At 59.6% G+C, this 57,353-nt stretch carries 45 protein-coding genes and 16 pseudogenes (1 of these 61 running past the window's edge); 25 read left to right on the top strand and 36 right to left on the bottom strand.

The window, feature by feature from the left end:
• The 4 genes from LCF40_RS16615 to LCF40_RS16600 all read right to left on the bottom strand — a co-directional run.
• A protein-coding gene (locus LCF40_RS16615) for a hypothetical protein (RefSeq protein WP_224829334.1) crosses the window boundary here: on the bottom strand, positions 1–154 show its 5' portion. The gene continues 176 nt to the left of window position 1, outside the view; only the first 154 of its 330 coding nucleotides appear in the window; the start codon lies at positions 152–154; the stop codon falls past the left edge of the window.
• Positions 155–343: 189 nt separating this feature from the next.
• A complete protein-coding gene (locus LCF40_RS16610; protein WP_224829333.1) occupies positions 344–1,321 on the bottom strand; it encodes an SDR family oxidoreductase in 978 nt (325 codons plus the stop codon).
• 45 nt (positions 1,322–1,366) lie between these two features.
• A complete protein-coding gene (locus LCF40_RS16605) occupies positions 1,367–2,620 on the bottom strand; it encodes an O-antigen ligase family protein (RefSeq protein ID WP_224829332.1) in 1,254 nt (417 codons plus the stop codon).
• A gap of 184 nt (positions 2,621–2,804) precedes the next feature.
• A complete protein-coding gene (locus LCF40_RS16600; protein WP_224829331.1) occupies positions 2,805–3,731 on the bottom strand; it encodes a glycosyltransferase family 2 protein in 927 nt (308 codons plus the stop codon).
• Positions 3,732–3,806: 75 nt separating this feature from the next.
• On the opposite strand from LCF40_RS16600, the gene LCF40_RS16595 reads away from it, so the two are divergent.
• A complete protein-coding gene (locus LCF40_RS16595; RefSeq protein ID WP_224829330.1) occupies positions 3,807–4,880 on the top strand; it encodes a hypothetical protein in 1,074 nt (357 codons plus the stop codon).
• Here the strand turns inward: LCF40_RS16595 and LCF40_RS16590 are convergent.
• Both LCF40_RS16590 and LCF40_RS16585 read right to left on the bottom strand, forming a co-directional pair.
• Positions 4,877–6,199 (bottom strand): polysaccharide pyruvyl transferase family protein, encoded by a 1,323-nt coding sequence (locus LCF40_RS16590; RefSeq protein ID WP_224829329.1) that lies wholly within the window; start codon positions 6,197–6,199, stop codon positions 4,877–4,879. The two genes, LCF40_RS16595 and LCF40_RS16590, sit on opposite strands and share 4 nt — an antisense overlap.
• Entirely contained in the window at positions 6,196–6,900 is a 705-nt protein-coding gene (locus LCF40_RS16585) for an acylneuraminate cytidylyltransferase family protein (RefSeq protein WP_224829328.1), read from the bottom strand. Before LCF40_RS16585 ends, LCF40_RS16590 begins: the two co-directional genes overlap by 4 nt.
• 147 nt (positions 6,901–7,047) lie before the next feature.
• Here LCF40_RS16585 and LCF40_RS16580 point away from each other — a divergent pair, with 147 nt between their 5' ends.
• Complete coding sequence (locus tag LCF40_RS16580; RefSeq protein ID WP_224829327.1) at positions 7,048–7,962, top strand: glycosyltransferase family 2 protein; 915 nt, start codon at positions 7,048–7,050, stop codon at positions 7,960–7,962.
• 32 nt (positions 7,963–7,994) lie between these two features.
• Here LCF40_RS16580 and LCF40_RS16575 read toward each other — a convergent pair whose 3' ends face one another.
• Complete coding sequence (locus LCF40_RS16575) at positions 7,995–9,494, bottom strand: hypothetical protein (RefSeq protein WP_224829326.1); 1,500 nt, start codon at positions 9,492–9,494, stop codon at positions 7,995–7,997.
• A 2-nt stretch (positions 9,495–9,496) separates the two neighbouring features.
• A complete protein-coding gene (locus tag LCF40_RS16570; RefSeq protein ID WP_224829325.1) occupies positions 9,497–11,284 on the bottom strand; it encodes an ABC transporter ATP-binding protein in 1,788 nt (595 codons plus the stop codon).
• Between the two features lie 190 nt (positions 11,285–11,474).
• Between LCF40_RS16570 and LCF40_RS16565 the strand changes: the two genes are divergently transcribed.
• Positions 11,475–13,364 (top strand): N-acetylneuraminate synthase family protein, encoded by a 1,890-nt coding sequence (locus LCF40_RS16565; protein ID WP_224829324.1) that lies wholly within the window; start codon positions 11,475–11,477, stop codon positions 13,362–13,364.
• On the opposite strand, the gene LCF40_RS16560 is transcribed toward LCF40_RS16565, so the two are convergent.
• Positions 13,361–14,764 carry a sulfatase-like hydrolase/transferase gene (locus LCF40_RS16560; protein ID WP_224829323.1) on the bottom strand — a complete coding sequence of 468 codons (1,404 nt, stop codon included), beginning with the start codon at positions 14,762–14,764 and terminating at the stop codon, positions 13,361–13,363. The two genes, LCF40_RS16565 and LCF40_RS16560, sit on opposite strands and share 4 nt — an antisense overlap.
• Positions 14,765–14,881: 117 nt before the next feature.
• On the opposite strand from LCF40_RS16560, the gene LCF40_RS16555 reads away from it, so the two are divergent.
• The 3 genes from LCF40_RS16555 (at position 14,882) to LCF40_RS16545 (ending at position 17,504) form a co-directional block, all read left to right on the top strand.
• On the top strand, positions 14,882–16,177 hold the full coding sequence (locus tag LCF40_RS16555) for a polysaccharide pyruvyl transferase family protein (protein WP_224829322.1): 1,296 nt from the start codon (positions 14,882–14,884) through the stop codon (positions 16,175–16,177).
• A gap of 158 nt (positions 16,178–16,335) precedes the next feature.
• Positions 16,336–16,686 (top strand): cupin domain-containing protein, encoded by a 351-nt coding sequence (locus tag LCF40_RS16550; protein WP_224829321.1) that lies wholly within the window; start codon positions 16,336–16,338, stop codon positions 16,684–16,686.
• A complete protein-coding gene (locus tag LCF40_RS16545; RefSeq protein ID WP_224829320.1) occupies positions 16,683–17,504 on the top strand; it encodes a fumarylacetoacetate hydrolase family protein in 822 nt (273 codons plus the stop codon). Before LCF40_RS16550 ends, LCF40_RS16545 begins: the two co-directional genes overlap by 4 nt.
• Positions 17,505–18,052: 548 nt before the next feature.
• Here LCF40_RS16545 and LCF40_RS16540 read toward each other — a convergent pair.
• From LCF40_RS16540 to LCF40_RS16525, 4 genes are read right to left on the bottom strand one after another with little or no spacing between them, the layout of a single operon-like run.
• Positions 18,053–19,000, bottom strand: a complete 948-nt coding sequence (locus tag LCF40_RS16540; RefSeq protein ID WP_224829319.1) for a hypothetical protein — start codon at positions 18,998–19,000, stop codon at positions 18,053–18,055.
• A 2-nt stretch (positions 19,001–19,002) separates the two neighbouring features.
• Positions 19,003–19,260 carry a hypothetical protein gene (locus tag LCF40_RS16535; protein WP_224829318.1) on the bottom strand — a complete coding sequence of 86 codons (258 nt, stop codon included), beginning with the start codon at positions 19,258–19,260 and terminating at the stop codon, positions 19,003–19,005.
• A complete protein-coding gene (locus LCF40_RS16530) occupies positions 19,250–19,741 on the bottom strand; it encodes a DUF8112 family protein (protein WP_224829317.1) in 492 nt (163 codons plus the stop codon). Before LCF40_RS16530 ends, LCF40_RS16535 begins: the two co-directional genes overlap by 11 nt.
• On the bottom strand, positions 19,738–20,070 hold the full coding sequence (locus LCF40_RS16525; protein ID WP_224829316.1) for a hypothetical protein: 333 nt from the start codon (positions 20,068–20,070) through the stop codon (positions 19,738–19,740). The genes LCF40_RS16530 and LCF40_RS16525 overlap by 4 nt, the downstream gene beginning before the upstream one ends.
• 201 nt (positions 20,071–20,271) lie before the next feature.
• Here LCF40_RS16525 and LCF40_RS16520 point away from each other — a divergent pair, with 201 nt between their 5' ends.
• Complete coding sequence (locus LCF40_RS16520; protein WP_224829315.1) at positions 20,272–20,610, top strand: MarR family transcriptional regulator; 339 nt, start codon at positions 20,272–20,274, stop codon at positions 20,608–20,610.
• Between the two features lie 40 nt (positions 20,611–20,650).
• Here LCF40_RS16520 and LCF40_RS16515 read toward each other — a convergent pair whose 3' ends face one another.
• Together LCF40_RS16515 and LCF40_RS16510 are read right to left on the bottom strand one after the other, a co-directional pair.
• The gene (locus LCF40_RS16515; protein ID WP_224829314.1) at positions 20,651–21,928 is read right to left on the bottom strand and encodes an O-antigen ligase family protein; all 1,278 of its coding nucleotides are present in this window, start codon (positions 21,926–21,928) and stop codon (positions 20,651–20,653) included.
• A 120-nt stretch (positions 21,929–22,048) separates the two neighbouring features.
• Complete coding sequence (locus LCF40_RS16510) at positions 22,049–23,569, bottom strand: sulfatase family protein (RefSeq protein WP_224829313.1); 1,521 nt, start codon at positions 23,567–23,569, stop codon at positions 22,049–22,051.
• 398 nt (positions 23,570–23,967) lie between these two features.
• Between LCF40_RS16510 and LCF40_RS16505 the strand changes: the two genes are divergently transcribed.
• Positions 23,968–25,398 carry a hypothetical protein gene (locus LCF40_RS16505; RefSeq protein ID WP_224829312.1) on the top strand — a complete coding sequence of 477 codons (1,431 nt, stop codon included), beginning with the start codon at positions 23,968–23,970 and terminating at the stop codon, positions 25,396–25,398.
• Between the two features lie 209 nt (positions 25,399–25,607).
• Positions 25,608–27,062 carry a lipopolysaccharide biosynthesis protein gene (locus tag LCF40_RS16500; RefSeq protein ID WP_224829311.1) on the top strand — a complete coding sequence of 485 codons (1,455 nt, stop codon included), beginning with the start codon at positions 25,608–25,610 and terminating at the stop codon, positions 27,060–27,062.
• A 219-nt stretch (positions 27,063–27,281) separates the two neighbouring features.
• On the opposite strand, the gene LCF40_RS16495 is transcribed toward LCF40_RS16500, so the two are convergent.
• Both LCF40_RS16495 and LCF40_RS16490 read right to left on the bottom strand, forming a co-directional pair.
• Entirely contained in the window at positions 27,282–28,202 is a 921-nt protein-coding gene (locus LCF40_RS16495) for a glycosyltransferase family 2 protein (protein WP_224829310.1), read from the bottom strand.
• Positions 28,203–28,271: 69 nt separating this feature from the next.
• On the bottom strand, positions 28,272–29,438 hold the full coding sequence (locus LCF40_RS16490) for a glycosyltransferase family 4 protein (protein WP_224829309.1): 1,167 nt from the start codon (positions 29,436–29,438) through the stop codon (positions 28,272–28,274).
• 67 nt (positions 29,439–29,505) lie between these two features.
• Between LCF40_RS16490 and LCF40_RS16485 the strand changes: the two genes are divergently transcribed.
• The gene (locus tag LCF40_RS16485; protein ID WP_224829308.1) at positions 29,506–30,975 is read left to right on the top strand and encodes a sulfatase; all 1,470 of its coding nucleotides are present in this window, start codon (positions 29,506–29,508) and stop codon (positions 30,973–30,975) included.
• 190 nt (positions 30,976–31,165) lie between these two features.
• On the opposite strand, the gene LCF40_RS16480 is transcribed toward LCF40_RS16485, so the two are convergent.
• Genes LCF40_RS16480 through LCF40_RS16470 form a run of 3 tightly spaced genes read right to left on the bottom strand, consistent with a single transcriptional unit; the run spans position 31,166 to position 34,894 of the window.
• Entirely contained in the window at positions 31,166–32,497 is a 1,332-nt protein-coding gene (locus tag LCF40_RS16480) for a sulfatase family protein (protein WP_224829307.1), read from the bottom strand.
• A 57-nt stretch (positions 32,498–32,554) separates the two neighbouring features.
• Positions 32,555–33,682 carry a glycosyltransferase gene (locus LCF40_RS16475; RefSeq protein ID WP_224829306.1) on the bottom strand — a complete coding sequence of 376 codons (1,128 nt, stop codon included), beginning with the start codon at positions 33,680–33,682 and terminating at the stop codon, positions 32,555–32,557.
• An 18-nt stretch (positions 33,683–33,700) separates the two neighbouring features.
• Entirely contained in the window at positions 33,701–34,894 is a 1,194-nt protein-coding gene (locus LCF40_RS16470; protein ID WP_224829305.1) for an O-antigen ligase family protein, read from the bottom strand.
• A gap of 513 nt (positions 34,895–35,407) precedes the next feature.
• On the opposite strand from LCF40_RS16470, the gene LCF40_RS16465 reads away from it, so the two are divergent.
• Positions 35,408–36,154 (top strand): LTA synthase family protein, encoded by a 747-nt coding sequence (locus LCF40_RS16465; protein WP_224829304.1) that lies wholly within the window; start codon positions 35,408–35,410, stop codon positions 36,152–36,154.
• A gap of 576 nt (positions 36,155–36,730) precedes the next feature.
• Here LCF40_RS16465 and LCF40_RS16460 read toward each other — a convergent pair.
• From LCF40_RS16460 to LCF40_RS16450, 3 genes and pseudogenes are all read right to left on the bottom strand, one after another.
• Positions 36,731–37,441: a transposase gene (locus LCF40_RS16460; protein WP_425600720.1), complete on the bottom strand. Its 711-nt coding sequence runs from the start codon at positions 37,439–37,441 to the stop codon at positions 36,731–36,733.
• Between the two features lie 209 nt (positions 37,442–37,650).
• Positions 37,651–37,998 (bottom strand): annotated as a pseudogene (locus tag LCF40_RS16455) (ISH3 family transposase); the annotation flags it as partial.
• Between the two features lie 159 nt (positions 37,999–38,157).
• Positions 38,158–38,406 (bottom strand): annotated as a pseudogene (locus tag LCF40_RS16450) (ISH3 family transposase); the annotation flags it as partial.
• Between the two features lie 41 nt (positions 38,407–38,447).
• On the opposite strand from LCF40_RS16450, the gene LCF40_RS16445 reads away from it, so the two are divergent.
• Positions 38,448–39,542 (top strand): IS630 family transposase, encoded by a 1,095-nt coding sequence (locus LCF40_RS16445; RefSeq protein WP_224829303.1) that lies wholly within the window; start codon positions 38,448–38,450, stop codon positions 39,540–39,542.
• Between the two features lie 9 nt (positions 39,543–39,551).
• Here the strand turns inward: LCF40_RS16445 and LCF40_RS16440 are convergent.
• Positions 39,552–40,097 (bottom strand): annotated as a pseudogene (locus LCF40_RS16440) (ISH3 family transposase); the annotation flags it as partial.
• Positions 40,098–40,165: 68 nt separating this feature from the next.
• Here LCF40_RS16440 and LCF40_RS16435 point away from each other — a divergent pair.
• Positions 40,166–40,423 carry a hypothetical protein gene (locus tag LCF40_RS16435; protein WP_224829302.1) on the top strand — a complete coding sequence of 86 codons (258 nt, stop codon included), beginning with the start codon at positions 40,166–40,168 and terminating at the stop codon, positions 40,421–40,423.
• A 254-nt stretch (positions 40,424–40,677) separates the two neighbouring features.
• Positions 40,678–40,829, top strand: a pseudogene (locus LCF40_RS16430) (IS4 family transposase); the annotation flags it as partial.
• Between the two features lie 26 nt (positions 40,830–40,855).
• On the opposite strand, the gene LCF40_RS23765 reads toward LCF40_RS16430, so the two are convergent.
• Positions 40,856–42,070, bottom strand: coding sequence for a glycosyltransferase family 4 protein (locus LCF40_RS23765; RefSeq protein WP_224829301.1), 1,215 nt, complete (start codon positions 42,068–42,070; stop codon positions 40,856–40,858).
• A gap of 377 nt (positions 42,071–42,447) precedes the next feature.
• On the opposite strand from LCF40_RS23765, the pseudogene LCF40_RS16420 reads away from it, so the two are divergent.
• Positions 42,448–43,551 (top strand): annotated as a pseudogene (locus tag LCF40_RS16420) (IS4 family transposase); the annotation flags it as partial.
• Between the two features lie 109 nt (positions 43,552–43,660).
• A pseudogene (locus LCF40_RS16415) lies at positions 43,661–43,825 on the top strand (IS4 family transposase); the annotation flags it as partial.
• Positions 43,826–44,015: 190 nt separating this feature from the next.
• Here the strand turns inward: LCF40_RS16415 and LCF40_RS16410 are convergent.
• The 3 genes from LCF40_RS16410 to LCF40_RS16400 form a co-directional block, all read right to left on the bottom strand.
• Positions 44,016–44,942 (bottom strand): glycosyltransferase family 2 protein, encoded by a 927-nt coding sequence (locus tag LCF40_RS16410; RefSeq protein WP_224829300.1) that lies wholly within the window; start codon positions 44,940–44,942, stop codon positions 44,016–44,018.
• A gap of 113 nt (positions 44,943–45,055) precedes the next feature.
• A complete protein-coding gene (locus LCF40_RS16405) occupies positions 45,056–46,255 on the bottom strand; it encodes a glycosyltransferase (protein WP_224829299.1) in 1,200 nt (399 codons plus the stop codon).
• 118 nt (positions 46,256–46,373) lie between these two features.
• The gene (locus LCF40_RS16400) at positions 46,374–47,408 is read right to left on the bottom strand and encodes a polysaccharide pyruvyl transferase family protein (RefSeq protein ID WP_224829298.1); all 1,035 of its coding nucleotides are present in this window, start codon (positions 47,406–47,408) and stop codon (positions 46,374–46,376) included.
• A gap of 566 nt (positions 47,409–47,974) precedes the next feature.
• Between LCF40_RS16400 and LCF40_RS16395 the strand changes: the two are divergent.
• Positions 47,975–48,907 (top strand): annotated as a pseudogene (locus tag LCF40_RS16395) (IS630 family transposase); the annotation flags it as partial.
• Between the two features lie 32 nt (positions 48,908–48,939).
• On the opposite strand, the gene LCF40_RS16390 reads toward LCF40_RS16395, so the two are convergent.
• Complete coding sequence (locus LCF40_RS16390; protein WP_224829297.1) at positions 48,940–49,770, bottom strand: IS5 family transposase; 831 nt, start codon at positions 49,768–49,770, stop codon at positions 48,940–48,942.
• Between the two features lie 73 nt (positions 49,771–49,843).
• Here LCF40_RS16390 and LCF40_RS16385 point away from each other — a divergent pair.
• Positions 49,844–50,017: pseudogene (locus LCF40_RS16385) on the top strand (IS630 family transposase); the annotation flags it as partial.
• Positions 50,018–50,020: 3 nt separating this feature from the next.
• Here LCF40_RS16385 and LCF40_RS16380 read toward each other — a convergent pair.
• Together LCF40_RS16380 and LCF40_RS16375 are read right to left on the bottom strand one after the other, a co-directional pair.
• A pseudogene (locus LCF40_RS16380) lies at positions 50,021–50,566 on the bottom strand (IS630 family transposase); the annotation flags it as partial.
• A 12-nt stretch (positions 50,567–50,578) separates the two neighbouring features.
• The gene (locus tag LCF40_RS16375; RefSeq protein WP_224829296.1) at positions 50,579–50,776 is read right to left on the bottom strand and encodes a hypothetical protein; all 198 of its coding nucleotides are present in this window, start codon (positions 50,774–50,776) and stop codon (positions 50,579–50,581) included.
• A gap of 172 nt (positions 50,777–50,948) precedes the next feature.
• On the opposite strand from LCF40_RS16375, the pseudogene LCF40_RS16370 reads away from it, so the two are divergent.
• Positions 50,949–51,083: pseudogene (locus tag LCF40_RS16370) on the top strand (IS630 family transposase); the annotation flags it as partial.
• A 186-nt stretch (positions 51,084–51,269) separates the two neighbouring features.
• On the opposite strand, the gene LCF40_RS16365 reads toward LCF40_RS16370, so the two are convergent.
• Positions 51,270–52,439: an ISH3 family transposase gene (locus LCF40_RS16365; protein WP_224829295.1), complete on the bottom strand. Its 1,170-nt coding sequence runs from the start codon at positions 52,437–52,439 to the stop codon at positions 51,270–51,272.
• A gap of 54 nt (positions 52,440–52,493) precedes the next feature.
• On the opposite strand from LCF40_RS16365, the pseudogene LCF40_RS16360 reads away from it, so the two are divergent.
• The 4 genes and pseudogenes from LCF40_RS16360 to LCF40_RS16345 form a co-directional block, all read left to right on the top strand.
• Positions 52,494–52,694: pseudogene (locus tag LCF40_RS16360) on the top strand (IS630 family transposase); the annotation flags it as partial.
• 74 nt (positions 52,695–52,768) lie between these two features.
• Positions 52,769–54,004: a hypothetical protein gene (locus LCF40_RS16355; protein WP_224829294.1), complete on the top strand. Its 1,236-nt coding sequence runs from the start codon at positions 52,769–52,771 to the stop codon at positions 54,002–54,004.
• Between the two features lie 163 nt (positions 54,005–54,167).
• Positions 54,168–54,302: pseudogene (locus LCF40_RS16350) on the top strand (IS5/IS1182 family transposase); the annotation flags it as partial.
• 111 nt (positions 54,303–54,413) lie between these two features.
• Positions 54,414–54,627, top strand: a pseudogene (locus LCF40_RS16345) (IS5/IS1182 family transposase); the annotation flags it as partial.
• Positions 54,628–54,905: 278 nt separating this feature from the next.
• On the opposite strand, the gene LCF40_RS16340 reads toward LCF40_RS16345, so the two are convergent.
• Positions 54,906–55,289: a hypothetical protein gene (locus LCF40_RS16340; RefSeq protein ID WP_417750544.1), complete on the bottom strand. Its 384-nt coding sequence runs from the start codon at positions 55,287–55,289 to the stop codon at positions 54,906–54,908.
• A gap of 206 nt (positions 55,290–55,495) precedes the next feature.
• Complete coding sequence (locus tag LCF40_RS16335) at positions 55,496–55,714, bottom strand: hypothetical protein (RefSeq protein ID WP_224829293.1); 219 nt, start codon at positions 55,712–55,714, stop codon at positions 55,496–55,498.
• Between LCF40_RS16335 and LCF40_RS16330 the strand changes: the two genes are divergently transcribed.
• Positions 55,703–56,263, top strand: a complete 561-nt coding sequence (locus LCF40_RS16330) for a hypothetical protein (RefSeq protein ID WP_224829292.1) — start codon at positions 55,703–55,705, stop codon at positions 56,261–56,263. The two genes, LCF40_RS16335 and LCF40_RS16330, sit on opposite strands and share 12 nt — an antisense overlap.
• 186 nt (positions 56,264–56,449) lie before the next feature.
• Positions 56,450–56,617: pseudogene (locus LCF40_RS16325) on the top strand (IS5/IS1182 family transposase); the annotation flags it as partial.
• A gap of 211 nt (positions 56,618–56,828) precedes the next feature.
• Here the strand turns inward: LCF40_RS16325 and LCF40_RS16320 are convergent.
• Both LCF40_RS16320 and LCF40_RS16315 read right to left on the bottom strand, forming a co-directional pair.
• Positions 56,829–57,170, bottom strand: a pseudogene (locus LCF40_RS16320) (transposase); the annotation flags it as partial.
• A 14-nt stretch (positions 57,171–57,184) separates the two neighbouring features.
• A pseudogene (locus tag LCF40_RS16315) lies at positions 57,185–57,353 on the bottom strand (IS4 family transposase); the annotation flags it as partial.

Here is a 57,353-nt window from a genome sequence, read left to right as displayed (position 1 = left end):
TGTAGCGGGCCGGCCACGTCGCCCGCTGGAGGCGGTGGATCGCCCGCAGCGCGGGCCCCTGAAGGCGCCACTCGAGCCGGGGGACCGCCCCGATCTTGAGAAGGTATTCGGCGGCGACTCGCTCGAGCACCCGCGGGCGGTGTGGCGGCGACATGAACGTGGATTCGCGGGATGTCCGGGCGTCGACTGAGCGGTTGCGTTTGGACGCCTGCAATCGGCCCGGGCCAGTGCGGACCCGCTTCGGATCGCGGCCCCGGTAGTGACGACGGCGAGGAAGTCGCGAGCCTCGCGCTCCGAGGCTGAGCTCGAGGGGTGGGGTTCGGGACCTACGATCGTCGGACGGCTACGACCTCCGGACGAGGTCGTCGTACCAGTCGTCGTTCTCCCGATACCAGCCGATGAAGTTCTCGACGCCCTCCCGAATCGTCACGTCGGGTTCGTAGCCAATCAGCTCTCCAGCCTTCGAGACGTCGGCGTGGGTGTGTTCGGCATCGCCCTCGCGGGCGTCGGTGAACTGGATCTCGAGGGTCGGGTCGATCGCGTCCCGAACGACCTCGGCGAGGGTGAGGATGTCGATGGTGTCCGTCGAGCCGACGTTCATCACCTCACCGTCGGCACTGTCGTCGGTCATGAGGGTGCGGTTCGCGCCGACGATGTCCTCGATATAGGTGAAATCGCGCGTCTGGGTGCCGTCGCCGTAGATGACGGGTGGTTCGCCGTGGATACACCGGGAGACGAAGTTCGAGATGGCCATGTTCGGGCGCATCCGGGGGCCATAGACCGTGAAGTATCGAAGCGAGACCGACGGCACGCCGTAGAGTTCGTGGTAGACCCGCGCGTAGTGTTCGGCCGAGAGCTTCGAGACGCCGTAGGGACTGACCGGCGTCGTCTGGTGGTCCTCGTCGTAGGGGAGGTACTCGGGCTTGCCGTAGACCGACGACGAGGAGGCGTAGACGAACCGCTCGAGGTCTGTATCGCGGGCCGCATCCAGGAGGTTGAGCGTGCCGTCGACGTTGTACTCGTGGACCTTCAGGGGCTCCTCGACGCTGGCCCGGACGCCGGCCTGGGCGGCCTGGTGGTAGACGGCGTCCGCGTCGGCGACGAGCTCGGCGACGAGTTCCTCGTCGGTGACGTCGCCCTCGACGAAGGCATACTCGCCGGTCGCGGCCTCGCGGGCGGCCTCGACGTTGTGGCGTTTGATGTCGACGTCGTAGAACGGTTCCAGGTTGTCGAGGACGGTGACGTCGTGGCCCTCGCGGGCGAACGCCTCGGCGAGATGGCCGCCAATGAAGCCGGCGCCGCCCGTGACCAGACAGTGCATGGAGATGGGAGCCCCGTGGGCGATGAAAAAGCCGTCGGAACGCGGTCAGGTCGGCGATCCCGATGATCCGATCGCCTCCCGGACCGTAGCAAGCGAAGGGACGGCGTACCGCCGGGGCGCGACCCGATAGGCGAGCACCCCACAGACCGCAAAGAGGTAGCGGTTCTCGTTCAGATCGCCGGTCACCATCGTGTTCGCGAGCATATACGCGAACAGCGCGAGGAGCACGAGGTGGACCGGCCGGCCGTGGTCGGCCCACTCGCGGATGGCGACCCCGACCCCGACCGCGAACAGCGCCAGGAGCAGCGCCAGCCCGACCAGCCCGAGTTCGAAGGCCACCTCGAGGACGATGTTGTGGGGGTAGTCCTGGGCGTCGCCGTAGCCGAGGACGACCGGCCAGGAGCCGAGTCCGTAGCCGAACGGAAGCGTCGCGGGCCCGAGCCCCGCAATGGTCTGTTGCCAGTAGGTGAATCGTGCGCCGAGGGACTGGCCCGGGCCCTCGAGCAGCCAGAGCAGTCGGGTGATCGTCTCGAGGTGTCTCGCGACCGTGAACGCGACGTAACCGGCGAGCCCGACCGCCGCGGCGTAGGCCCCGAGGGCCCACCGGCCGTTCGGGAGCCGGCCGATCAGGAGCCCGGCGACGACCAGGAGCCCGATCGCGCCGACAGCCGCGACCAGGGGGCCCCGGGAGCCGATCACGAGCAACGCGTAGGTCGCCGGCGGGAGGGCGATCCCCGCGGCGGTCGTCAGGCGCCGATCCGCCCGCGAGAGAACGAGGTAGCCGGTGAGGATCACGATTCCGAGGCCGAGTACACGGCCCGTGATCAGGTAGTTCGTCCCAAAGGGATAGATGGCCGTGTCGCCGGACTGGAGGTATCGCACGAACGTCTCGATGACGGCGACGAGCGAGAAGCCGACCGTCGCAAAGCCCGTGTAGCGGAGCCGGCGGGCCGAGGAGGCGACGACGAGGGCCCCGAGCCCGAGCGTAAGCCCGGTGACCCCGACCAGGCGAAACGCCTTCGAGAGGTAGTAGTCGGTGCTTGGAGACCAGAGCCCGGAGACGACGGCGTAGAGCGCGAACGCCGTAAAGAGGCCGGTGATGGCGATTCCGGCCGGGGTGACCCGGAGCCCGCCCCGCAGGGCCAGCCAGCCGGCGACAGCGGCGGCCGCAAGCCCGAAGGCGAGCGTCAGGTCGAGGGGGGCCCAGGCGACGTACCACGCGTCCTTGTAGACGCCCGCGAAGACGAAGGCGACGTAGCAGACGGCAAAGGCCGCGTCGGTACGTCGAGAGGAGTCCATCGCTGTCGGTGCCGACGATGCCATCGGATAAAAACGTCGTGAAACCCGAACGGTCGGTCCGGCGGTCAGTCGGCGTCCTCGACGCGACGGACGAAGGATCGGCTCCGATTGTCGGCGACGGAGCCCAGAGCCGCTCTCAACCTCGAACGGGCGGATACCGATTCCGACGACCGCATCCAGGCCTTCACGAAAACGGGAGACCACGGCGATACAACCGGTTTCCGAGGTCCTTCAGCCGTCGGCTCGCGGCGAACGCGGAGCCGCCGAGCCGGGCGGCAAGATAGAAGTAGTGGTAGCGAGGGTTCGTCGGGTGAAGCGAGAGTGCGGTCCGGAGCTCCCGACGCGTTGCGTCGATCTCGCCGCGGTCGGCGTAGAGAAAGGCGATCAGAAAGCGCTGGTGGGCCCGGCGCCGATCGGAGATGGCGTCGCCGTGTTTCTCGACGATCCGCTCGTAACCCCGGATCTGGCGGTCGACGTCGTGGCTGATCCGGTCGCCGTCGGTGTAATGATCGACGAGGATCTCGCCGATCCCCCGGAGCCGTGAGCCCTCGCTCACCCGGACGTAGAGGTCGTAGTCCTGGGCCGAGGGGAGGTCCTCGTCGAAGCCACCGATGGCCTCCAAGGTAGACCGACGAAACGTGGTGGCCGACAGCGAGCCGATCGGGTTGCCGTCGAGGATCGCCGCCCGGTCGATGACCCCCTCGGGGACACGCTGGATCGAGCCGACCGTCCCGTCGCGGATCCGGGCGTAGGAGGTACAGACGCCGCCACAGGTCGCGGGCGCCCCCGAGAGGACGCCGACCGTCACCTCGAGGTGGCGCGGGCGGAAGGCGTCGTCGGAGTCCAGAAAGGAGACGAACTCGCCGCGGGCGGCCTCGATTCCGGCGTTTCTGGCGGCGTTCGCGCCGCGGTTCTCCTCGAAGCGAAGCACGCGGATCCGGTCGTCGTCGTAGTCCGCGACGACCTCGGGGGTGGCGTCGGTCGAGCCGTCGTCGACGATCAGGAGTTCGAAATCGTCGTAGGTGCCCGAGAGGACGCTGTCGATGGCCCGCGGGAGCGTCCGACACCGGTTGTGGGTCGGGACGACGACCGAGACGGTGGGACCCTCCATTCGAACGCCCGTTGGGCGAAGGCGACGAAAAACCTGACGACAAGGGTTTTGTGGGATCGGTCGACAGGAGCCGGTATGGTCGGAGGCGGCGCCGGGAGCCGGCAGGGCCGGCGAACGAACGGGGAGCGAGGCGAGGGCCGACAAGCGGGCGCTCGGGACGGGCCGACCGAGCCGGGAGATGGCTGGGAGCTCTCGACCCCGGTCGTCCTCCCCATCTACGACCGTCCCGAAACCACCGCCCGGGTCGTCGAGGCGATCGCCGCGGTCGAGCCCCCCACACTCTACGTCGTCGCTGACGGGCCCGAAGCCGGCGACGACGCGGCGGCCGAACGCTGTGGGGCCGCCCGCCGGGCCGTCGAGGAGGGGATCGACTGGGATCTCGACCTTCGCCGCCTGTACCGCGACCACAATCACGGCGTCGCGAGCGTCGCCGAGGGACTGGACTGGGTCTTCGACAGGGAGCCGGAAGCGATCATCGTTGAGGACGACTGCGTTCCCAACCGCGAGTTCTTTCGCTTCTGCGAGACGATGCTCGAGCGCTACCGGGGGGACGAGCGGGTGATGTCCGTCAACGGCACCAACCGGCTGGGGACATGGACCAATGGGAGCGGCGACTACCACTTCGTGACCTACCAGGGCGTCTGGGGATGGGCGACCTGGCGCGATGCCTGGGCGCGCTACGACCCCGAGATGGGCGGCTGGCGCGATCCGCGGATCCGACGGCGGATCCGGGCGGCGATCAGCGACGAGGAGCGCGTTGCCTACCAGCGCGAGCGGTTCGAGAAGCGCTACCGAGGGGAGTCCGTCGCCTGGAGCAAGCCCTGGCAGTACGCGATGCTCGTTACCGGCGGGCTCGCGGTCGTCCCCGCCCGCAACCTCGTCTCGAACGTCGGCTTCGGGGCGGGGGCGATCCACACGACCGATCCCGACTCGCCGCTGGCCGATCTCCCACGCTACGACCTCGAGTTCCCTCTCGAGGACCCCCCGACGGTCACACCCGATAGAGCGTACGAGCAGGAGTGTTTTGAGCGCTTCAGGAAGACGGGCCGGTTCGAGGCCCTCCGTGAACGCCTCGAGCGTCGCGGAAAGGGGGCCGCGGTCCGGTACCTGCCCGACCCCGTCCTCGAGCGGGTCCGGGGCGTATTTTAGCTCTCGAGGAGCCGGACGTTACGACGGGCGCGCTCTGCGAGGACGTCGGCCCGCTCTTCGAGGCGCTCCTCGAGCCCCTCGCGATCGACGTACTCCGAGAGGAGATCGACGATCCGGTCGGTCGCGCCCTCAAGGGCGAGCGCGTCGAACGTCGGGCCGTCGAGGCCGACCTGCTCGATCAGCGCCGCGGTCTTGTAGGTGTTGGCGGTGAGGGTCACCACCGGAGTTCCCCCAGTCAGCGCGTAGATGCTCGGGTGCCAGCGCCCGCCGACGTAGCCCGCGGCGTGGCCCAGGACGTCGATCGCCTGTCGGACCGGGGTCGCGGGGCCGACCAACGGCAGGTCGAGGTCGTCGGCGACCGGCCGGAGGATCTCGGCGTCGGAGCCACAGGAGGCGGTGAGCACGACCGAGGCGACCTCGCGCTCGACCTGCCGACAGAGGTCGGCGAAGGCGGGTTCCGGGTCGTAGGCGGGCCTGTCGGGTCGGTTGTAGATCGAGCTGCCGCCGACGCAGACGTAGGGCTCGCTCGGGTCGAACCCCGCTGCGGAGTCGGGGTAGGCGTCGAAGTAGCCCTCGCGGGAGACGACCCGCTCCCAGGCCTCCCGGTCGGCGACGGGCTCGTACGTGAAGGCGGCGTCGGCGCCCCGGGAGCGGTCGGCCTCGTCGGGAAGGAACTCGGCGCAGGCGTCAGCCGAGAACGGCTCCCGGAAGACGACGTCGGTCAGCCGGGGATAGACGTTCGCGGCGATCTCGCGGACGACCGGGTCGTGGACGTCGGCGGTGTGGTTGACGAGCGCGCAGTCGGTGTCGAACTCGCGGGCGAGGTAGGCGACGAACAGCATCATCCGGCCCTTTCGCTGGCGGTCGTAGATGCTTCCCTCGCCGTTGATGAGGACGAGGTCGCTGTCCTCGATCCCGCGGCGGACGTCGGGGAGGAGCTCGCCACGGCGGACCGCCCGCGCGGCCGCGGGGTACTCCTCGTAGGTCACGGGGATCTCGTCCCACCGGCCGACGATCGACTGGTAGTGTTCGTAGGCGCCCCGGCGGTTCCCGCCGTGGACGAACGCGAGCGCCCGCAACGCCTTCCCCTCAAGGTCGGCCTTCCGGGACACGAAGCGGGCCAGGCGCGCGGGAAACGACTCGGGTTCCACGACGGTCTCGGCGAGCGCGCGCCGGTCGTCCATCCGCTCGAGGTGGAGGGTATCGGTGATCTCGCCGCCCGCCTCAGCGACCATCCCGCGCAGGGCTCTCGTGGTTCCCCGACAGCCCCAGTTCTCGCTGGTCGTCGTGTCGTTGACGAAGTAGACCGTCCTGCTCACGTCCGCCCACCCAGCTCCCCGGCGGTGGCTTCGAACCCGATCACGTCGGCGATCGCCTCCAGCAGCGTCAGGTCCTCGGGCGTGTCCACCTCGAAGCTCAGGAGTTCGGGCATCTCGTGGATCCCGACCCGTCCGCCCAGCCGGGCACTCTCCTCCCGGAGGACCGCCGGTTCGAAGGCGTAGACCGAGCCGTTCTCGCGGTAGCGGTCGGCCATCTCCTGGCGCATCGGTCGCTCCGCGGGATCGTAGTTGACCGGGCTGGCGCTTTCTCCCTCCTGCTCCCAGAAAAAGGAGTGATCGGCACAGGCCGAAAGCGCCGAGTCGTACTCCCCCTCGACGAGGTCGACCGTCGCGTCGATGTCAGCGGGCCGGCGAAGCGGCGAGGTACACTGGAGGAGCACGGCGACCTCGGGCTCGACTCCGTCGTTTTCGAGGACCTCGAGGGCGTGGGTAAGCGCCGCCTCCGTCGGCGAGCGGTCGCCAGCGATCGATTCCGGCCTGTCGATGACGCCAGCGCCGGCCTCGCGGCTGGCGTCGGCGATCTCGTCGTCGTCGGTCGAGACGTAGGTACTCTCGATCGCGTCGGCGGCGTCGGCCTGGGCGATCGTATGGGCGATCAGCGGGTCGCCGAGAAACGGCGTGACGTTCTTTCCGGGGATCCCCTTGCTTCCACCGCGTGCAGGGACGAGAGCGACGGCCATGGCGGGAGCCTGCGCCCCGACCGACAAGTAGCCACCGATGCGGCTTACCGGGCGATATAAGTCTATCCGGCGGCCCGTACCGATCGTGACCCTCCTTCGTGGCGACCGCGGACGCCACCCCCGGACGCCGACCGGCGGTGACCGCCCGTGAACGGGCCGCCCGTCTCGGTGATCGTTCCCGTCTACAACGACCCCGAGGGGCTCTCGGCGACTCTCGAGGCCCTCGCCGACCAGACCTACCCCGACTACGAGGTCGTCGTCGCCGACAACGGCTCGACCGACGCCACCCTCGAGGTCGCTCGGGCGTTTCGCGAAACCGATCCCGGCCTGTTCACCCTCGTCTCCGAGACCGAGATTCAGGGCTCCTACGCCGCCCGAAACACGGGAATCAGGGCCGCACGGGCGGATACCGACATACTCGCCTTCCTCGACGCCGACAGCACCGTCGAAGCGGACTGGCTCGAGCGCGCGGTCGCGGCGATGGACGAACGCGGGGCGGCGTACGTGGGCTGTCGGGTCGAGATCCCCCGAGAGGACGGAGAGGGGCTCGTCGCGCGCTACGACCGCCTGACCGGCTTCCCCGTCGCCCGCTACGTCCGCGAGGAGGGGTACGCGCCGACGAACTGCCTGCTGGTCACCCGCAAGACGCTCGCTGACGTCGGCGGTTTCGATTCCCGGTTGGTGTCGGGCGGCGACCTCGAGTTCGGCCGCCGGGTCCAGCGCTCCGGTCGGGAGCTCCACTACGCGCCGGAGGTCGTCGTGACCCACCCGTCGCGGGTGTCGCTGCGATCGATGCTCGAAAAGTACGTCCGGATCGGCCGCGGGATCGAGCAGAATCGCCGGCTCCACCCCGAACTCGGCCACGGCCGCGGGCTGGCGAACCCGCGACAGTACCTCCCGCCGAAACCCTCGACCACGAAGAAGGAACTCGCCGACGTCTGGGAGGAGCTGTCGATCCGGGAGAAGCTCTCGTTCTACGGGCTCCGGTACGTACTCGACCTCGCGAAACGAACCGGTCAGCTCCGCGAACGGCTTTCCCCGACGTCGGAATCGCGCGGGTAGCCGCTCGTCGCGACGGACATCGATCGCGCCGGTTATCGTCGCTCTCGCTCGCGGACCTCCGCGAGCGCGGCTCCGATGGTGTCGATCGCGTTCGGCGCGAAGAAGGGCGCCCGATCTTCGGGCGGACTCGCCGCCCCCGCCTCGTAGGCCTCGAGGAACTCCGCGGGGGACTCGACTACGGTCGCGTAGCCCCGATCGACCAGCGGCCCCAGTTGGACGACGCCGGGACACTCGAGCAGGTAGGTGTCGAGGCCGACCGCCAGCCCCTCGTAGAGCGCCGTCGAGTAGACTCCGACTTGGGCCGCCGACTCGGCGAAGAGGTCGTAGAGGTCGGCGTCGGCGCGGACGTCGATATCGGCCTCCCGGAGCCAAGGGTAGGAGTCCTCCCAGCCGTCGTACTCGCCGGGGTGGAGTTTGTAGACGATCTCACCCGAAAAATCTTCAGCAAGGGCCGCCACGAACCGGGAGAGTTCCCGGCCGACGGTTCCCTGGGAGACGACCAGCAACTGCTCTCCTCCCTCGTCGCTCTCATCGTCCGAGGCGTCGTCGTTTGCGTCCCCGGACCCGCTTTCGACACCGTCCTCGAGTTCCGCAAGCGACGCCTCGAGGTGAGGGTAACCGACCGGATACACCCGATCGGCGGGGATCGGCAACTCGACGGAGTCGCCCCAGAACTCGCCGAAGGTAAAGAGGTAGTCGGGGAACGTCTCCTTGGTGCGGTCGCCCGGAAACGAGTAGCCGACGTGATACGGATTGACCACGCCGTGTTGGAGTTCGACGACGGGGATTCCGAGATCCGAACAGACCTCGATCGGCGTCTCCTTCCCGTAGGAGACGACGAGGACGACGATATCGGGATCGAGGCGCTCGAGGAGTCGCCGGTAGAGCGGTCCCCTGCAGCGCCGGGTCACGAGGTCCCGGCGGACCCGTCCGGCGACGTCGAGGCCGGTCCCGAACCGCTCGGCGAACGCCGCTTCGACCCGCTCGAGGAAGCGCTCGTCGGCCGGCGTGAGAACACTCGGAGGAAGGAACTTTCGCCGGAGGTTGCCGCCGTACTTCACCAGATCGAGGTAGCGAACGTCCTCCGTCTTCGCTGGGGTGTGGTGGACGTGGTCGTGATCGGGTTCGAGGTAGACGGCGTCGAGGTCGAGGGCCTCGAGGATCGGGTCGCAGTAGACGTCCCACCAGAGCCCGTCCTCCCGTTGCTTGCGTCGGGGATGGCCGACGAACGCGATCTCCGCAGGATCGGCAAGAAAGGGGTTGCCGACGGCGACGTTCCGGAGCAGTCCCGTCAGCTTCCGGAGGCGGGCGCGCTGGAGGGAGACCGTCGTGTGGGCCTCGCCCAGCGGCGTCGTTTCCCGGATCGCCTCCCTGTGGGTCTCGAAGCGGGCCCGCTCCCAGAAGGGGACGCCGTCGATCCGGGCCGAAAAGAGCCCCAGGTCGTCCTCGACGGCCAGAAACCGGCGGTGGGCCTCCTCGTAGGAGAGTGTGGAATCGTTCGTCTCGTCCGTTCGGTCCGTGGCTCCCGCCACGGCTACTGCATCGCGTAGAGGTCGGCGTACCGGCCCTCCTCTTCGAGCAGTTCCTCGTGGTCACCCTCCTCGACGATCCTGCCGTCCTCGACGGTGTGGATCCGATCCGCACCCCGCACGGTCGAGAGCCGGTGGGCGATCGCGAGGATCGCGTAGTCCCGGTCCATCTCCTCGATGGCGGTGTGGACCCGGTCTTCGATCCCCGAGTCGAGGTCGCTGGTCGCCTCGTCCAGGACGAGGAGGTCCGCGTCCTTCAGGAGCGCGCGGGCGAGTGCGACCCGCTGACGCTGGCCCCCAGAGAGGCGGACGCCGTCGTCGCCGAGTTCGGTGTCGTAGCCCTCGGGGAGTTCGTCGATGAACTCCGTGACGTGGGCGATCTCGCAGGCGCGTTCGATCTCGGCCTGGGTCGCATCCCGGTTCCCGATCGTGACGTTCTCCCGGAGGGTGGTGTTGAACAGGAACGGGTTCTGGCGGACGACGGCGACCCGCGAGCGCCACTCGGTGAGGTCGTACTCGGCGAGGGAGGTCCCGGCGACCGTCACGTCCCCGGAGTCGGGGTCGTACAGCCGGGCGAGCAGGGAGGCGACGGTGGACTTGCCGGCGCCGGACGGGCCGACGAACGCGACGAACTCGTCGGCCGCGATCCGGAAGGAAACGTCCCGGAGGACTGGCTCTTCGTCGTAGGCAAAGGAGACGTCCTCGAAGGTGATCGGGAACGGGCTCTCGGGGACCGGTCGGCCGCCGCCGACCGGCTCCTCGTGGTCGCGCAGTTCGTCGATGAACTCCTGGGTCCGGACGAGATGGGGGAGCCGGCCCTCGACCCGGTAGAGGTAGTTGTTCGCCCGGCTCAGTTTCGGGCCGAGCTTGAACATCGCAAAGAGGAACATCCCAAGCGAGGCGAGCGAGAGGCCGGTAAACCCGATCGCGACGTAGATGAGTCCGAACACCGTCGCGGCCGCCGCGAAGTTGTAGACGTTGTCGATGATCGCCTCGTTGCGCCCGAGCTTGATCGAGGAGGAGGTGTAGGTGTCGACGTGGCGTGCGAACCGATCGAAGAGCTCGTCGGTCAGCGTAAAGAGCTTCGCGTCGCGGATCCCCTGGGTGCCCGCCTGGGCGGCGCCCTGGATCTCCTCGTTGGCCTGGGCGACCCGGTCGCCGATGGTGTATCCCGGCTCGACGACCTTGCGGATGAAGAAGGTCAGTCCACCGAGGATCACGCCCGCGAGCACGGTGAGCACGGGCGAGAGATAGAGCGCGATTCCCAGATAGACCGCACAGAGCATCACCTGTTTCATAAAACGGATGAAGTCACTGATCACCCGCCCCGCGGCCTCGGCCTGGGTGACGATGGCGTTCAGGATGTCGTCGGAGCCTTCCCGATCGAAGTAGGCGATCTCGGCATCCAAGGCGTGATCGAACGACTCGCGCTGGAGGTGGCGGACGTAGCGGTTCTGGAGGGCGATGCGCATCCAGTCGACGACGAAGTTCGTCCCGAACCGGACGCCCATGACGGTGATGACTCCGAGGACGACCGAGCCCAGCGTGAAGGGGATCCCCAGGAAGTCGTAGACGGCGACGAAGACCGCGACCGGACCGCTTGCGTCCTCGCCCGGCGCCCCCGGCGACTGGACGATTTCGACGATCGGAACGATGAAGCTGATCCCGATCCCCTCGAGGAGGGCCGTAAAGACGCTGAAGAAGACGACGGAGGCGGTCAGAACCGGGCGAAAGGTCGCGACCTCGTAGAGGCCGCGGGCCTTCTCCCGGAAGGAGAGGTCCTCTGTACTCATGTACTCACTCGAAAACGGGTTCGCGGTCGGGACACTATAAGATTGTCAATTCGATGTATGCTCCGATACCGCCACGAACGGTCCTCTGGAGTGCCTTCGGGATCGTATCGGCTACCGGGAGGCGAATCCAAAGCCGACCGTGCGAGCGACGAGAAACAATCCTTTTGGCGCCCCGATAAGAGGAGACGATATGTCCGATTCCACCCTCGCCGTCGGCGACCGGTCGATCGGCGGCGATCACCCCGCCTACGTCATCGCCGAGGCCGGCATCAACCACAACGGCAGCCTCCAGCTCGCAAAGAAGTTAGTCGACATCGCGAACGAGGCGGGCGCCGACGCGGTAAAGTTCCAGAAGCGCCGGCTCGAGGAGACCTACCGCGAGGAGGTCGTCACCAACCCCGCCCGCTCGGAGATGGGCGTCGAGTACACCGTCTCGAACCTGAAGCGAGTCTCGCTGTCGGACGCGGAGTTCCGCGAACTGGCCGACTACACCCGCGAGTCGGGCATCGAGTTCCTCTGTTCGCCCTGGGACGACTCGAGCGTCGACTTTCTGGAGGACCTCGACCTCCCGGCGTACAAGATCGGCTCGCCCGACATGACGAACTTCCTCCTGCTCGAGCGGCTCGTCGAGACGGGCAAACCCCTCCTGGTCTCGACTGGGATGGCCGAGGAAGGAGAGATCGAGCGGACTGTCGAGTTCCTGGCGGATCGGGGAGCGGCGTTCGGCCTGCTCCACTGCCGGAGTACGTACCCCGCGCCCTACCACAACCTGAATCTCGCGTTCATGGAGGAACTCGACGAGCGATACGACATCCCCGTGGGCTACTCGGGCCACGAACGCGGCATCGCGGTCTCGGGGGCCGCCGTCGCGATGGGTGCCGACGTCCTCGAGCGCCACTTCACCGTCTCGCGGGACATGGAGGGGCCGGATCACGCCGCGAGCCTGGAGGCCCCGGGGTTGGAGAAGCTCGTCCGGGACGTCCGCAACATCGAGGAGAGCCAGGGGACCCCCAAACGGTACCTCACCCGCGGGGAGTACAACAACCGCGTCTCGCTTGGCAAGAGCCTCGTCGCCGCCCGCGAGATCCCCGCCGGACGGGAGATCACCCGTGCGGACCTGACCGCGAAGAGCCCGGCGAAGGGCGTCTCCCCCCAGGAACTCGAGACCGTCGTCGGGGCCGAAGCCCGGAGAACGATCGGGGCCGACGAGACGATCCAGTGGGAGGACGTAGACGAGGGGATCGCCGAAGAGTACGACACCGATCTCGAGAACTGGGGGATCGTCGTCCGCTTCTCCGATATCGCAGACCACGACTGGGGCGATCCCGACGTCTTCGAGTTCCGGGTCAACGGCTCCGGCCTCGACGAGGCGTTCTCGGTGGGCGACTACGAGAAGGGGCTGGGGATCCACGCCCCCGAACAGGTCGGCCACGACCTCGTCGATCCGAGCGCGCGAACCGAGGCGACCCGCCAGGAGGCGGTGGACGTCCTCCAGCGGGTGATCGACAAGACCCGCGAGGAGATCGCGCCCCATTTCCCGACCGAGCGGCCGCCGATCGTCGTCCACCCCGGCGGGATCACGACCGACCACATGGACCTCGAGTCGGTCCCGGCAATGAACGAGGCCCTCGAACGGTCGCTTTCGGAACTCGACGAGAGCGGCGTCGAGGTGCTGATGGAGAACATGCCGCCCCTGCCCTGGATCTACGGCGGCCAGCGCTACCACAACAACTTCATGGCCGCAGAAGAGATCGCGGAGTTCTGCGAGCGGACCGGCCGACGGATCTGTTATGACACCTCCCACGCGAAGCTGTGGTGCAATTACGCGGGCGAGGACCTCTACGAACACGCCCGGACCCTTCGGCCGTACACCGCCTACCTCCACGTCGCCGACGCCGCGGGCGTCGACGGCGAGGGGCTCCAGATCGGCGAGGGCGAGATCGACTTCGAGCGCCTCCTGCCGCTGTACGACGACTTCGAGGGCCCGATCATCACCGAGATCTGGCGGGGCCACGAGAAGCGCGGCGCCGGCTTCAAGCAGGCCGCAGAACGGCTCGCGGAGCTCCGAGATCGGGTCTAGAGGTAGCCCAGATCCCGCAGGCGGGAGGCGGTGTCGCCGTCGACGTCCGCGGCCGCCCCGTCGGGATCGACGGCGCCGATCTCCGTCGCGAACAGGTCGTGTGCCTCGGGCGGAATTTCGATCCCGTCGGCGACCCGGTTCTGCCAGCAGGGCCGGCCCGGGTCGACGTCGTACTCGTAACGATTGCCCAGCGAGTCCCACTGGTACTTTCGCTCGCCCTCGTAGACCGCCCGGATGCTCCGCGACCAGTAGTCGGTATCGAGATCGGCGTCGGCCCGATCCATGCTCGGCAAGTGGGTCCCGACCAGCTCCGCGGGAATCCGTTCCCGGGCGAGGTCGCTGGCCGCGTCGGGGTCGTCGTCGGCCGCGGCACGGACGAGCCGGCCCAGCTCGAGCTGGGAAACGTAGCCGTCGCCGATCTGGAGGCCCTCGGGCGGGTTGATTACGTACAGCGGGACGTGCAGCAGGGCCTCGGTGAGGCAGCCGACGTGTTCGATCAGTCCGTCGTCGGCGGCGTACCCCAGGTTCTCGCCGTGGTCTGCCGTGACGATCACCGTCGTCTCGCGGGCGGTCCCCTCGAAGTGCTCGAGGAGGTCCGCGAGGACCCGATCGAGGTAGGCGATGTTGGCGGCGTACAGCTCCCGGTAGCGCCGGAGGTAGGTGGGCTCTCGCCGTCCGGGGTTCGCGTTGTACGCCCACTTGTTCACCCCCGTCGAGTCCCAGTCGGCCGGCGCCGAGTACCGGTCGCGGTCGAGTTTGACGTGGGGACGGTGGGTGTCGTGGCCGTCCATGAGGTTGACGTACGCGAAGAAGGGCTCTCCGGCGTCGTCGGTCGCCTCCCGCAGCCGGCGGGACACCGTTCCGGCGCCGTCGTCGGTGAGCGCCGGGACCCCGAACCGCGTCGCCCGCGAGCGGACCTTGGCGGCGACGGCGTTGGCGACGCTCTTTGCGGGATGGTCGTGAGCCGCGGCCTCCCGGAGGAGGCGAGCACTTCGGCGGAGGCCGCCGTCGGGCGCTCGGTCGACGAACTCGCGGGCGTCCATCCCCGCCGAGAAGAGCGTCCCGTAGTCGGCGTACTCGAAGCGGTCGAACAGGGAGTCGAAGCCGAACGTCGAGGAGAGCCAGGGGTTGGCGCTCACGCCGATCGTCGTGTGGTCGGAAAGCGCCGAGAGGAATGTGTCTCCCTCGAGCGTCCCGAAGTCGGCGTCGGGGTCGTAGATCCCCGTTTCGCTGGGGAGCCGGCCCGTGAACGCGCTCCCGTGGCTCGGAACCGTCCACGGACTCGCGGCCCGGCAGCCATCGATGGCGAGGTCGGCGGCCGCACGGGTCCGGGGGGCGTTGCGGTCGAAGTAGTCCTTCCTGACCGCGTCGAGACAGATCAGGACGACGTTTCGGGACACGTCCCCCCATGTGGGAGCCGGGAGATATAGGTGATGACATCGGCCCGGAACGGGCGATCGGCCGGGCGAACGACCGGAAAGCAACACGTATAATCGCGCCACGCCGGAAGCCAAAGTATGGATCTGCTCTACGTCGGGGACAACCGCAACCGGGAGAACTGGGGGTGTCGGGGCACCAGCATCAGCCTCTACGGCGTCCTCGCCGAGGAGTTCTCGATCGGCGGCGTCGTCGACGGCGAGTACGCCGCCGGGGAGACGCCGATCCGGTCGAAACTGCTCTCGCCCGAGTGGTTCCGGAAGATAACTAGGCGCCGGGACCGCCATCCCGTCTTTGGCTACTACGTCGCCGCCGAGGAGCTGCTCGGCGCCGAGACCGACTTCGTCTCCGAGGACCCCCGGAGGAGCGCCCGGACGATCTACGACCGCCGTGAGGAGAACGGCCGGCTTGGCGAGCTCTACGACGCGGTCGCCGACAGCGACGGCGTCGTGATCAACGGCGAGGGCGACATGATCTTTACGACCCCGCCCCGGCGCAAGCTGCTGTTCTTGCTCTCGGTGGTCGAACTGGCCGACGCGCTCGGCAAACCGGTCTACTACCTCAACGCGATGATCTCGGACTGCCCGGTTGACGGCCGAAACCAGCGGACGGCCGCACAGGCCGCCCGGACCCTCCGGAAGTGCAACGCCGTCACGCTCCGGGACCCCCGGTCGCTCGAGCTCTTGGAGGAGCTCGCGCCCGAGGCCGAGGGCTACTTCGTCCCCGACGCGCTCTTTTCGTGGCACGACCGCTACGCCGGCGACCTCTCCCGGCAGCTTCCCGACGACGCCGACTTCATCGTCCCGTTCCCCGAAGAGGAGGAGTACCTGAACGGCTTCGACCTCTCGGCGCCGTACGTCTGTGTCGGTGGGAGTTCGCTCGCCCAGCGCGAGCCCGAGCGGGCGATTCCCGCCTACGAGGGCCTGGTGAGGGAGCTTCGGGAGGGTCTCGACCGCGAGGTGTTGCTCGTCCAGACCTCCCCCTCCGATCGCTTTCTCGAGGAGGTCGCCGACCGGACGGAGACGCCGATCCTCCCCGTCGAGACGCCGGTGCTCGCTGCGGGAGGCGTGCTGGCCAACGCCGACGCGCTGGTCTCGGGGCGCTATCACCCCTCGATCTTCGCCTCGCTGGGCGGGACGCGCTGTGTCTTCCTGGGCTCGAACTCCCACAAGACCCGGAGCCTTCAGGAGGTGCTCGGCTACGAGGACCGCCGGGAGTTCGGGGGATTCCCGTCGGCCGACGAGCGACGGGAGATCGTCGCGGCGACCGAGGACGCGATCGAGAAGTCGGGCGACCCGGCCCTCCGGGAGACCGTCGAAGAGCGCGCGGCGGAGGTCCGGGAGCTTCCCGGGATCGTCGCCGACCACTGGGGCTAACGCCGCGAGTCCTCCGGGACCCGAGCTGTTTTGTCGGTGACCGCCCCTCGTAGCGCCATGGTAGGAAAGAGCGAGGGGGCGACGCCAGGAGTATCGACCGACGGATGCCGGGACGGCCCGTGTTTCCCGGCCGACGGCGGTGCCAGGGGGACGAGCCGATGAAGCCCGTCGAGTTCGACGACGCCGAGACCTACGAGCCCGACGAGGGCTGGCGCCGCGTCGCGATGGCCGGCAGCGACCGCTTCTCGTTCGAGTGGTTCGAGAAGCCCCCGGGCCACAGCTCTCCGATGCACGACCACGAGAACGAGCAGGTCTGTCTCTGTCTCGACGGCGAGCTGACCGTCCGAACCGAGGACGAGGCGACCACCCTGGAGCGCTTCGACTCGGTCTGGCTCGACGCCTGGGAGAGCCACGCTGTCGAGAACACGGCCGACGAGCGCGCGGTCGGGCTGGACGTCTTCGCGCCGGGGCGCTCGTTCGACTTCTGGACCGACCGGGAGGACGAATGACCCGCCTCGCCAGAACCCCCGACGGGCGCGCGTGGCTCGGCGGCGAGGCAGGGTTCGTCCCGCTCTCGTCGGCCGATTCTGGACTCTCGAGGATCGACGACGCGTTCCGGGCCGCCGCCGGGGGGACTCTGCCTGATCCCGACGGGGCGACGGCCGATCCCGTTCCGGCCGATCACCTCGCGTTCGACCGCGTCCTCCCCGGCGACGGAAAGCTCTGGGGGATCGGCCTGAACTACGCCGACCACGCGAGCGACTTAGACGAGCAGTCGCCCGACGAACCCGCGAGCTTCCTCCAGCCAGCCACCTCCGTTGTGGGTCCCGGCGGCCCGATCCGGCTTCCCGACCCCGCGCTCGCCGACCGGATCACGGTCGAGGCCGAACTCGGCGTCGTGATCGGTCGGACCTGTAGCGACCTGGATGAAGGGGAGGTCGACGACGTCGTCGCGGGGTTCGTCCCGCTGCTCGACGCCACCGCCGAGGACGTCCTCGAGCGTAACCCTCGGTTCTTGACGCGGGCGAAAGCGTTCGACTCCTTTCTGGTCTACGGCCCGGAGCTGTACGTTCCCGACGCGGGGGAAGAGATTGAGGACATCGAGGTTCGCACCGAGCGAAACGGGGAAACGGTCGCCGCCGCACCGATCGCTGACATGCACTTCCCGCCTCGGGAACTGGTGGCCTTCCATTCGCGGGTAGCGACGCTCGAGCCCGGCGACGTGATCAACACCGGGACGCCGGGGGCCGGCGTGGTGTCGGCGGGCGACTCGGTCCGGGCGAGCGTCGATCGGGTCGGATCGGTCTCGGCGGACGTCGTTCGCTGAAGCCGTCGGCAGTCACGGTCGTTCGATCCGGAGTTCGGATCGGAGCGATCCTCATTCCCTCGACCGAGATCGAGACATACACACTCGTAATTCGCCTGGAACAGGGAGGATGGTGCGGACGGACAGACACATATACACTCGTAGTTCCGCTGGAGACTGTAGGAAAGCGAGACGGCCGATCCCGTCGATCACCGGTTCGTCCGCCGTTCGCTCCGTCGATGTCTCCAGTGTGCTTGACGAGGGACAGGGCCAACGTGCCCATCCGACGGACGTCGTTCGAGCGCTCCGTGATCGCAGCGGATGACGGAAACTCGGTGAGTAACGGTGTTGTGACGCCCGCCGAACGAGTGGTGTGACGCACTAGCCAGCTTTATTTCTTGAGTTGATACCGAGTTTAAAACGAGAGGCGTCACACCCCACGGTAGCCGACCGATGAATACACCGTCCCGGAGGACGAAATCAGCGGTGTTCGTGTGGATCCGGAGGGCCATCGGCGGAGTCCGCCGCGGTGGCGTCACGCCTCGCCTCCGAACGGCGTCACAACACCGTTACAGTCCACCTCGGTCAGTACTCGTTCGGGTCGCGTTTTCGGAGCGTTCGAGTGCGGTCCCCGCCTCGGGAGCGAGGGCGCCGTCGTCGGTCTCGGTGGAATCCACGTCCGGTTCCGAGTTGCTGCCGTCGGTCAGTCCCTCGGCGTACTCGAGCCAGGCCGCCCGGTCGATCACGATCTCGTTGGTGGTCCGACCGGTGTCTTTCGCCCGCCGCATCTCGAAGAGGTCCGTACCGAAGCGATCGACGAACTCCATCACCCGCTTGACGGTCTCGCGGGAGGGGCTCTCGACTTCGGGGAGTCGGCGGGCGAGCGCGGGCGTGGCGACCTTCCGTTCGATCACGTCACGGACGTTCGGCGAGGTGAGGACGAGTTCCCCGTCGCCACGCGGGACGGCCTGGTCGGCCAGAAACGGGAAGGTCCGGCCCGCGAGCTCTTGGTTGGGGGCCAGGTCGTGGTCCCGAGGCTCGAGGGTCGTCGCCCGGAGATAGTGGCGATGGAGGGGGAGCAACTCGGAGAGCTCCGGCCCACTCGACTGGGCAACGAGTTCGCTCGGATCGACTTCGCCGCGCTCGACCCGCTCGAGACGCTCCGCGAGCGTTTCGATCGATGTCTGTAGGTCCCGCGTCCGGTCTTTCGTGTTCTCCGCGAGTTTCCCAACCGGAAGGCCGCCGATCCAGACGTCGCCGATCTCGCATCCGGTGTCGCCCTCGTCGACCCGGAGTTCGACGGCGGGGCGAGACTGGTGATCGCGATCGAGTTCGGCGAGGCAGCGTTCGTACCCCCGGCGGCGTCCCCGTTCGGCGTCGAGGTCGGCGACGAGTCGCCCGATTATGGCGTCCTGTCGGTCGATCCGTTCGCGAAGGCGGTCGACGGCGTCCGCGAGGTGCGCGACGGTTGTCGGTGCCCCGTCGTCGGCCGCCTCGTTTCGCGGGTCGGAGGCCACGGCTATCGATCACCTCGAGACGTCTCCTCGGACGAGCGTCTCTCGGGGAGGGTCGCCGGGTCGGACTCCGTTTCGGTTCCCGATCGGGAGTCCGCGACTCGGCGACAGGCCCCGGCAGTCGCCGTGAGTTCCCGCCGCGTCTCCTCGAGCGTCAGCGGGGCCGGCAGGTGGGTCTCGAGTACACGGAGATCGGCGGCGACCGTCTCCAGCCGGCGGGCGAGTTCCGTCGGTGAGTTACTGCCGGGCGCGTTATCGTCCATCGGATGCCTCCGGATCCGTTCGTCGCTCTCCGCTCGAGTCGGGGGAATCGACGATCGTACGCGGTGGTTCGTGTTCGATGGGGGCACCCGAAGCAGTGATCCTGGCGTTCGAGGCGTCGGTATCTGTGCCCATCTGTGGCTCGCTCTCGGCAGGCGGGCTACGCGTCAGAACGATCGGTTCGAGGGCGACGAGTCGAGTCCGCTGGGTCGCCCCGTCGGCGAGAGTTCCGAGTCGACACCGTACCAGCAGTTCGGTCCACCCGAGGGTCGGTTGACGGATCGCACTCGGAGTACACTCCTGACAGCGGACCCGCTGGAGCAGCCACGTGACGGTGCCGGCGGGTCGAGCGGCGATCACGCTGACGGGCTCGCCCTCGTACAGTTCGTTGCCACAGTGCTGACAACGGAGGTCTCCCTGGGAGCCAAGCGGCAGGCCAACGAGCAGCTGTCGAGGGGATGCGGTGATGGTCTCCCCCATCATTGATCCTCACCGCAGGGAACACGAGTAGTGTGTTCGAGTCTGCCGTGATGGGCCGTCGTGTGTTCGGCCCATTGCTGGAGGGCGTCGGCCGCTCGACGGTCGAGCGACCGGAGTAGCCAGCCGCGGCGATCGGCGACGTACTCCAGGTAGGTGCTGATCGGGTGACCCTCGAGGAACTCGTGGTAGGCGACGGCGGTGCCCTCGATCGTATAGACGCTCTCGCTGGGTACGTGGTAGACGTGTGAGCCGCCTTCGGTATCGACGCCCAGATGAACGTGCGCCGGTCGTGGGTCGGTGCGCTTTTCTTTCGTGCGGTTGTATCGAGTCATTGTCCTGCTATGGGACACAGGTCGGGTGTTCTAACCACCCGGCCGAGGATCGGTTTCCCCGGCCACCCTGTATCCTCTACTGACAGCTATGATCGGGCCATACTTAGTACTAACTGTTAATTAGTACTCTACATTCTAATTTAGAGTGGGGGTTATTAATTACAGCATGTAATTAGTATCCTGGCGATTCAAGACCCATCTATGTTGGAGCCGGAGCAGTTGAATACTGCCGATAACGCTGTACTCAATGTTCTCCAAGAAGGGCGTGTAACGCCCGGATACGTCGAAGATCGTACCGATTACAACCAGAGTTACGTCTCCCAACGTTTACGACGTCTTGAAGAGCATGGACATGTGAAAACCCTTGCAACTGGCCTCTGGGAACTTATTGAAGACCCACGAACTGATAACGTGAAATCGGCCGAACCTCAATCTTCGGTTGAACTGGCCTGCCGGGATCTTGAGAGAGCACTTGAAACCGAAGAATGGGATGCTGTCGAGGATGCAGCTAAAAATCTGGGCTGCGGATTAATCGAATGAGGAGTCCTTGCTAATAGTCCAAGAATCTAAGAGAGAATAATCAATCACTATTGGAAAACTGGGTGGTACGGGACCGAATCTCCGCGATAGAGAGAAGTGGGGGAGCAGTCCCAGCGTGGACCCGATAACAGAGTAGGCCGATCGCGGCGAACAGGAACCGGTTGTCGTTGAAATTCCCCGTTACGAGGGCGTTGAGGAACGTATAACAAAGGATAGCGAACACGGCGACGTACTCGGGCTCGAGGGTTGTGAGGTATCCCTCGAGGGTGAAATAGAGACCGACCAGTATGAGGAGGAAGAAGAGGACGGTCCCGACGAGACCGAGTTCGACCAGGAGTTCGATGACGATGTTATGTGGCCAATGGGCTCGTTGCCCGGAGACCGCGGGCCAACTCCCAAGTCCGTGGCCGACGACAGTGTTCCCGGAGAGCCAGACGTCGATTCCTGCAGTGATGTAATCGACGCGATTGGTGTACGATGGGGCAGTATTCCCCGCGAATATCGATTCGAACTTCTCGACGAGTCGAAGCGTATCCCTGAAATAGTAGAGGAGTGCTCCGATACTCCCAATCGCACCGATCACCGGAACCAGTCGAATCGGCCAGTATCGAAGCGGGGTGACGACGAGGGCGAGCGGAACGAGCAACCCGACCGTAATGATGGCTGCGGCGAACGGACCGCGTCCGTCGAGTACGGAGAGAGCCACCAGCAGCGGTACGAACAGCGAAACCCCGACGAACGAGCGCCAGATCGACGTCGATGAAAAAAGGAGATAGGTCCCGACGATCACGACCCCGAACCCGATCATCCGGCCAGTGGTAAGATAGACCGTGTTGAACGGTTCGATACGGACCGGTCCGTGGAGGTAGAGAAGATACAGCGCCGCGGCCGCCGTTACGAGAGCCAACGCGAGCGTGGTCGCAAGGAATCGACGGAGACGGATTCGTGCCTTGCTTACGACGAACGCACAGCCCAGAAAGGAGAGAGTGGTGACGCTCGCGAGCCGGAACGCTTTCTCGGTGGCGTAGCCGTTGCCTGGCGTCCACCGGAGTGAGAAGAGGGCGTAGGTGACGAACACGGCGAGAAGGCTCGCAAGCAGAAGCGACTCGATCCGGAAGTCGACACGGCCGGTCAGAACCAGGATCACTGCAACGAGAGACACGAGCGCCGCGAACGTCGCCGTCAGGTCGTACGGAGTCCAGTCGAGATGTGGAGATGCCTTGTAGACACCGGCAAAAAGGAAAAGCGCGAAGACGACCTCGAAGCTCAAGAGATGGCGGAGGGGAGAGAGTCGTCGCAAGAACGGGGACGACGCCATGTTGAATACCCGTTCAAATCCCATGTATATAATGGGTGGGATCTCGCTCCAACTGCTGATATCGGGCCGTACCGTCGATGATGAACGATGAGTCGTCGTCTCTATTGCCACAGCACGTCGTCAGAGGTATCCCAGATCTTTCAGTTTCGATCTCGTCTCCTCGGCCATTTCGTCACCGACTTCCGGCACTGACTGCGACGGGGTCTCCATATCGTCGGCGATCTCCTGGAGTTCCGGTGGAGCCGCAGAGACGTCGAGCGGGGACGTTTCCCCGGGATCATTGGATAAGCGATACGCGCCGTTCAACGCGTCCAGTCGGTCCAAAATATCGCCGTCGATACCGGGAATGTGTTTGAGCATCGAATATCGTTCCGACTGGTCTCGTGGGGGTCTTGGGTTATAGTTTCGAACGAGCTTCCAGTCGTCGCGAGAAGCGACGACTAGCTGACCCCAATCGCGGAGCGAATCCGTAACTGCGATCGTGTCCTTCGGAGACCCATCGAGATGACTTTCGACGCCGGACTGTGCGGGGAGGTCAGCAGCTTCGATCTCCGCTAGTTCGGCGACGAGTTCGTACAGCCAACTCAGTGAGAACACGTGCTCTATGTGTGTCTCCTCGATTCCTCCTGCAGGGTGAACGATCAACGGAACCCGGATCAAGTCGTCATAGGGGTAGTGGCTCCAGTGTCCGTACTCGCCTCGGTCCCCCATCGCCTCGCCGTGATCACTGGTGACGATGAGCGTCGTGTTCGCCCACTCTCCTCTCGCTTTCAACGCATCGACGAACGACCGGATCTGGTCGTCTACGAACCGGAGCACGGAGTCGTACATCTCCTTGTAGACCGGATCCTCGTTGTTCGCGATCCGGTTGACGTCCGCGATGTGACACCGGTATCGCGGTCGGTCACACAGCCCGCCAGCATCGATGCCGTCCGGATGGAGCGGCGCGTGGAGGTCCATGAGGTGTGTCCAGCCGAAGACGGGGTGTTCGGTACCGGCGGGTAGATCCTCGGAAAATCGGGAAAGAACGTCATCGGCTCGCGTGTACGGCCAGCCGGTCCAGTGGCCCGAGAGCTGGTTCGCGAGTGCCGGAAGCGAGTACCACGTCCGGAGGTTGTCCCGACAATTGAGTTCGTACATGACCTTGTTGGTCGTAAGCGTTTCCTTGGCAAAGTCCTTCAAGCGGCTCACGATCCGGCTATCGGTGCTTCCAGGGTCTTCCGTTTCGTCGCTCGATTTCTCGATACCATCCAGATTCGAGAACGAATCGAACCCGCAGTCGAAGTTTCGATGGGAGGTGAGTTGCGTGTTCGAGACCGTCGCGACCGTCCCGAATCCGGCTCCTCGCATCTGCGTCGCAAGCGTTTCAGCACCCTCCGGAATCGCTTTGAATCGGAGTTCGTCGTAATAGGACACGTCCGGCGAATGTCGTCCGGCGAGTATGCCAGGGAACGACTCGGAGGTCCACGTTCCGGGAGTGATCGCCCGATCGAACACGTACCCGTCCGAAGCGAGTTCGTCAAGAAAAAGAGTAGTGTCTTTTGAATAACCGTTGAAGCCACATTGATCGTAGCGGAGACAATCTATGGTGAGTAGTATGATATTATCTTCAAAAGAGGCACCCTCCTCGTTATCGTTCATGTGTGCGATTGCACATAAGACCGAGTGGTAGATTGTAACTATTTCGGTCCGAACCTGGCTCGTGATTGGGTAGACTTCCCAGTAGAATCGATTCTACCTTACAGGTGATGAACCGTCAAACAGTAGTCGTCACTATCATCTAATTCACCAGGAAGACGGTTGTACACATATTTTGATGTTAGTTCCCATGATATAAGGGGAGAGATAATACGCTTATACATACCGAAAGCAGTATCGTTTAGTGTTCTTGAGAAAGAGCACATCAGCAAGAGCTTGCACGTCGAAATTGATAGCGACCTTCGGAATCGGGAAAACCAGTACGCTGACGAGCGTGGTCTCAAACTGTCCCGTTCCTATGGAGATCGTATCAAGGCCATGTTTGAGACTGAACAGGAGTGATGGACGTCTTCGCAATTCTTCTCGTTGTGCTTCTGGCCGGCCTAGTTGCCGTCCCATGGGCTATCGCCATCCGAGATCGCGAGATTGACTACTTCGAGCCAATCATCTTTCACTCGATTTTCGTTGGAATGCTCGGACTGGTTTTGGCCGATGATCTACTCCTCAAACCAGATCAAACCTACCGGTGGGACGTGATCCCGTGGAGTTGGCATATGGGGACGATGATCGCCGGAACAGCGCTCACAGTGACCTTTGCAAGCACACTCGTTGGATATTACGTTGTCGGCCCGCGTGTGATGGCGTGGGTCAGCGAACGGGTCTTGGGTGTCCGTGCCGCCATCAATAACCTCGGTCACGTACCGGGAGAGCTGTTCCGAGCTATCGGAATCGTCTATATGCTCGTCGGGTTGGTGGCATTCGGATTGATCGTGCTGGTCGTCTTCCCGACCAACAATCCGCTATTCGTCTATACCGGAATTACTCCCCGGAGCCAGCTGTTCGCAGGTGCGGGCCCACTCCGGATCTGGACTCGCGCAATCCCACTGGGCTATCTCCTCTATCTTTGTGGTGTGTTGACTGATCAGCGGACACCCTCCGTGGTCGAGTTAGGGGGACTGGTCCCTGTCGTCATCGTTCCAGTGTTGTTAGGCTCGCGCGGTGGTGCACTGACCTCAATCGTGCTTGTTACGATCGTCCTCTATTATGCAACGCTCAGGCCACGGGTTGATGTACGTTCGGGCCGAATCATAGACTTAGTTGAGCGCCTCCCACCAATGGTCCGCGCCCTGATCATCCCCGCAATGGGCGTGCTCCTCGCGCCGACCGTCGTCGCACTCCGCTGGCTCCGTGACGACGAGTCGCTCCCAGTTGTCCTCCAACGCATCGACCTCATCCCCGTGCTGACCGCGGGCGTTCATGATGACCAGTTTGAGAACTTTCTCGCGCTGCTTTCGATCATGCCCGAGGAAATCGGGTTTTACTACGGCACGTTTTATTTCCGCGCAGTAACAAACTTCGTCCCGAGTGCAATCTGGCCGGGAAAACCGATATCGACAACTGGCGGCGTCCTCTATCGCACGCTCGGCGGCGAGACAGGCGGTCGACCACCGGGCGCGATAGGGGACTATTTCATTAATTTCGGGCCGCCGGGATTGCTCCTCATGGGCTTGCTGTTCGGAGTATTTCTTTATTTTCTCTACCAATTACTCCAACCGAGAGGTTACGCTCGACGCCGCCGTCCGACTCCGTTCGTAGTCGTCCTGTTTGCCGTGATCCTTACTGCACTCGGCAGTCTGGGCCTGACGGCCAACGCACTTTACGGCCTGCTCGCTGACCTGATCATCCTTGTACCAGCGTTTGTCCTCGTTACCGCCGTCCGAACTGGATTCGTTCCACGCGTGTCGGCACGTGTTCGCTCGAGAAAGCACTAAGAATGAGCGCCGGTCAGCCCGCCAAGCCGATTAAAGCTGGCGTCAATAAGGAAGTAGATAATTTCTGCCTTTCGATTTTCTATATACTATATTATATAGGAAAATTGATTATTTTGGTGTGTGAATAAAATAAGTGGCAACAGTTGGACACCATCGGATTATCAAACCACCTGAACTATGTGTGGTTCGTCCGGACGAACCATCAGCAAATGAGTATCGCGGAAAAGGTGTCCTCTGACATCATCGTCTCTACCGCGATAAATCTCTCTCGGAAGATTCGTGGTCTCGTCTTGATCCCACTCATTACTCGACTACTCAGTACCGCATCGTACGGCGTGTTCGTTCAAATCGAGGTCGTAGCTCGGTTAAGTGCTGGCCTCTTCAGACTTGGTCTCGAGCGAGCGCTTGTTCGTTACGCCCAAACCCGTGAAAGTCGAACTGGACGGGCAGATCTCTACTATTCGCTTACGCTTGTCGCGACCACAAGCGGCTCGGTCGCAACTGTATTGATATTCGTATTTGCCGAACAAACTGCGAAGGTCTTTCTGGGATCCGTAACGTATGCGCCATTCTTCGAGCTTGGCTCGGTTCTGGTCCCCGTATATGTCCTCCAAGACATGGCACAGAACTACTATCGGTCGGAGATGCGAGTGAAGATGTACTCGGCCTTGGAAGGAGTGAAAACATATCTGAACGTCCTCTCGATCGCCGGGGTCCTGCTCATCCTAGATCAAAGCCTGATCGCCGTCGTAACGACGGTCGTCATCGTCGAGACCGTATTCGCACTCGTTCTACAAGGGTCGGTCATCTCACACGTCGGTCTCCAGCGGCCGACGTTCGATGGGATTCACACGCAACTCCAGTATGCGATTCCTGCGATGGTGATTGACGTGTTCGGGATGTTTCAAGACCGGTTCGATCGGATCCTCATAGGCTATTACCTTGGCGCGGCTTCCGTTGGCGTGTATTCGGTCGCATATACTGTTGCAAATATCCTTCGGACATATATTTTACCGCTGCGAATCTCGTTTTTCGCTGAATTTGGAAGATTATGGGAGGAGAACGATCGAGAACAGTGTCGGCAGTTCCTGCGTGACGGAAGCCGATATTTCCTCGCACTGTCAATACCATCAATCACCGGTCTCTATCTGATAGGTGAGCCATTTCTCAGTCTTCTCGCGACCCCAGAGGTCGCCGCTGAGGCAACGATTCTCCTTCCGATTATCGCTACAGGACTCGTGTTCATTGGCCTTGAAGTGCTGTACCGACAGCTCTTCCTGGCCGCCGAAGAGACACTTTTTCCCGCGGCCATCCGCGTTGGCGGGACCGTCCTGAACATCGGGTTAAACGTAGTATGGATCCCGATGATGGGAGTTATCGGTGCGGCACTCGCGACTATGGTTTCGTACTCGGTCGGACTCGGTACGTTGCTATGGGTTGCAAACCGTCGCTTCGATATCCCCCTCGAAACGGTTTTTGCCGTCAAAGCGGTCTTCGCAGCCGCAACAATGTCGGCAGTGATCGTTGCTACAGGAGTCAAAGGCCTTGTTCCAACGCTCGTATTTGCACCGACGATTTACTTCATCACACTGCTTGCGCTCAAAGGAGTTCGAAAACACGAATTTGTATTCGTTCTTCGGGCGATCGGATCAACCTTCCGTTAGTTCGTCAACACCCGCTTATAGCCTGTGAAACCTCTGCATAGGTCGTGCTGTCTTCAGTGCTCTCTCGAATCAAAATCGACGGAAGGCTCTCTACCAATAATGTCCTTCACAAGAGCGCAGCACTTCCCCCCGGTTTCCGGTAGACATGGCGGAGCAGTTGAAACACGCACAGATATAATATCAATAATTTTTATGCCATATCCCAAGTTTATAACCAGCTCAATTGGTGATTTTCCACTGGATTTCCTGGAGAAGTCGAATTACTTGCTTATTCATAATCGGAAGAAGACTAATTAGTGATAGAAATACCAGCCGAGGAGAATAGTGTTTCTGTTGGAGTAAATCAAGAAGGACTCGCTGTGCATCTCGTGATCTATTCTCGTCGGAAATCAACGTCTTAGCGTACTGAAGTTTGGCACGTACCTCGCGTTCGCTCCGATACGGCTTGAGTTCCGGATACCGATCGACGAGATCTTTAATCTCCATCATCTCCATTCGGAAGCCAAGATCCCTATCGGCAGTCAGTGAATCCGATCGTCGTCGCTTATACGAGAGAGGTCTCGGGACCCGAGACACGCTGTATTCTGCGAGCAAGCGGGTCCAGAGATGAGGATCCTCGCGAACAGTAAACCGCTCGTCGAATCGTTGGTCATCGAGACACTTGCGGCGAACAAGAACTGATCGCGATCCGATCCCGCCGTTACGAAAGTGATTTATATGTTGATTATCAGAATTTTTGATGGAGAGAGACGACAATCGAAACGCCGCTCCGTCGGTGAGGAGATATTCACCGGAATAGACAATGTCGTATCCTGCCTCAATTCGTGGAAGTTGATAGCGGAGTTTGTCTTCGTGCCAGTAGTCGTCAGCGTCGCAGAAACCGATTACCTCGTGAGTTGCACGTTCAATCCCGCGGTTTCGTGCTGCGGCGACCCCTTCTGGTGGCATCCAGTCATACCGAACGTTCGTACCATAACTATTAGCTATTCTTTCGGCTATTTCGGTACTGCTGGAGTCAACTAAGATAATCTCAACTTCAATACTATCGACCGACTGTTCAATAATACTATCTAGAGCTTGTCCCAAATATGAAATATCGTCATATGTGGGTATAATAACCGAAACACCATCGATAGTCATCATATAGAGTATCTACGAGTATGTCTTTAGTTTGATTATGGCTTTTATATAACAAATGTAAAAAAACGCTTACATCATAGTCAAAATGAAATCCTCGTAACGATCTACGTAGCCCTCCATCGAGAACTCGGTCGCGATCAGATCTCGGCCTCGTTGTCCTCTCTCCATGCGGCCAGCCGGGTCGGAAAGGAGATCCGAGATTCCACGAGCGATCTCTTCGGAACTTCTTGGCGAAACCAGCGTCCCCGTTTCTCCCTCAACGACCACAGTACTGGTCCCGCCAACGTCCGTCGCAACTACAGGGACTTCCATCGCTAGGGCCTCACGAACCGCACCGGGAATCCCCTCGTTGAGCGAGGAAAGAACGAAGACGTCAAGCCCGGCCAGATAGCCTGGCATGTCCTCAACCCAACCCAGGAATCGAACGCTGTCTCCGACCCCGAGGCCCTCGACACGCCGGCGAAGCTCCCGTGCATACTTCTCGTGACCCTCTGGGGCTTCGCCAGCGATGAAGAAGGTGACATCATCATGGTCCTCCAAGACGCGTGGAATCGCCTCAACGAGGTACTCAAGCCCTTTCCGAGGCGTCAACGACGCAGCAGTCCCGACGCAGAGCCCGTCACCAACGTCGATCGTCGGCTCGATCGAGTCGGGATCGAACCGTTCGAGATCTATCCCCTTGTGGAAGGTCGTGAACTCGTCCCGGTATCGCTGATACTGTCCCTCCGTAAACACCGCCTGTGCCTGGTCATCAGACTCGATGAAGACGTGATCGACGGCCCACAACGCCAGCTCGTTCATATATGTGAGCGATCCGTCGGACTCGAACCCGAGACCGATGTTCCAGATTACGGGCGTCCGGGTTCCCAGAACATACGGGAGAAGCGTCAGGACTGCCCGTAAATTCTTACACCAGATGACATCCGCCCGCCGGAAATGGGAAAACACGTCGGCGTTGAATTGGACAATCCGAGCTCCCGTCGCGAACAGCGTCATCGGAGACGTCGTTAGGAGCTCTCTGTTATAAGTATCGAGAGTGCCGCGGAACGGAACGATCTCGACGTGAACACCCTCCTCACGGGCACGCTTGCAGAGTTCGTCGTCAGTCTGTGAAACTAAGACCGGATCGAATCGGGAACGGTCGATACAAGTCAGCAGTCGAAGCAACATCTTCGAACCACCGCCGATCACGTCACGGCCAATATGAAAGAAGACGACGCGACACCTCTCGTCCATCGTGAACGGGACGACTATCACAAGGGGTAAAACGATGACGATAGAACTCCTGCTAACTGAGTACCCAATGGATGACTCGAACGTTATCGTTCTCGTGATGGATACCGCGAAGGCGGCTGCCCTCGGGGAGGTCCGCGATCACCAGGAAACGGCGATCTCCGAAATCGCGAGCGATGGGGTTGAATACACGAACGCCACCGCTGCCGCCCCGTGGTCGCTTCCGTCCCACGCGTCGCTGCTCACCGGCACGTATCCCAGCAAACACGGCGCCCATGCGGGCTACAAAAAACTGGAGTCGAGCGTGGACGTCCCTTACTTGCCGTCACTGTTCGAGCGCCACGGCTACGAGACGGTCGGCATCTCGAACAACACCTGGATCAGCGAGGAGTTCGGCTTCGCAGAGGGGTTCGAAACGTTCTACAAAACGTGGCAGTACGTCCAGTCCGAAACCGATCTCGGCGAAATCGCCCGGACCGAGGAGGGAATCGACAAGTTCCGGGCGCTCGCCCGCCGGATCGTCGACGGCAATCCGATCACGAACGTCGCAAACGCCGTCTACGGCCAGTTCCTCCGCAAACAAGAGGACGACGGTGCGAAACGAACCAACGAATGGGTCTACGACTGGCTGGACGATCGGGACGACTCCCGCCCATTTTTTCTCTTCATCAACTACCTCGAGCCCCATCTCGAGTACAGACCACCCGAGACGTTCGCCGACCCCTTTCTCCCGTCGGACGTTGCTTTCGAGGAGGCGATGGACGTCTCCCAAGACGCGTGGAGCTACATCGCGGGGAACACCGATCTCTCTGACCGAGAGCTCGAAGCCCTCCGTGGGTTGTACCGCGGTGAACTCGCCTATCTTGACCATCGTATCGGCGAGCTACGGCAGCTGCTCGAGGACGCAGGCGAGTGGGAGAAGACGATCCTCGTGATCACCGGCGACCACGGCGAAAACATCGGCGATCACGGATTGATGGACCACCAGTACTGTCTCTACGAGACGCTGCTTCATGTCCCCCTGATCGTCCATGGCGGTTCCTTCACCGGCGGTATCGAGAGCGACCGACTCGTCCAACTCACCGATCTCCCGCCAACCTTGCTCGACGCGGCCAGGATCGATGCGGACGACGCCCGCGAGGCGTTCCAGGGACGGTCCTTCCACCCCGACGCGGAAACGGATCCACGTTCGAGAGCCATCGCGGAGTACCTTGCGCCACAGCCGTCGATGGAGGCCCTCGAGAAACGGGTCGATAAACTCCCGAACCATGTATACGAGTACGATCGATCGCTTCGCTCGATTCGGTCGGACGGCTACAAACTCGTTCTGGGCTCGGATGGTTCTCGCGAGCTATACTACCTGCCCGAGGATTCCGATGAACGATACGACCGTGTCGAGGACCAACCTGAAACAGTAGCCGACCTCGAGACAGAGATAGACGAATGGCTCGAGTCGTTCAAACATGCCGAATCCTCGGGCTCAGTCACGATGACCGACTCGACGAAGAATCGGCTCGAGGACCTCGGTTACTTACAATAGAACGCTGTACGAGTTGTGACCTATCGGTAGAGATATTTGTGCGCGTATAGGAAGATACAATCGATACATCCGAAGAATTCGTCACCTCCACCGGAAATTTTCGATCGTATCCCGCGCTACCCGGAATATCCCCGTTCAATTCAACCTCTCTTTATCATAGATTTCATCGCCACGATATAATCTCTGGTCGTCACTTGTACCCAAGCGCTTTCAACTGCTCTTCGACACCTGCCTGTTCGTCGATCGCAGGAATGTGGATGTCTTCGGACGTTTCCTCGATGGCGTCCAGTCTGTCTTCTAAGTGCTCGCGAAACGCGTCCATCGTTTCCTCGTGAGAGTCGGAGATGTCGGTCGATTCATCGGGATCCTCGACGAGGTCGTACAGGAACTCACGCTCGTTCTTTCCATCGTAGAGATACTTCCACTCGTCGGTCCGAAATCCGAATCGGAGATGGTCATCCTCTCGCATCTCCTTTTCCGTAACGACGACATCGTACGACGGCGACTGATCGTCCCGTATTAGGGGTATCAACGATTCGCCGCGCATCCGTTCTTTCATTTCGTCTGTCAGGTCTGCTTCGACGTAATCAAGTGCAGTCGGGAGGATGTCGACTGTTCGGACCAGCTCGTTGACGTCGGTCGCACCAACGGAATTCTCTCGCGGAAATTTGACCAATAGTGGAACGTGCGTCAATTCGTCGTACGGGAGGTTTCCGTGACCGTACAGGCCGTGTTCGTAGAACTCGTCGCCGTGATCGCCGACGACGATAATCAACGTGTCTTCCCACTCCCCCTCTTCTTTCAATTTCTGCAGGAATTTTCCGAGTTCTACGTCGAAGTACTCCACCTCTTTACGATAGTTCGTCAGTAGTTCTTCGTGTTCCTCGTCGGAAATCTCGTCTGGTGAATTGACGGCCGCCTTGCGCCACAGCTTTTCCGCGCGGAATTTGTTGCGATAAGTGAACGCTCCGCCGGGCAGGTACGGTCCATGCGTGTCCATATATTGAGTCCACAGGAACCATGGATCGGCTGTCGAGGCGATCCAATCGGTCAATTTCCTGTTGACCTTCGAGACGGGCATATAGGGGGATTTGGAGAGTATCCGGACGAACTTGTTCAGATATCGAAGGGCGTCATCCGGAGCCGCTTCGAGAAGCCCATCGGATTGTATGGGAATGATATTCTCTTCGAAGTAATCGAATCCCTTGTCGAAGTTCCGCAACCGGGAGACGTTCGGGTTCGAGTGAATGGCACCGGTCGTATACCCGCTGTTCTGAAACTGCTCGGCGATCGTCGGCTGAGTTTCCTCGATGTACCAGTGGCCGCCATACTCCAGCGGATATCGGCCGGTGAGCAGGGACGTCATCGATGGCGCGGTGCTTACGCCCTGAGCAAAACAATTATGGAAAACGACACTTCCGTTGGAGAGTGTATCCAGATTCGGCGTATCAAACGAATTATCGCCGAACACGGCGTCATAGCGGAGAGAATCGACTGCTAAAAACAGGACGTTCGTGCTCATCTGAGTGCGTGCGATTTCGATTTGTTGTTATATAAGTGTTTATATGACGCAAAAGATCTACGCATCTGTAGCCATCAGGTCGCGATACAAGCCGGCATACGCGTTCACAGTGTTCGTTATCGAAAAGCGTTCGATTGCCCGATCGTATCCCCTTGCGCCCAGTTCGCACCGTCTATCCTGATCATCCAGAAGCGAGGTTATGGCCTCGGCCAGGGCCGCCGGATCCTTCGGTGGTACTAACATACCCGCGTCGCCGATCACCTCCTCGAACGTGTCGATTTCGCTCGCGACGATGGGCACTTCAGCGACCATGGTTTCGACCGGCGCAAGACCAAATCCTTCCCAAAGCGAGGGAAACGCTGCGACTGTAAAGTTCGGTAAGAGCGGATAGACGTTCGAAACATATCCCGAAAAGTGAATGCTATCGTCGACGCCAACTTGCTCGCCGAGTTGTTCGAGTTTCTGCCTTCGGGGGCCGCCCCCAACAATCAGTAGTTTCGCTTGGGGATATTCTTGTTTAACGAGAGGAAGCGATCTGACCAAGTATTCGATCCCTTTTGGTTCAGCAAGTCGCCCTACGGTGCCAATAATAGTGTCGTTTAGAGAGAAGGGGCTGTGGGTAGATAGGGCACTTTCACAATTCTCAAACTGTGATTCGATTTTCTGCACATCAACCCCGTTCTGTATCGTATACTGTTCAGTAGTGCTGGATAGCAGTATCCGCTCCCAGTCATGAAACGATCGTGTAACTGAGTGGCTCACACCAACGGCGACGTTAGCTAACGGGAGAGTGAGCCCATTGACATACCTAGTCAAAGGGCCATAGCCGGTATGGACGCTGTGCTCGGTGCTGATGATGTTCTCTACGCCAGCCATTTGACCAGCAACTCTTCCCCAGGCGCCCGATATAGGGGAGTTGGTGTGTAATATATCTGGTCGCTGTTTCCGAAGACGGTTCACCAATCCGAAAAACGTCCTTATATCGTAGTTCGATTTCGAATTCAAGGGGACAACATTAACCCCTCCTCGTTCGAATTGTTTCTGGAAGGTCCCTTCACCAAACATATAATAGACGGTTATATCGAACTCTTTGTTCGGGAGCGAAGAGCATATATTGTATAGGAGTTGCTGGGCACCTCCGTGTTCTTTATTGAGATTTCCGATGAGAAACGCCGTAGTAATCATATGCACGTGGGGGCTCGTTTATTCTGTCCGCTTGCCTGGCCATCGGTAACGGAACTGTTGGACAATATCGTATCTGTATTGACGGATACTCATGCTGTGCTTCCGCCCTCCAAGACCGACAAACAGCGCAAGCAATAGCGACGGGGTGGTTAACCCACCGAGCGTTGACGTGGAGAAGAACTGCGTCACGAGAAGGAATACGAGCATCGCACAGACGTAGCGGTCCCACGTATTTCCGGATAGTGCCGCACGAACTGCATACCAGAGTGCAAACAGATGTGCCCCAATGTATGCGAGGCCGCCGATTAGTCCGGCCTGATACATGACAATTATGAACATATTGTGTGATCCCAATGAAGCATCCCAGGCGGCACCGATCAGTGGGTCTGTGATGATTGTATCAATTGTCGTTACCCACGTATCGAACCGTAGCGTAAGACTCCGAACCAGCTCATCAAGGAATTCGCTGAGGATCGTTATAGTGGCTGCTACTAACGTGAGCGTCGCGATCGGCAGCAGAATTTTTACTTGTCGCCTGTTGTGAACGACCATAATCCCGATCGCAAGAGTTGCAGCTACGACTGACGCACGAGCGTTGGCCATGACGATACTAAAGTAAAGGAAGACACCAAGTATGATCCATCGTGAGAGTTTGTTTTCTTGCCAGAGATAGATAGCAGTAACAGCACCGACGGCGCTCGTAAACCCGAGATGGTTTGAATTATCGTATATTGAAGAAATGCGCAAATTGAACATTCCAAGAGTTCGACGTCCAGTCATCGATAGTCCGCCCCAGTCCAGTACCACATGAAAAGCCAGAAGCAGGAATCCACAAATCGCCAAGAGGGTGGTAATGGTAACGACACCGACAGCCCATTCCCCTCGATTTTCCCAAATCAACTGCGCCCCACCGAACACAAGTGCGACGATAGTAAGTGGGACAAGGCCAATATACGGAATCACGCTCGGTGACCCTGTCAGCCCAAGGTGGACAATGAGGACAATCCAATAGACTCCAAGACCAGCCAGCACCGGCCAGTGAGGGACGACAATTCGCGCTGATTGAATCGTCAATGCCAGTATAACGATAACAAAGACTCCAGAGAGGAGATACCCGACCAGTTTAGGAAGCAGCCACGTCGTTGGCAATGCACCAACGAGCAGAGCAAGCGAGACTGCCCCGCCGGGGACCAATCTTCCTAACCGTTCCATAGAACGAGGTTTGTACCACTCCTAATAGTGGTTCCGGATTCAATAGTCGTTGTGGACTACAGTCGGTAGTCATTGGTCTTTAGCTAAGCCTCCGATTCCAGTATTTGAATCGGCATGCGAGGAGCGGTTGTTCAGTCAACCGGTTGGGCTCGGTTAGCTCATTCAATCAGGGAGGGTAGCTCTGAATCGGGCAGAGACTTTTCTTATCCTGCCCGCGCCGTGATGGAGGGCGACAAGCGACCATCCAGAACATATCTCGTCATGAGGGAATTGCAAGCGCACCTGCGAGCACCAAAGTGTACCGAATTGCTTTTTTACCTGTCTATGGTTAATTCTCACATGAACACTCTTTCACGTCTATACCGCGCAGCAGGAAGTCCGAAACTATTCGTTCGCCACGCGAACCGTCTTTATTACCGCCGACTCAATCGGCGATCCTATAATACTGAAGGAGTTGATATTTTCGAGGAAGATTGGGACAACCTACTCATCCTCGATGCATGCCGGTATGATATGTTCGAACGCCAATCTAGGCTTCCGGGGCGTCTCGAATCACGTACCTCACGAGGGTCAGCTACTACGGAATTTCTCACAGCGAACTTCGGTGAACGGGACTTGCATGATACGGTATACGTAACTTCGAACCCCCAATTGTATCAAAATCGTGAATTAATACAGCCTGCTCTCCATGCCAGCATCAATGTTTGGGATGAGCCGGGTTGGAACGAAGAACACGGAACGGTGCTTCCCGAGACAGTCGTCGATCACGCACAGCGTGCTGCTCAAGAGTATTCCAACAAGCGTCTCGTAGTCCACTTCATGCAACCCCACTATCCGTTCATTGATTCAGACACAACATTTGATAAAGGACACATGAACGGCGACAAGGCAGAAAACGTTTGGGGACAACTGATAAAAGGAGAACTCATCGTCGATGAGGATACGCTCTGGAAGATTTACGCGGATAACTTAGACCGTGCACTCCCTCACGTGAAGGAACTAATGAAAGAACTCAAAGGACGTACAGTCGTCACTGCGGATCACGGCAACATGGTTGGAGAACGTTCATTTCCGATCCCGATTCGAGAGTGGGGACACCCACGGGGAATCTACACCGAACAGCTAGTCCGTGTGCCGTGGTTGATACACGATAATGAACCGAGGCGAGATATCGTAGCTGAACGGCCGGAGACGACAACAAAGAATATTGAGGAGGGAAAGGTCGCGGACCGGCTCAAAAACCTCGGCTATGCTGAGTGATTCGTTCGTAAACGCCGCCCATGGCCCGCGCGAGTTTCATTGCATAATTGACCAGATGGAGTATCACGGTCTCGCAGGTGGTCGGGTCGGTCACGTCGGTAAGCCGCTCGTAGAAATCTCTCGGCCGGGGCGATAAGAGCTTCTCGTAGTGTTGCCCGCACGTCTGTTGAGTCGCTCCGGTAGGTTTGGGAGAAAAGGCCGCGCCGGGCGGCCTGCTAACCCAGGTAGTTGAAATAGCCGTCCGTTTCGTGCTCACGATCTATCGTTCGGAACTCCTATTAAGACTCCAAATAAATTTTGAGGACCCGAGAGAAGAACAACCAAGAATAGCACGGCGTAACGGTATCTACGAGATCAGTCGACAGAGTTCCTCAATAGCTTCCCTATTTCACTATCGGTAGTTCCCATCGTTCCTGAGTGCTGACTCGATTTCTGGACCAAAACGAACTAAAACAGAGTACCGGATTCAGTGAGTCGAACAAAGAAGGCGGTCTCACGCCAGTGAGAGCGCCGTCATCTAGGGGATGATCCACAGCAGTCGCTCATTTATAGGGCTGGCGCTGGACGCGGGCGGGCTTAGCCCGCGTCCAGCTGGCTGTAGGTCGCCGGGATGCCGACGCCGTTTGTCGGTGCTTCCCACTTCCGGTCCAACGTGTCGTCAAGGACGTGATCAATCCACTCACGGAACACCTCGAAGCGAAACCAAGCAGGCAGTGCTCGCCCGCCGCGCCGCGGCGTGGCGAGCACGCCCCACCGAACGATGAGCCACAGATTCCGCAGCAGGAAGCTCACGAGAACGAACAACAACCGAACGGTTGGATCAGTCGTGCTTGTCCGCGCACGCGCTTCGCGCATCGTTCGGAAGGCTGTCTCGATCGCTGAGCGTTTCTGGTAGAGGGCTTCGACTTCTTTCGGCGTGCGATCAGCCAGATCGCACGCCACGTACGCCCGCACGAGCAAGCCGTGTTTTCCCCGGTTGCCCTGTTGGTAGGAGACACAGACCGCGAGCGGGAAGCGCAGTTCCCGCTCGCTCCCCTCGTACATCACGTACTCCGTCCAGTAGGAGATCGTCGTATCGAGTTTCTCAGCCATCTGTTTCCCACCGCGGATGACTGGAAGAGCGACTGATGCGGCTGCATCCAGTCGCTCGATCGACGCGCCGGCGTAGAACCCACGGTCGGCGAGGAGGGCAGCAATCTCAAATGGAAGGGCCGCGACGTGGTCGAGCAGGCGCTCGACCGCGTCGCTCTTCGGTTCGTCACTCCGGACGGGTGTGACCGCGACGATGAGCGGTTTCGCCCGACAGAGGATCAGTCGATCACATCAGTGACCGCACGAATGCATTGAGAACATGCTGAACCGGTCTGATCCGTGCTCGGATAGTGTCGGAGGAGTGGCGGAGACGGTGATCAGCACTGGACAGTCGCTGTCGGCGGCGGATCGCCGCCGACGCGACAGTGTTTCCACTCACGACCGCCGACCCAATTCAGGGACAACTACCGGAAGAACCGGTCGTCCAGAGGTTGATTCGCTGGAACAGACCTGCGAACGCCAAGTGCTGTCCAGACAGCGCGCAGCACCATCTCACAGAACTCCGTGAACGGCCAGTCCCAGAGGCGGCGCCCCCCGCGGCGGGGCGCCGCCACGTACTTCCAGTGGAGATACCGCCAGACGTTCTGGAGCAACAGACTCACGACGAACAGCAAGAGCCGAAGCCCAGCGTCCCGAGAACTGGTCAGAGCGAGGCTCTGCTTGGCTAACCGGTAGCTTGATTCGATGCCGAAGCGCTTGCTGTAGTGTTCTCGGGCTTCTCGTGGGGTGTCGATGAACGGCGCGTCAGCGGCGTGAGTGATTAGCGCAATGGATGAATACGCATCACAGGCTCCAGCTCAAAGCGCTTCTCACCACGAGTGGATTTCCCGATTAAACAAGCCTCCGAGCGTCGCTGAGAACTAGATCGCCACGTTCCTTCTGAATATTCAAGTGTTGCAGTGACCACTCTAGCCGTGACGCGCCACCCCGTGTTCATCGTAGCGACCTCGCTGGTAGACGCAGTCGATGAACACAAGGAACGTCACCCGCCCGGCGAGTTCGTGCTCGATCACCCGGCTCCAGCCGCTGCTGAGTTCGTCTTGAATCGTCTCACCCCATTTGACGATCGGTATGATGAAGGCGTAGTTGTGTGCGTACAGTAATTCGAGGCAGCCGCTGTTGTAGAAGCCGCGGTCGAGGTAGACGGCCTTGACCTGTAATGAATACGAAAACTTTTGTGAGTTAATTCCGACTGTCGTTCATGGAACGCTCACGTCGCAAGGAGATCAAGCACCACCTGTCTGAAGAGGAGATCGACGAATTGCTGCGTGAGGCTGAAGACGATCACAGACTGCGGCGTCTCGGGTTCCTGAAAAACCTCTATCAGGGTGATTCGATTCCGGAAGCCGCCGACCGTGAAGGCAGGTCGGCGGCGACGGGTGATCGCTGGGCAGAAGCCTGGAACGAAGGCGGCCTCGAAGAACTGATGCCGAGTTTCGGGGGCGGCCGGCCCCCGAAACTCGACGAAGACGAACAAGAAGACCTGGTGGAGATGCTCCGTGACGGCCAGCCCTGGAAATCGCAGGAGATTCAGCATCTTCTCACCGAAGAGTTCGGCGTCGAGTACAGTCCGAATTATCTCGGGACGTTCCTTCGGGAGCTCGGTCTGTCATACGCGAAACCACGGCCAAAGCGACCAAGTCGGCCGGAGAACCCAGATGAGATTCTCGAAGAGCGCGTCGATGACGCGCTCGACGAGGACGAGCAGCCACACAACAAACGCGAGGGAGAAGACGGAGACGGCTGGGTCGTTGACGACGATGTCTGTACTGATGGCGGCACTGTCCTTGGATTCTTCGACGCGTCGAAACCACAGCCGTACGATAATTCACGCCGTGTCTGGTACGTCGACGACCCGCACATTGAACGGCCATTAGTGAAAACGCACGACTCTGCGGTTGGATTCTACGCACTGAACGGTGAGAGTCACGTGACGTTCACGGAAGACGAAAAGAAGGAGCGGATCTGTGGCGTCTTGGAGGAGGTGCGCGAGCAGAATCCCGGCAAGCGGATTCTGCTGGTCTTGGACAAGCACGGAGCACATATCTGTAAGTATACGCGCAAGCGCGCGCATCAACTGGGAATCGACCTGATTTTCATCCCGTCAGGATCGCCGCATCTCAATCCTATCGAGAAAGTCTGGGACTTTCTCAAGTGGACAATGGCACCGATCGTCGTTGAGAACGAAGACGAGTTCAAAGAGCTCGTTCAAGAGACGTTCGAGAAAATAACGCAACGAATCAGCTTCGCAAAGAAGTGGTGTGAGAAGTTCCTTGACTTTCAAAAATTATCTTAGTCATTACGCGTCAAGGCCGTCGAGCAGAGTCAGAAACTCCGCGAGGACTTCGCTTGTGGTCTCGCCAGCGACCAGCTGGCGGACCGCCAGCGTATACCGCTTGTTGCGTACCCGCGCGTAGAGCGTGACGTAGGCGTGAAACGCCGTGGTTCCTCGTTTCGCCTGCGAGAAGTACAGCGCCTCCGTCTCGTCCTCGTCACCGTAGTAGGGATCGAGGTGGAGGTCGGCGACGACCTCCACCGGTCGATCGGGAAGCGTCTCGAGGGCATCTCGTTGAAGGAGCGTGTTCCCGACCGCCTCAACAGCGTCCAGGTCGAACTGATCGGTGAGATGGTCACGGACGGTGTTGGCGTGGGGCGACTCGTCGGTCGTCTCGCAGACGTGATTGATCGAGGTCCCGCCGGCGCTGGCGCCGGCGAGGACCTCGTATAACTCATCAGCGGAGACCTCTACGTTCTCACCGAGATCAATCGGGAGCTCGTCTCCGAGACTGTTGACGACAAAATTAAGCAGGTGCTCTTCCTCTACCTCGTTGTCTGCTTGGGTTTGTTGCACGCACTCTCCAAGCACACACTTACTCTAACCCGATGTGATCGACTGAGGATGAATCCAGCGAGGTAGCGATGGCACTGGGAGGTGCCATCGCGAGGCTTCGTGTGACAGAGTTCGCCAGGTTCAGCGTGTGGACAGCCGTGGTAATGGATATCGACGAAGTCGAGGCAGATGATCCTCGGGCCGGGGCCGAGGATCATCGCCGTCTGCTCGACGAAGAGGTCATTGACGAGTGCTTCCAGTTCAGCAGGCGGAACCGTGTGAAGCTGTGTCAGCGTGTAGTCGTCGGAGTACGTTCCCCGAGTAGTATCGGTGACAGCTTTGATTGATTTCTGGTCGACAGCGGCTTGGAGGAGTGTCTCTCGGATGATCCCGGAGTCGAAGCGGCAGTCTTCGACTCCGGGGATCGGTATCTCTGCGAGCAGACCGAGCGCTAACGTTTCAAGCTCAGAGGCCGTAAGAACAGTGTCTGGATGGTATAGGAATCTCACACGCACCCATCTAGACGCTCTCTGAGAATCTAACCCTATCAGTCCTGACTACGTTCTGATTCGATGGGAACTACCGACTATCGGTCACTCGCCAGCTCATCCTCGAAGGTTTGGTCCAGTCGTTCGGCCATCCACCGCCGAACCTGTCGGATTGATATTCAGTGACGCTCGTCAACCAGAGAAATCACGCCTCTTACTCAACGAACGAGTGGCTAAAGCTTTCACGAGGTCATTCAGTGCTTAACCGAACACCAATGCACTCACTAGCCATTATAGCGACTGTTCGTACAACTCGATGATCTGGGGAACGACCGTATCAGGTCGGTAATCCTCCACTTTCTGGTTCGCATGGTCGGACAACGACTGCAACGAGCCACTATCCACGAGCTCAAGTATCGAGTCGACAAATCCATTCACGGACCCGTCGGTAGTTCGCCCGCCATCCCCGATGATAGCCGCCACGCTCCCCACATCGCTGGCAATTACGGGTATGCCCGCAGCGAGTGACTCGAGGAACACCCTTCCAAATGGTTCATCCCAACGGCCGGGGTATAGGAAGAGATCATGGGAAGCGAACACATCTGGAAGTTTGTCGTTCGGAACCTGTCCGGTGAACGAAATCGCAGAGACAAGCCCACGGGACACCGCCTCTTGTTCCAATTCGGATCGAAGCTCCCCATCCCCAACGACAGTCAGCCGAAACGCGACGGACGAACGGTGGTTAAGCAGATCGAGAATCGGAATTAGTCTATCCACTCCCTTGTGAGTATCGAGCGAACCCACATACAGGAGTTTGTATGGTTCCTTGAAATTGCTGCGGTGCTCTCGACAGAATCGCTCATCAAGGATGTTCGGAATTACGCTGATCCGATCCGGAGGGAATCCAAACCCGGCGTACGTCGTCTTGACGTGAGGAGAGAGCGCATGATAGCTATCTATTTGGCGGGTCTTTTGCTCACCCTCTTGAATCAGTTTCAGATTTCCTAATCGACTCACAGAACGATAGGCGCTATTGTACTCGTCGTGCCCACCGCTAGTTGCGAGTGAACACATGGTGCACTTTGCTAGTCCGTTGCTAGTGCATGGTTCTCTATCGAGATAGCGAAGGTCGTTTTTCGGGCACACACCACCGTACGCGTTTAGCGTAATCACTGTCGCACTTGATGTATGAGTAGCAATATCTCCCATCGCAGGAATGGTTCCCATAAGATAGCTGTGAGTGAGATCATATGAATCGAACTCGTCTATTCGTTCGCGGAGTGCTCGATTCAGTTGGTGGCCCGAATGGTAGGGATACCCTGACTGGTCAAGCACTTTAAACGTCATCTCAGTATTTGTCTTCCACTGCGGTGACGGGGGTTTCGTACAATAGACGGTGACGTCGTGCCCACGTTCGTGCAATCCGGAAACGATTTGTGAAGCACTATGAGTGGCTCCGGTTCCTTCTCCTCGTGGATAACTCGGGTGGACAAACGCGGTCTTCACGTCAAGCCTCCCGTGGATCGATGGGAACCAATTGGCTTCATATCCTTCGAGAAGGATGACCTATCCCTTCGTACTGTCGATCCAAGAAGTAACGCAAAATTTATATTTTTATATTTAATACTCATAAAGAAAAATGTATGATAGAACGGTAAGAGTGGAATTAGTTTCTACAAGAGTGTTATAGAACGCTTGGTGTGATTTTCTACGACATTGAGAGATCTGCACCCACTGATTCTGAAAGACGGCAATAATACCCCTTCTCCATCCGTCTTTAGTTAAGAGACGAACCGCATGACAGCAGCGACTTATCGGGACTTCTTTGCGAGAGGAATGAGGAGGCGACGGCTGTGCACATCAAAGCCACCTCATCCCGGCTTATGCGTCGGCTCACTACACTGTTTCCCTCCAAGTTCCTCGAAGAGCACGCCGAGGAACTCGGCGTGGTCGAACGCGATCGCAAGCTCCAGATTCCAGCGTTCGTCTGGGCGCTCGTGTTCGGCTTCGCCGCAGGCGAGAGCCGAACACTCGCTGGCTTCCGACGCAGCTACAACTCCACAGCCGACGAACCGATCTCGCCTGGTGGTTTCAATCAGCGGTTGACGCCCTCGCTCGCGGAGTACCTCCGCGACCTCGTCGAGCGCGGTCTCGACGAGGTCGCTGTTCCCGATGCTGTCGACGCTGATCTCGACCGATTCAGGGACGTGATGATTGCGGATGGAACCATCCTGCGGTTGCACGAATTTCTCTCCGATGAATACCAGGCTCGGAAAGAGGAGCAGGCTGGAGCGACGCTCCACCTGCTCCACAATGCCACCGATCAGACGATCGAACGGCTCGACGTGACCGACGAAAAAAACGCACGACAGCACGCTGTTCAAGACAGGCTCGTGGCTGCAGGGACGGCTCGTTCTCATCGATCTGGCGTACTTCAAGTACCGCCGGTTCGCGTTGATCGATGAGAACGACGGCTACTTCGTGAGTCGGTTGAAGAAGAGCGCAAATCCGGTGATAACGGCGGAATTACGGGGATGGCGCGGCCGCGCCATCCCTCTGGAAGGCGAGCAGATCCACGATGTCGTGGACGATCTCTACCGCGAGTACATCGACGTGGAAGTCGAAGCGGAATTCAAGCGAGGGCCGTATGAGGGAACGCGCTCGCTGGATACGAAGCGGTTCCGCGTCGTCGGCGTCCGCAACGAGGACGCCAACGACTACCATCTCTACATCACGAATCTGCCCAGAGAGGAGTTCCTCCCGGCCGATCTGGCAACGCTATACCGGTGTCGGTAGGAGGTGGAGTTGCTGTTCCGTGAGCTGAAGACGCAGTACGAACTCGACGAGTTCGACACCCGGCGGTTGTTGAGATTCTGCTGTATGCAGCGTTGCTGTCACTGCTGGTGAGCCGTGATTTGCTGGATCTGGTCACCGAGGAGGCTGACGATGAGATCGTGTTCCCGCGCGAGCGCTGGGCGGCGACCTTGAGTGATCAGCTTTTGTTTTGAATACTCGAGCAGTGGCTATTCACCGGGCCGCATGGTACGCCGTAGAGTTGCTTAGCAGCCAATATTCAGAAGTGACGCAGACCACTCTCGGTCGCACGCCCAGCTCATCCTCCACGAACTCGGCGAACACCTCGGCTATTCGCCACCGCCGCTGTTGGACCGACTGATCGAAGACGCACAGAAGATTCGCCAGCAACGACCGATCCTTCAAGAGACGCTCGCTACCGCTACGCAACCGAGGTGTGAGGGCTAACTAAAGACGGATGTACCCCTTCTCAAACGGCCGTTTTTCAGGTGTTACCGAGGTGTGTAAAGAGTTCTACGACACTCTATTCTACATCTAATAAATCGTGGTCGAATCTGGCGGCATCTCTTGGTGTTCTTAACAGAACACGAATGGTCTGGTTGTGTCTTACAAGACCACCTCGTTAAAAGTGAGCGTGTCAGCGATCTTTGGAGATATACTGTTCGTAAATACCGCCAGCGGTACGGGTGAGTTTACTCAGATAGTCAAGCCCGTAGAGCGCGATTGCATCACTGACAGTCGGATCCATGCCATCAGTAATTCGTGCATAGAACTGTCGTGGGCGGAGGGGGAGAAATTTCTGTGGGGCGATTGGGCGTGTGCCCCCCGCTCGTTCGGGGTGGTATTTCTGTCGCTGGATAGACCCTCGTCCGACCCGAAACTGCTTTTTGAGCCATGCCCGCACGGTGGTGCGTGCCGGGTGATACACCGTGATGTCCGGTTCGAAATACTGATCGAATCCAGCGGCATGAACCCGTTCGCCGAATTCTCCATCGCCGCCCGAAATCAGCCGTGAATCGAAAAGCCCCACATCCTCGAAGACCGTTTTTCTGACCGTAAGACACGCGGTCACCACGAACTGCGCTTTTTGTAGGTAGCGCTCCACTGTAAATCCCAGTGCGCGGTCGTATCTCGCCGTGAGCGATCCGTGACCGTCGATATACGTCTCAATTTCACAGCCCATGTAGTCCCAACCGTGTTCGGTGTAAGAGTCAACCACCGATTTGGCCCACGTTGGCTCGACAGTCATATCGGCATCAATAAAGGATATAAGTGCTCCGTGCGCGTGTTCGACACCTTTATTTCGGGCGGCGTATGAACTTTGGATCTCGTCTTCAATCAGGAGGGTAACCAATTCAGGGTAGCGTTCACAGTATTCTTGAACTACCTTACGAGTCTCGTCCTCAGAACCGTTATCCACAACAAGGATTTCATAGGAATCTATGGGGTACGTCTGAGAAGTGAGCGATTCGAGGGTCGTCCGGATCCCGTAGGGATCGTTGTACACCGGAATAACGGCCGAGAGGGTCAGGTCTGCCGGAGGCGATTCGTCCGTCTGTCTCATTTTTGTTAAGAAGTCATACCCGCTCTCCTAAAACCATCGGTTGGCATTTGAAACATCCCGCCGAGCGACGCAGTGGTGGTACGTGCGGCTTCCTTGGCCCGTCGGCGTGGGAATCACACCAATTCTGCGTATAGCGCCTCTAGACGGTCATTGAGATCCTCGATGTCGAAGTTGTCACGAACGTACGTCCGTCCGGCAGCACCGAGAGTGGCACGTGTAGAGGGATCGTTAGCCAACTGCTTCAGTCGGTCAGCTATCGCCTCCGTGTCGCGTGGCGGTACGAGCAGGGCGGAGTCGCCGGGGGAGACCGCCTCCGGGATACCACCGACATCCGACGCCACGACCGGGAGTTCGCTCGCTTGAGCTTCAAGAAGGACCCGTCCGAACCCCTCCTCCAGACTCGGGAGCAAGAACACGTCGGCGGAGTGCAGTTCGTCAATGACGCCTGTCTGGTCCATTGGTCCGCAGAGCGTAACGACGTCACTAGCATCGTTCTCCTGAATCTGTTTTCGTAACTTGCCTTCCAACGAGCCGCTACCGACGATTCGGTACCGAACGTCAACGTCCTGAAGGCGCTTCGAGAGCTTTTTGGCCGCGAGAATACCGTATTCGAGACCCTTCGTCTCGTGGAGTCGAGCGACGGTAAGAACCGTCATTGTATCCGAATCGTGCGTACGGTCGTCCGGTCGAAATCTGTCGGGGTTAATACCGACGTGGTGAACTCGAACGGTATCCGGATCGGCACCAAACTCTATGAGTCGCTCCCGCGTGTAGCGGGTGTTCGCCAAAATGCAATCGGCATGGTCGAAGAGATGGGCATATATCTGTTCTCCATGCTCGTCCGCCCGTCTGATACCCCATCCATGAAAACTCACGACGAACGCATCACACGCTCCGATCTGATCGAATCGTGCAGCTCGTCGTCCCACTGGCCCGAAATGGGCGTGCAACACGTCCAATTCGGCGTGCAAGACGGGGTGTGCCCGATACGCGAACCGTCCCGCCTCTAGAACGCCACGCTCTCGCTCGATTTTAGCAATAACACCGAGGGCCTCTGGAGCGTTCGCAGCGAGCAACATCGTGTTGGGAACGGTCTCGAGTAGGGCGGCCGGCACCGAGTTTGGCGTATCCAAGTATGTGGTTCGCTCAAGTATATCGTATTCCTGTATCGTGGGATGCTGTATCGAGTCGTGGGCCGACAGCAGCGAGAAAACGGACACGTCGTGGCCTCTATCCATCATTCCAATAATATTATCTAAAACAAATGTTTCTGATAGTTTTGGAAAGGAGTGCGCCAGTATCCCAATTCTCATGAGCAGGCAGTTTCGTTCGATGCACTTCAGTCTGCCGCGTTGGTGAATCAGGCCGCTATCTCCGGCGACCACGAAGTTTCAGATTTACCTCAGTCTACGTCATCCGGCCGCCTCACGCTCACTCGCTCAGACAGATGTCGTCAAGGAGTCGAAAGTTCCTCTCGGCGGTCCGCCGGACGTCATCGCGGTTTGCTATCGAGTCGAACTCCACGGGAATAGACGTGTGTGGTTTGTACGACTGAACGCCAACACGGTCTGCGAGAGAAGACACTTTAGGCTCATAAGCGATTGCCAACGCCGGTGTTTCACAGATGGTTGCGAACACCAGTGAATGGTATCGCGTTGCAACCATCCGATCAACGGAACTCACCCGTTCGAGCGTCTTTCTGACGGAGAACTCGTACGGCAAGACCTCGATGTCAAGATGCTCGTGGGCGAAGGTCTCGTCTTTCTCGTGAAACGGAATAAATACCGGATCGTCGAGTTCCTCACAAATTCGAGTGATATTCGCCAGGTATCGATCCTGTGCCCTGTTAAAATTCGTTACGCCATCATAATCAAAGTAGTAAGACATGATCTCCGGGTCCAGATGGAACCATTGTCTGAAGTTGACGCCCGTTCGTCCGGACGAGGGTACGTCTGGATCGTGGCGAATCAGCGTTGGACACGCAGTGACGTGGATATCGCCATCGTAGTGCGGGGCGAGACGGTCACGTGACCACTTGTCGCGGACGGTAACCAACTCGACGTCTGAGAGGCCAGAGCGGACTAACTCACGGCCCTCAGTAGTTTTGAATCCAGGGACGCCGACACCGATTACTGCACCACCCTCTGAAACGAAGTTCAGCCGTTGGCGAAGGTGATCTGTTCCGTACCAATCGTGGAGCACACCGCCTCCACCGAGGATGTGGACCGGCGCTCGACTGTACTCGGTATTTCGTCCGAACGTTCGAGGTCGATAGCCCATCGCGGAGAGCTTCCCAGAAAACGTCCGTCCGAGCGCCCGATCACCGATATTTCCCGTTCGGTAACTTCCTTGAATACCGATATCGTGTGGTAGAACGGATCGAACCCGCTGCCACTGATAGTGCATCTCGCGCTCAGCCATAGCTGGGTACCGTAATCCCTTTCTGATCTGTTCGAGCGAGTACATCGACTGAACATTGCTCGGAGAGAGATCGTCATAAAACCGAAGGTTCGTCGGCGAATTCGCAATCACAATGTGAGCCGAAATAGAAAATCCAGCTATTACGGAGTAAAACAACGGCAGATTCCTTGATGAGGATGGCAATATGACTGAGGTTTTTTCTCCAATCGGCAGTATATACTAGTCACTTTGATTAATGACCTTCAACCCTATAGGTAGTGATGGGATGAAAGCCTGCTAAGTCCCCAGAGCACGGAGGAAGACTGGGGTGGCAAAGGCTGATAACTAGACAGCGCACCAAGCGCGCGGTAGTGAGTAGCTGATGTGCCAAGGAAGCTCCATCGTGAGGCCAAGCCCGACTGCCTGGCGGGCAGTCGGGCGACGACCTCGAATAGGTGTGGCTCCCTCCGTGCATTTCCCATCCCAGAGGAAGCCATGTACTACCTCGGAATCGACGTCCATAAGCGTGACTCGTACATCGCTGTCTTGGACGATGACGGTGAGGTCGTCGAAGAGGTTCGCGTCCAATAATGAGTACGAAAACTTTTGTGAGTTAATGCCGACTGTCGTTCATGGAACGCTCACGTCGCAAGGAGATCAAGCACCACCTGTCTGAAGAGGAGATCGACGAATTGCTCCGTGAGGCTGAAGACGATCACCGACTTCGGCGTCTCGGGTTCCTGAAAAACCTCTATCAGGGTGATTCGATTCCGGAGGCCGCCGACCGGGAAGGCAGGTCGGCGGCCACCGGTGATCGCTGGGCAGAAGCCTGGAATGAAGGTGGGCTCGAAGAACTGATGCCGAGTTTCGGGGGCGGCCGGCCCCCGAAACTCGACAAGGACGAACAAGAAGAGCTGGTCGAGATGCTCCGTGAGGGCCAGCCCTGGAAATCACAGGAGATTCAGCATCTTCTCACCGAAGAGTTCGGCGTCGAGTACAGTCCGAATTACCTCGGGACGTTCCTTCGAGAGCTAGGTCTGTCATACGCGAAACCACGGCCAAAGCGACCAAGTCGGCCGGAGAACCCAGATAAGATTCTCGAAGAGCGCGTCGATGACGCGCTCGACGAGGACGAGCAGCCACACAACAAACGCGAGGGAGAAGACGGAGACGGCTGGGTCGTTGACGACGATGTCTGTACTGATGGCGGCACTGTCCTTGGATTCTTCGACGCGTCGAAACCACAGCCGTACGATAATTCGCGCCGTGTCTGGTACGTCGACGACCCGCACATTGAACGGCCGTTAGTGAAAACGCACGACTCTGCGGTTGGATTCTACGCACTGAACGGTGCCAGTCACGTGACGTTCAAGGAAGACGAAAAGAAGGAGCGGATCTGTGACGTCTTGGAGGAGGTGCGCGAGCAGAATCCCGGCAAGCGGATTCTGCTCGTCTTGGACAAACATGGAGCACATATCTGTCAGTACACGCGCAAGCGCGCGCATCAGCTGGGAATCAACCTGATCTTCATCCCGTCAGGATCGCCGCATCTCAACCCAATTGAGGGCTCTGTTGAATCGCCATAGGGCGGTGGAATTCACTGCTTCACAGCTCGCTTGATGTTATAGACGACACACATCAGCGCAATCTCGCGGAACTCACGGAACCAGGAACGCGCTCGCACGGCGAAGCCGAGCGAGCGCTTGACAGCTGAATTCACCGTCTCGGTCATAGAGCGCTGATTGTAGCGTTGTTCGTCGATTCTGGCGTTGTGTGCGTGGTCGTATGGGGCGAAGATGCGGTGCTTGATCAGCGGTCTGATGCCGAGTTCGCGGAGTGCAGTGCGGAGCGCCTGCTTGTCGTAGCCCTTATCGGCGGCCAGAGACCGCAGATCGCCCGCGTTCCGGCGGGCGATCTGCTCACAGAGATCTGCATCGCTTCCTTCCCGGGTCGTCGAACAGTGAACGTCGAGGACGGCTTGAGACTCAGTATCGACGAGTTTCGTGACCTTCAGCTTCTGAACGCGGTAGCTGATTCGCTGGCAGTAGTGGCGGCTCGCAGCTGACCGTTCATAGAACGTTGCGTCGATCGCGCCGTGTTCGGACGGGTCGTGGAGCTGCGCCGACTGGCGCAGCAACACTCGACAGACGCTCATACTGATCCGGTCGAACGCTTTACACAACGTGGATGGTGAGGGGAGATCGGCCTCAGCGCGGCCGATCTCCCCGGTTATTTGTGGCATCTCTTTCAACAAGTCGATCGTCATCCGGTAGGACGCATCGAGGTAAATCCGCAGACAGTGGAGAGAAACAAGTGCGTAGTCGGCGAATCCGCTGCCACCTTCCGGGGCGGCGGATTCGTCTCCATCGCCAGTAACGTTTTGAGCAACCGGCACAACCTCCCTGATGAAGCGGGAGATTTGGGTCATAGGCAACCGAAGTCTCCCGCTTCAGCTCCTTTGAATTAGCGATCGATCCCGCCGCCGTCTAGTGATTCAACAGAGCCCAATTGAGAAAGTCTGGGACTTTCTCAAGTGGACGATGGCACCGATCGTCGTTGAGAACGAAGACGAGTTCAAAGAGCTCGTTCAAGAGACGTTCGAGAAAATAACGCAGCGAATCAGTTTCGCAAAGAAGTGGTGTGAGAGATTCCTTGACTTTCAAAAATTATCTTAGTCATTAGACCGGATTCTGCTCGCGAATCGCCTCTAAGGCCGCACAGATACTCTCCTTGGTCGTCCGTTCTCGGAAAATAAGCGTGCTTGTGCCGAGAAGTGCGTAGAAGCCGAGCGTTTTCCAGGGAACCGTGACCAGCGGTTTGTCGATTTCGACGGTCCAATCGTACGACCACATCCGCTGAGAGTTCTCGAACGGCTGTGGCCACGAGGCGTCGAAGAAGCCGAGAACGAGTGGCTCCTCATCAGTCTCCTTCGTGAGCGCCTCTCCCAGGCGCTCACGAAAATCCGCTTCAGCATCGGGTGATTGTCGCGGATCCATCGGTCGTGGTTTCGCGTACTGCATGCCGTCAGAACGAAGAATTCGAGTGAGATGTGCCCGGTCGTACGTGACGCCGTAGCGGTCCCAGAGAAGGTCGTCGATTTCCTGTGGCGTCCATGGTTGGCCCTCTTTGAGGAGAGAGAAGAACTCCTCAAGCTGATCAGCGGAGAGCTTCGCGGGCGGTCCGCCCGCGAAGCGCGGACGTAGTCCATCGACCCCACGTTCGTTCCATGCTTTGAGCTAGCGTCCGCCGGTTGGTTGGGAGGCACCAACACGTCGTGCGGCCATTTCGTCGGTGTCGCCGAGAAAGACGTTCTTGATGAAACAGAGTCGCCGGACGAGACGCGTCTCATCCGCCTTCTGGGCATCGTCAATCGCCTCATCGAGCTGTTCTTCCGACAGATGCCCCACAACTTCCGTCCGGCGAGTTGTCTTCATCACTGCCTATACGCTCGCTGTAGATTCAAACATAGCGCCGACCACTCCTTCGACGGCTCGGGAGTCAGTTCACCCGAAGCGTGTTTTGACTGTGCCGCTCAGGTTTACCTTCGGTAGCGACGCTCCACACGAGGACAGTTACTGGGTACGAATTAACTGGCAGGTCCACTAGACGTTCTTTCTCCCGTGTGAAGAGAAGTTCAATAGCGATACCACGATTCGGCTGTTGGACGCACTCCAGACCGAATTCGGTGAGAAAATCTGCGTTGTCCTGGATAACGCCTTATATTTCACAGCGAACAGAGTGTCAGTACCTCACAAAGCGTCCTCAGCTCACTGCCGCTGAAGCGTGAGTTACCGACGAACCTGGGCTGGACGTGTGCTCCAACGATCCATCCCGGCGTCAGGAGACGAGGAAGCGTCGCAGTCGGCGGCGGTCAGCCGCCGACGCGACGGCGTTGCCACTGATCGGCAGGGCGGGCTCGGTCACCAGTTACCGGTGGAATCGGTCATCCGGTGGCCGGTTTGCGGGGACGGCCCGACGCGCTGCGAGGGCCGTCCACGCTGCCCTAATTACCATGTCGACGAACTCTTCGAAAGGCCACCACCAGAGGCGACGCCCGCCCCGGCGGGGCGTCGCCACATATTTCCAGTGCAGGTACCGCCAGACGTTTTGGAATAGCAGGCTCAACACGACGAACAACAGCCGTCTCGTCGGATCTTGCGTTGTCGTCGAGATCAGCGTTGACTCGGAGAGACGGTAGCTGGCTTCGATCCCGAAGCGTTTGCTGTAGTGGGATCGAGCCTGTCGTGGCTCGTCGATGAACGGCGCGTCGACGGCGTAGCCGTGACGCGCCACCCCGTGTTCGTCGTATCGACCGTTCTTGTACGTACAGTCGATCATGACCGGGAATTCGACGGTCCACTCGTGCTCGCCATAGGACGTCGTGAGATCGTGAGAGATCTCACGACTCCAACCCTGGCTGAGTTCGGTCTTGATCTTGCTGCCCCACTTGATGATCGGGACGATGTACGCGAAATTGTGCGCTTGGAGCAACGTGAGACACTTTCCGTCGTAGAAGCCACTGTCGAGATAGGCCGCTTTGACGTCGAATTCGAATTTCTCGAGCAGTCCAAGAAACTCAGCGAGAACATCGCTGGCGGTGTCGCCGTCGGTGAGACGGCGCACCGCCAAGGTGTATCGCTTGTTGTTCACGCGTGCGTAGAGTGTGGCGTAGGCGTGGAATGCGGTCGTTCCTGCTTTGGCCTCGTTGTAGTAGAGGCCATCTGTCTCGTCTTCGTCACCGTAGTAGGGTCGCAGGTGGAGGTCAGCGACGACCTCCACCTGCTCAGGGAGGGTTTCGAGAACGTCCTGTTGGAGAAGCGTGTTCCCGGTCGATTCGACGGTTTCGAGGTCGAACTTGGTCCGGAGATGATGGAGAATGCCGTTGCCAGAGGGTGCGTCTTCACTCTTCTCGCAGAGCGTGGAGATCGAGGTCCCGTCGGCGGTAGCGCCGACGAGGACCTCGAAGATATCCTCTGGATCGATTTCTGCGTTCTCACCGAGGTCTAGCGTGAATGCACCGGTGAGAGCATTGACCAGAAAATTAAGGAGCTGGTCCTCGTGGATTTCATCGTCCGCTTGTTGTGGTTGTTTGGACACATCTTCAGCAAGCGGACGTCTCAACTAACCGGCTTTGTGAGGTACTGAGTGTAGGAGTTCGTCGAAGATACACCGATCGAATTGTGTTATCTCCCGCGGGGTTCATTGGAGCTGAACCCCGCGGAGGAGTGTTGGCGACAACTCGATCAAGCACTCGGCCGCCTGTTCGAATCACTGGACGACCTCCGTGATACCGCACTTACCGCGCTTGACAGCATCGAGATACCAGATGTCTTCACGTACTTCTGTCTGTGAGTATTAGGGGGAGAATCGAAATCACATAGTTCGATGAGAAACTGTTAATTACTGCTACGATATACACCACCCCCATGCAGATTACAACCCCACAGATAACACATCGGGAGGGGGAAACACGGTGCCGGTTTTCGGTCACGTCGAGTTGGGCTCCGGACACCCTCTGGTTCGCCGTTGACTCCGAGTTCGAGGGGTTGCTCTCCGAGCGGTCGGATAGTGCTCTGTTGGCCCTTTTGATCCCGGCGATGGAGCGTGACGAGGACATCCACATCGCGGGGACCGTCTCTGAACGATTGTACTACAGCCTCTCGCGGCCATACCAAGCATTTCTCAAGGCCGTTATCCCTTCACTTAGTTCGATAGAGATCCACGCCAATAGCGTTCAACCCACCCAGGGCCAAGCCTCTGGCGTTGCGACCGGGTTCTCTGCCGGCATCGACTCGTTTGCTGTGCTTGCGGATTACTATTACAACGACGATCGGGCGGACTCAACGATAACCCACCTCTTGTATAACAACGTCGGGTCGCACGGCGACGGGGGCGAGCAGTTATTTCGGGAGCGGTACGAGCGTCTTCAACGGACGATCGAGAAGATCGGCCTTCCATCCGTCGCCGTCAACTCCAACATGGATGCGTTTTATGACGGATTCACCTTCCAGAAAACGCATACAGTGCGTAATACCGCGGTGGCGCTCTTACTCCAGGGCGGGATCGGGACGTTCCTCTATGGGTCGACCTTTGACTACGAGGAGATTTGCGTTAAACCGACGTATGATATGGCCTACACCGATCCGGTCGGCCTCCCGCTCTTATCGACGGATGGGATCGAGACCCGAGACGTAGGGTGCGAGTACACGCGAGTTGAGAAAACCCTCATCGTGTCGGATATTGTGGACTCGCATGAGTCGCTGGATATTTGCGCACGGCCAGATTCGGCTTCCAATTGTTCGGACTGTTGGAAGTGCCGACGCACGCTCCTCACGCTCGAGATCGCAGGCCTTCTAGACCGGTACACAGAGGTCTTCGATCTTCGAGCCTACCGCGATGGGCGCGAGCAGTACATGGCAGAGGTTCTGGCGAGCGACGACCCACTCTTGGAGGAGATTGTGACCTTCGCTGAGGAACAGAACTTCGAGTTCCCGGCACGAGCAAGAGTCCTGGCCCGCGGCAAGGTCGGGCCAGCGAACAAGCTCCGGAGCGTCGTCGAGTCGGCTGCCTCAAACCCGACGCTCCAGGGAGTGGTGAAGTCAAACCAAACACTCCGCCGAGCGGCGAAGAAATCGGTGCGCGCTCTCGGGGATACAACGTGAAATCCTCCTCGCCCTGAAAGAGCGGGCCTGAACCTATCACACGCGACGACAGCCGGCGGATAACCGGCTCGCGACGCGGTTTTCGACGATACATCCAAGGAGAGTTACAACAATGAGCGTGTCATAGAAACCCTCCCAAGGGAGGCCGCAGGGTTTGGAAACTGTGTCCAGCAGCTCCAATGCACTGCAAAACGTGGGTTCGGTCGACGAGTTCTTGAATGCGGCGGCGACAGAGACAGTACCGCTGTTCGAACATCTTGAGTTCGAGTTTCTCCAGAAGTACGACGTGCTCGCCCCCGATGGAGTGGTCTGCGTAACGTTTGAACACGTGGTCGTCAAGGCTGGGACCGACGGGACGAGGAGATGCAGTTTGCAGAGCTTGGACGTGCAAAGGTTACGCCAATTACTCGAACGGGGGCGAGCACGAGTTCATCAGCCACCCGATCTCTTTTGCGGCTTTCTACACTGCTACTACAAGAATATCTACGGCACACGCCCAGTCACTCGAGAACTCCAGCACACTCTCGTTTGGTACTACTGTGGACTCGACAAACCACCGTCCAGAGACACGATCGACCGATCTCGAACCCGTAATCGACGATGTTTTCGAATGGCTCGGAGAAGGTTTGAAAGTTAATTCTCAAGAGGGCTATAACAGTCTAAGAAAGCTGTGCACCTGGTGCACGGAATTCTAAGAGGGCCTCCAGTATATTGCCACTTTCGGTAGTTCCCATCAACCTTGATCGTTGACTCGATTTCTGGAGGAAGCTGCGGGAGATCAGACCAAGTAATTCACTGAGCCACGCTCAGACGGCGATCTCACGGAAGTGAGAGAGCCGTCGACCCAGAGAAAGTGCGGAGCCGTCGCTTCAGTACTGGTTGGCGCTGGATGCGGGCGATCTCAGCCCGCGTCCAGCTGACTGAAGGTCGCCGGGATCCCGCTTCGGTTGGTTGGAGCTTCCCACTTCCGGCGGAGGGTTTCATCAAGAGCGTGGTCGATCCATTCTCGGAACACCTCGAATCGGAACCAGACCGGCAGTGCTCGCCCGCCGCGCCGCGGCGTGGCGAGCACGCCCCATCGAACGATCACCCAGAGATTCCGCAACAGGAAGCTCACCAGGACGAATAACAACCGTACGGCTGGATCAGTCGTGCTGGTTCGTGCACGCGCTTCTCGCATCGTCCGAAAGGCTGTCTCGATCGCCGAGCGTTTTTGATAGAGAGCTTCGACGTCTTTCGGCGTGTAATCGGTCAGATCGCACGCCACGTACGCCCGAACGAGCAAGCCGTGTTTGCCTCGATTGCCCTGCTGGTAAGAGACACAGACCGCGAGCGGGAAGCGGAGTGGTCACTGCAACACTTGAATATTCAGAAGGAACGTGGCGATTTAGTTCTCAGCGACGCTCGGAGGCTTGTTTAATCGGGAAATCCACTCGTGGTGAGAAGCGCTTTGAGCTGGAGCCTGTGATGCGTATTCATCCATTGCGCTAATCACTCCAGTTCCCGCTCGCTCCCCTCGTACATCACGTACTCCGTCCAGTAGGATACCGTCGTATCGAGTTTCTCGGCCATTCGCTTTCCACGGCGGATGATCGGGAGAGCGACTGGTGCGGCTGCATCCAGTCGCTCGATCGACGTTCCGTCGTAGAATCCACGGTCGGCGAGAACGCCAGCGACGTCAAACGGAAGGGCCGCGACGTGGTCGAGCACTCGCTCGACCGCGTCGCTCTTCAATTCATCACTCCGGACGGGTGTGACCGCGACGACGAGTGGTTTGGCTCGACAGAGAACGAACCCAGCGAGGTAGCGATGGCACTGGGAGGTGCCATCGCGAGGCTTCGTGTGACAGAGTTCGCTAGCGTCAGCGTGTGGACAGCCGTGATAATGGATATCGACGAAGTCGAGGCAGATGATCCTCGGCCCGGCGCCGAGGATCATCGCCGCTTGCTGGCAGAGAAGGCGGTTCGCGATTGTTTCGAGGGCAGCAGGCCGGACCGTGTGAAGTTGGGCAAGCGTGTAGTCATCGGAATACGTTCCGAGAGTGCTGTCGGTGACTGCCTTGATGGACTTCTGGTCGACAGCGGCTTGGAGCAGTGTCTCTCGGATGATCCCGGAGTCGAAGCCGCAGCCTTCGACTCCGGGGATCGGGATCTCGGAGAGAAGGTCAAGCGCTACGCTTTCAAGGTCAGAGGCCGTAAGAACGGTGTCTGGATGGTAGAGGAACTTCATACACCATCCAGACGCTTCCTGAGAATCTAACCGTGTCAGTTCTGACTATCCGCTAACTCTATGGGAACTACCGACTTTAGATAGACATATTATTTCCTGTACCGCTGGTCCGTGAATTCAGACAATATACACCTCGATCCGGTAGATTTGATGAAGAGCTATAAACCCCTGTTCACCGATTCGAGCGGATGTACAACCACCGTACAGGGATTGAACGAACGAACGAACGACGTGGTCAAGGACTGCGGCCTCAGGCACGTCCGCGCCCGAGGCCGCGTCCACACACGAATACAAGCGTTCTTTGCGCTCTGCCTGCGGCTCGTCGTTGCAATTACCAACGACGACCGAGGCAACGATCCAGGACGTGAGATGCTCAAGCTATGAGATGGAGCTATGAAAATCCTGCAACCGACCTTACCAGGTGATTGATGATAATAGTTCGGGTGAGGGGCCCGCTCACCCGATGAAATGCTGAGGATCGGCGGAAGGCGGTGACTTCGAGAAATGGAATATCTGGTAGGCGGAGGAATTCTTGTGTGCGGTGCAGTTGCTGTTGGTAGCTCACACAAATCGTGCCTGAGGGACGGCCAGTCCCTCAGGCGCTCACCCCCGGTGGATCGTACATTTCCTTGCGTGTGAGCATGTAGAAGATCGAGACAAGCATTTTCCGAGCTGTAGCAACAATCGCTATCTGGTGGTTCTTCCGCTGCTCTAGGCGAGTATAGAAGTTCCCGAAGTAATCGTCACATCGAACTGCGATATTTGCACATTGAACGAGGGCCCAGCGCAATGGCGCTGAGCCCTCTTTACTGATACCGCCACGTATCTCCTTGTCGCCAGACTGGTGAACCATTGGATCAAGCCCAGCGTAGCTCACGAGTTGCTTGTCGCTGTCAAAGCGGTCGATTTCACCGACTTCAGCAACAATGACAGCGGCACATACGTTCTAGTTTAGTGGTGATCAAAGGTGAACTCACCCCATTCAATCTGCTCACGTAACCGTTCCCTGTGTGGATTTGGATCCCGCGACGCCCACAGCAATAACTCGTCTAAATCCGGTAGTTCATAGCCTAACTCTACCATGAGGTACAGCTGGATCAGATGAGCATGTCGTTCGATA

Source organism: Saliphagus infecundisoli, assembly GCF_020177375.1.
GTDB classification, from domain to species: Archaea; Halobacteriota; Halobacteria; order Halobacteriales; family Natrialbaceae; genus Saliphagus; species Saliphagus infecundisoli.
Note: the sequence above shows the minus strand (reverse complement) of the source record. Positions and strands in the feature narration are given on the sequence as shown.

Bases quoted from the DNA above. Each gene is read 5' to 3' on its own strand.
- LCF40_RS16610 (WP_224829333.1), bottom strand. From the start codon at position 1,321: ATGCACTGTCTGGTCACGGGCGGCGCCGGCTTCATTGGCGGCCATCTC.
- LCF40_RS16605 (WP_224829332.1), bottom strand. From the start codon at position 2,620: ATGGACTCCTCTCGACGTACCGACGCGGCCTTTGCCGTCTGCTACGTC.
- LCF40_RS16600 (WP_224829331.1), bottom strand. From the start codon at position 3,731: ATGGAGGGTCCCACCGTCTCGGTCGTCGTCCCGACCCACAACCGGTGT.
- LCF40_RS16595 (WP_224829330.1), top strand. From the start codon at position 3,807: ATGGTCGGAGGCGGCGCCGGGAGCCGGCAGGGCCGGCGAACGAACGGG.
- LCF40_RS16585 (WP_224829328.1), bottom strand. From the start codon at position 6,900: ATGGCCGTCGCTCTCGTCCCTGCACGCGGTGGAAGCAAGGGGATCCCC.
- LCF40_RS16570 (WP_224829325.1), bottom strand. From the start codon at position 11,284: ATGAGTACAGAGGACCTCTCCTTCCGGGAGAAGGCCCGCGGCCTCTAC.
- LCF40_RS16565 (WP_224829324.1), top strand. From the start codon at position 11,475: ATGTCCGATTCCACCCTCGCCGTCGGCGACCGGTCGATCGGCGGCGAT.
- LCF40_RS16555 (WP_224829322.1), top strand. From the start codon at position 14,882: ATGGATCTGCTCTACGTCGGGGACAACCGCAACCGGGAGAACTGGGGG.
- LCF40_RS16550 (WP_224829321.1), top strand. From the start codon at position 16,336: ATGAAGCCCGTCGAGTTCGACGACGCCGAGACCTACGAGCCCGACGAG.
- LCF40_RS16545 (WP_224829320.1), top strand. From the start codon at position 16,683: ATGACCCGCCTCGCCAGAACCCCCGACGGGCGCGCGTGGCTCGGCGGC.
- LCF40_RS16535 (WP_224829318.1), bottom strand. From the start codon at position 19,260: ATGGACGATAACGCGCCCGGCAGTAACTCACCGACGGAACTCGCCCGC.
- LCF40_RS16530 (WP_224829317.1), bottom strand. From the start codon at position 19,741: ATGATGGGGGAGACCATCACCGCATCCCCTCGACAGCTGCTCGTTGGC.
- LCF40_RS16525 (WP_224829316.1), bottom strand. From the start codon at position 20,070: ATGACTCGATACAACCGCACGAAAGAAAAGCGCACCGACCCACGACCG.
- LCF40_RS16520 (WP_224829315.1), top strand. From the start codon at position 20,272: ATGTTGGAGCCGGAGCAGTTGAATACTGCCGATAACGCTGTACTCAAT.
- LCF40_RS16515 (WP_224829314.1), bottom strand. From the start codon at position 21,928: ATGGCGTCGTCCCCGTTCTTGCGACGACTCTCTCCCCTCCGCCATCTC.
- LCF40_RS16510 (WP_224829313.1), bottom strand. From the start codon at position 23,569: ATGAACGATAACGAGGAGGGTGCCTCTTTTGAAGATAATATCATACTA.
- LCF40_RS16505 (WP_224829312.1), top strand. From the start codon at position 23,968: ATGGACGTCTTCGCAATTCTTCTCGTTGTGCTTCTGGCCGGCCTAGTT.
- LCF40_RS16500 (WP_224829311.1), top strand. From the start codon at position 25,608: ATGAGTATCGCGGAAAAGGTGTCCTCTGACATCATCGTCTCTACCGCG.
- LCF40_RS16495 (WP_224829310.1), bottom strand. From the start codon at position 28,202: ATGACTATCGATGGTGTTTCGGTTATTATACCCACATATGACGATATT.
- LCF40_RS16490 (WP_224829309.1), bottom strand. From the start codon at position 29,438: ATGGACGAGAGGTGTCGCGTCGTCTTCTTTCATATTGGCCGTGACGTG.
- LCF40_RS16485 (WP_224829308.1), top strand. From the start codon at position 29,506: ATGGATGACTCGAACGTTATCGTTCTCGTGATGGATACCGCGAAGGCG.
- LCF40_RS16480 (WP_224829307.1), bottom strand. From the start codon at position 32,497: ATGAGCACGAACGTCCTGTTTTTAGCAGTCGATTCTCTCCGCTATGAC.
- LCF40_RS16475 (WP_224829306.1), bottom strand. From the start codon at position 33,682: ATGATTACTACGGCGTTTCTCATCGGAAATCTCAATAAAGAACACGGA.
- LCF40_RS16470 (WP_224829305.1), bottom strand. From the start codon at position 34,894: ATGGAACGGTTAGGAAGATTGGTCCCCGGCGGGGCAGTCTCGCTTGCT.
- LCF40_RS16465 (WP_224829304.1), top strand. From the start codon at position 35,408: ATGTTCGAACGCCAATCTAGGCTTCCGGGGCGTCTCGAATCACGTACC.
- LCF40_RS16445 (WP_224829303.1), top strand. From the start codon at position 38,448: ATGGAACGCTCACGTCGCAAGGAGATCAAGCACCACCTGTCTGAAGAG.
- LCF40_RS16435 (WP_224829302.1), top strand. From the start codon at position 40,166: ATGGCACTGGGAGGTGCCATCGCGAGGCTTCGTGTGACAGAGTTCGCC.
- LCF40_RS16410 (WP_224829300.1), bottom strand. From the start codon at position 44,942: ATGAGACAGACGGACGAATCGCCTCCGGCAGACCTGACCCTCTCGGCC.
- LCF40_RS16405 (WP_224829299.1), bottom strand. From the start codon at position 46,255: ATGAGAATTGGGATACTGGCGCACTCCTTTCCAAAACTATCAGAAACA.
- LCF40_RS16400 (WP_224829298.1), bottom strand. From the start codon at position 47,408: ATGTACTCGCTCGAACAGATCAGAAAGGGATTACGGTACCCAGCTATG.
- LCF40_RS16390 (WP_224829297.1), bottom strand. From the start codon at position 49,770: ATGACCCAAATCTCCCGCTTCATCAGGGAGGTTGTGCCGGTTGCTCAA.
- LCF40_RS16375 (WP_224829296.1), bottom strand. From the start codon at position 50,776: ATGAAGACAACTCGCCGGACGGAAGTTGTGGGGCATCTGTCGGAAGAA.
- LCF40_RS16355 (WP_224829294.1), top strand. From the start codon at position 52,769: ATGCAGATTACAACCCCACAGATAACACATCGGGAGGGGGAAACACGG.